Genomic DNA, 57671 nt, shown 5'->3' with positions numbered 1-57671 from the left:
CTTGCCAGTGTAGACGCACCACCGTCGGCCACGAGCTGTTCGACGGTCTCGTTCTCGCTGGCACGGCGTTCGCCGATCCCGCTCTCGCTTGCGTCCTCCCGTGCAGCCTCGAGGATTTCGTCCCGAGTGCCGTCCGTCGACCGGTCGTCGATCGCGTAGATTCGATCGACGTACGCAGGCATCTCGCGGATCACGTCGCCGACGAACCCTTCCTCGTTGTAGGCGGGAATCACGACGCCGACGCTCGTGCCCCGGTACATCAGCGGTCACCTCCGGTCATGGCGGCGCGATCGACGACGGTGCTATCCGAGGTGTTCAAGTCGGTCTCGATCATGATTGCTCCAGCAATTCGGTAGCGGTGACGACGTCGACGTTCCGCGAATCGATGTATTCGAGCAGTGCCTCGAACGCTCGCTCGCTCATGCCGTTCTCGCCGATGTGTTCGAAGTGCAAGACGGCGAGCTGACCGTACTCAGCGGCGTAGTCGACGTACGTTTTCGTCTCGTCGCCCGCATCGCCGGCGAAGAACCCGACATTGTGTGGGTCGGTCAGTGGCAACCCGTTCGGGCCGCCGCCGAACCGGAAGGCCTGTTCGTGATACTCCCGGACGAGGTCGTTGGCCGTCGACCCGAGCACGTTCCGCGGTGTGACGAAATGCTTCGCGCCGTCCTCGAAGCCGCGCTCCTCGAGGAACATTTTCGTCCGCTGAATCATCCCCTCTTGCTGCTCGGGCGAGAACTCGTGGAGGAACTGCGAGCCGGTTCGCGGACGGGACGCCAGGTCCCAGCCCGCATCGTCCAGCTCGCCGAGTTGCTCGAGCGAGAGTCTGTTGCCCCCATCGATGGCTTCGGGGATGACCGCTTCGACGCCCGCGAAGCCGTACGATTCCATGTATTCGAGGGCGTTCGCGTGATGGCTCTCGAGAGTCCCGTCGAACAGCAACACGACAGTTCCCGTTTCGGGCCGGTCGACCGCCCGGAGGTCGTCGACTCGACAGTCGATCGATCCGGTCGAGTCACCGCGCCGGCGGGCGATTAGCCTGATCTGACGCACGTCCGTGAGATCCGGCTGGGCATCGATTCGGTCGGTCCCGAAGTCGACGCGTACCCACCGATCGGCGGGTCCGGTGAGCGTTCGCTGCATGGCGTGAACATTGCGCGAGTTCGGTGCGAACAGCTCGAGCGTGAGGTGAAGCTGGTCGCGACCGCTAAAGGCGACAGCCAGCGAGAGGGCCTTGTTGCTCAGATCCAGTCCGTCAGGAACCGACCTGTAGACGGCCGCGTACTCGGTCTCTTCGGATGCCGTGAGGTGAGCTGACTGCGATCCGGCGTACGGATCGTCCGTCCCGGCCTCGAGTTCGCCGCCGTCGATCAGTGACGTCCATCCGTCGAGGTCCTCAAAGTGGTCGATCGATTCCCCTGGAAGGTCCGGACGGCTACCGGTTCCGGACGCGGCGGTCTCGTCTCCCGACTGGACCGATGTCGGCTCGCCGCTTCCACTACGCCACTCGCGCACTCGCGAGAGGCAGCCAGCGAGCCCGAACGTTCCGGCCGCTGCGACCGTGGTTACGAACGATCGTCGGTTTCGATTCGTCATTGACCGCGTCGACGAACCGTTCGCTCTTTCTTATACGGAGGGTAGTCGCTCATCGCTGATCGAGCCATGCGGCTCGAGAACGCCACGGCGTCGACCGTTCGAGTCATCGACCGGTGATGCCAGGGCGTGACGGTTATCCAGGCGATAATAATCCGAGATGCGCCGGAAGTACCTGGAAATGACTCGCGTCAGCGTCATCATCCCGACGTACAACAGAGCGGCGACGCTTCCGAGTGCGATCGACAGCGCGCTCGAACAGACGGTCGACGACCTCGAAGTGGTCGTCGTCGATGACGGCTCGACCGACAACACCGAGTCGGTGCTGGCCGCCTACGATGACCCGCGGGTTCGGCCGGTCGTGCACGCGACCAACCAAGGCGCAAACGTCGCTCGGAACACGGGACTTGAACACGCACGTGGGGAGTACGTCGCCTTCCTCGACTCGGACGACGAGTGGCACCCCGAGAAACTCGAGCGCCAGTTCGCGGTCCTTGCGGATCGCTCGAGCGACTGGGTCGGTGCCTACTGTGATTCGGCGTACGACCTGTCCGGAACGAGCGGCTGGCTCCGCTCGGCCGCCGCAGCCGTCCTTGCTCGAGGGGACGACGAGCCGACGCAGGAAGGGAACGAGGAACTGATTGGCGAGATTCTCGCGGACAACGTCCAACCGGGAGCTGGCTCGACGCTGCTCGTCCGGACCGAAGTCGCCAGAGACGCCGGCGGCTTCGACGAGGAACTCGACCGGTTCCAGGACCCGGAATTCTGCCTGCGTGTGCTCGAACACGGGAAACTCGCCTACGTCGACGAGGTGCTCGTCCGCCGCGAGGATACCGGCCACCCGTCGGCGGCCATCGTTGCGAACGCGAGCGAGCAGTACCGCTCGGCGTACGAGGCCGAGATCGATCGCTTCGAGGACCAGGGGTACGAGATCCGCTCGAGCCACGAACTCGTCATCGCGAAGCGGTACTTCGCGGATGGACAGTTCCTGCGTGGCGCGTGGCACTTCCGCAAGGCCGCAGCGTCGCCGCGGGCGTATCCTGGTGTCGGCTGGGTCGCCATTGCCGGCGTTCGACGGCGGCCGCGTCCAGTCGTCGCGATGCTCGTCGTCCTGCTCATCGCGACGACACTCGGTCGGCGTGTACTTTCCCGGTGAGTACACCGGTTCTCCGCCGGTCGTTTCCGCTCTGAAACGACTGGGAAGCGCATTCTATCGACGCAGACTGTTGCAAAAGCGGAACAATACCGTTTCCGCCGGTTATTGTACCTGTAGTAAAACCGACCGACACCGACGGAACGGACGGATGAGACGCGATACACTCTCACGACGATCTATATTGGCTGCCACAGCCGGTTGTACACTTATCAGTACCAGCGTCGCCAGCGTCGTTGGCGACACGGCCCAGAACGACAGCGAGGGCGTCAGTCGGGACTCCATCGTCATTCGCGAGGGAACGGACGAAGAGACAACGGTGTACGTGACGACCGCGGACACCGAAGGTCCGACGGCCGTCGTCGTCGGCGGAATGCACGGGAACGAGGTCGCGGGCTACACGGCGGCAGGCCGGATCGCTGATTTGACGATCGACGCCGGGACGCTCGTGACGATTCCCGAGGCCAACGCTGTCGCGATCGAGCGCGGGACCAGAAACGATGATGAGGGGAACAACCTCAATCGGCAGTTCCCCGAGGGGGAGACGCCGGAAACGCAGCTCGCGCGGGAACTTTGGGACGTCATCAGCGAGTACGATCCCGACATACTGATCGATCTTCACGAGTCGACGGGTATCTACGCGGGAGATCCCATGGATGGCGTCGGGCAGGCGATATTCCACTCAGGCGGCAACGAAGCGGACGACGCCGCTACGGACGCCACCAACTACGTCACCAGAAACTACGTCGACGATCCCGCCCTCGCGTTCGAGACCGGCCCCTTCTCCAAACCTGACACCGACCCGGCCGGCCTGCTCGCTCACAAGGCCGCCCGCGATCTGGACGCCGATGGGTTCCTGGCGGAGACCCTCTCGACTGGCGTCGAACTCGAGACCCGCGTCCAGTGGCACACGGCAATCGTCGAGCGACTCTTCGAAGACGAACTCCTGCTCGACGACGCCGACGGCAGCAGTCCGTCCGAAGAACCGGTTGACGACGAGCCAGCGGAATCCGAGCCCGAGCCTGAACCCGAAGAGCCAGTCGACGACAGTACCGACGGTGACGAGAGCCCGACGGCGGAGTCACCGATTGCACGGATCGAGACCCGTCCGACGTCGGCGACGGAAACGGTTCTCGAGCCGGGTCAGACGGTCACGCTCGATGCCTCGCAGTCGCGCGATCCGGACGGCGAACTAGTGGACTACGAGTGGTGCGTCGGTGACGACGGCTCGTTCGACGAGGCTGGCGAGACGATCGAGGTGACGATCAGTGCGAACGGCGACCATCCGGTCGCGTTACGCGTCGTCGACGACGACGGAGCGACCGATATCGATCGGATCACGCTCTCGGCGAACTGCTGACTTGTTCGTCGGGTCCTGCTGTCCACCGTGGCGGCAGTCACCGGTAAACACCGCCGCTCCCGGTTCGTGAACGGGGAGACGTCGCTACCGGAGCGTCGGTCGTTTCGGGCAGTCGTCCGCGGACTGCAAGCGGGACAACGACGGGAGCCGAAAATCAGTGGTCGCCCGCTCGTAGTTTCCAGAGGTCGTCGAAGGTGATGACCTTGACGTCGGCGCTATCGATGTGCTCGAGTAACGTCTTATAGTCGCCCTTAGGCATCGTGTTGTTGGCTTCGAACGTGTGGAAGTTCAAGATCGTACACTGGTTGTGCTGGGCGGCGAGATCGACACACTGTTTCGAAATCTCGAGGTCATGTCCGATCGTCCGCGGTAACGCCAGCGGATCGAAGCCGTAGACGCTCGTCGTATTGACGCTCCCGGCCTGATTGAAGCCGCCGCAGTAGTGGTAGTTGGTCGCCTGCTCGAGGCTCGTCTTGTCGAAACTGTTGTGCGGATGGACGATGTAGTTCGCCCCTTCGAAGCCGTTGTCGATGAACCACCGTTTGTCGTTCTTGAGTCGTTCATCGAGTGCGCCTTCGTCGTCGAGTTCGTGAATCGGATTGTGCGTCCCGTGGACGACGATCTGGTCGCCGGCTTCCTGACGCTCTTGGAGTTCCGAGAGCGACATGACCCCGTCTTGTCCCTGTTCGACCCACCGCGGCACTGGTGCCTGGACCGCCGGGAACCCGTACTCGTCGTGGAGCGGCGCGGCGGACTCGTAGTAGTCGAGCGTCCCATCGTCCCAGCTCAGCATGACGTACCCTTGATCGGGCGTCTCGTGGGTCCGCAGATCGTCGACCCAGACCTCCGCCTCCGGCATGGAGTGGAGCACCTGAATCTCGAGTCGATCGAGATAGTCTAGCGACGGTCCGGGTTCGTCCTGTTGGAAGACGCCAGGACTCGTCCGGAACCAGCCGATGTCGGGCGCGCGGTACCTGATTTCACGGAGCGAGTACACCTTCTCACCGCCGAACTGGTCGACGAGACGCAGGTTGACCGCAATGCTCTGGGGCGTCGTCGTCCGGATCGCAACGGAGAGATCCGTCTCCGTCAGGTCTTCGCCATTGAGGCTCCGCTCCGCGACGATATTCTTGCTACCGTCCGACTGTAGTTTGAAGCTCTGTTCACCGTCGAATACGACGTCCGTGTCCGCTTCGCCAGATCCACGACTGACGGTCCAGGCATCGAGATTACTGAAGTCATCGAGCGATTCGCCCGGCTGGCGGTACTGTTCTCGGCTGTCGAATTCGGTCTCGAGCGGCGGAACACCGTTCGTGAGTCCCGGCGTCGAGCCGTCCGAACCGCCAGGGGTTTCGTCCGATGAATTGCCGTTGACTCCCTCGGTCGCCGACTTGATCCGATCCGCACAGCCGGCCATACCGGTGAGTCCGGCCGCACCCGACAGTGCGAGGAACCGACGTCGCGTTGCGCGTTTCTGTGACATTGACGATCCGAAGCTACCGACAGCGATCCCATTATTATAGATCCAATAGTCCAAAGCGATAGTCGTCCGACTCGCCCTGAATCCGTCGCTTCGGCGCTTAACGGTAGCATAGTAATTGAGTGTTCGTCCGAAGGTGGCCCACGGAGGCGTACGGAAACGAGGATCGGTCGGAACTCGATTCTTCCTCCATGCGACCGTATGCCGTCTGTAAGGAAGTCTTCGACGATGAACAGGGAACTCTTCGGTGTATTCGGTGGTATAGACGCGTTCGAGCGGTTCAGATCCAGCGACGACTTCGACGAGGTGCTCGCCGGATCGACGCTTACAGTCGGAATCCGCGATTCCGATCTCGGCGCACGCGGCTGGAGCGCCGCGTACACCGGCGATGAGGGGTGCTGTCTCATCTGGGGCGAGGCGTACGTTCCCGATGACGACCCCAACGCCGCGCGCTGGCTCCTCGAGCACTACGAGACGGATGGACAGGATGCGTTGACGGCACTCAACGGGTCGTACCTGGCCGTGGTCGACGCCGAGTCGAGCGACGGCGCGTTCGTCGCTACTGATCCCGTTCGTTCCCGTGAGTGCTTCTATACCGATGGTTCGGGGACCCGCGTCTTCGGAACCGACGCTGCTGCGATCGGCCGCACGATCGCAGAGCCGACGCTCTCTCGAGACGGCGTCCTCGAATTCCTCCACCTCGGAGTTATCCTCGGCGAGAAGACGACCGTCACGGGACTCCATCGGCTGCCGATCGACAGCCAACTCACGCCCGCGTCGGTCGACTCGCTCGATCGCTTCGTCTACGACCCGCAGCCACCCCAGGAATTCGACGCGGTCGACGAACTCGCCGATCGACTCGAGCGGGCATTCCGACGGCGGTCGTCGCTACCGGGGCGAAAGGGCGTGCTCCTCTCGGCAGGCTACGATTCGCGAATCATCCTCTCACAAGTTGACGACATCGACCGCAGTTATACGGTGGGATCACTGGAGGCACAGGAGGTCCGCGGCGCGCGATCGCTCGCTGCCCAGTATGGCGCGAGCCACACTGCCTTCCCGCCGGACGAGCGCTACCTCCGGCCCGACGAGTCGAAGACCCGCTACTCACAGGGGATCAAAGAGTCCTTGCACATCCACCACGCCGGCTACACGGACGAAATCGGGGTTGATACGATGTATCACGGCCTCCTCTGTGATACGTTCTTCCGCGGCCATTTCACCGCCTCGAAGACCGTCGACGTCCTCGATAAACGCATTCCGACCGGCCGGCTCGATCCGGATCCGGACCCCGTCGAGGTGCTTCTCGAGAAGTTTGGCTACAGCCGCGAGGCCAGCCTCGAGCTCGCCGAGCGGACGTCCTTCGACGTGGATCCGGAAGCGTTCGTCAGGGACGCTATCGGCGACGAGTTTGCAGCGAGACGGGACCGTGCAGAGACGGTCCAGAACGCGCTCACGTGCTGTGGCATCGCAAACCAGCCGTCGATGCCGTTTCACAATCACCTGTCCGATCACTTCGTGACCTCGTTTCTGGCGACGGACCGCGACCTGATCGACTGGCACCTCATGGCGCCACCGGAAGACCGAACGACGGAAACGTTCCTCCAGGCGTGCGAACAAATCGACGACGACATCCTGCGACACCGACCGCCCGACCGACCGCACGATGCAACGCTACTCAACGAGGTAGAAGGCTTCGTTCGTCGGAAGACACCGCTTCTCTCGTCGTTCGAACCGCCGTGGCCGGATCGCAAGACACTCTTCGAACGGCACGACTTCGACCGACGGCTGTTGGGCGACCTCGAGCACGTCCATCACTTGCCAGCCAGACACAAACTCAGACTCACCGACCTCCGCGAGTGGCTCGAGTGGTCGGAATCACAGGCACAGCTCCGTTCGTGGCTGTGGCCACCGAAGCGGATGGTCGCGTAACGCTCGGCCCGATCCGGACGAATAGGCAATATAGTATCAACTGCAACGGTTTATACACTGTTTGCACAGCTGTCGTGTGATGGGGCGTGCACTAACTGCCAGTAATTACTATACTCTGTTGGGGTTCCGCTGTGACTATCACCCGCGAAATCACTCTAAGTGCTATCTATTCCGTTCACAGGCGGTAACCGTGAGAAGTCTTATATACCACGGTGTTTTAGCGCGGAATATGCGTCTGACGCCGTCTTGGTTGCACTCTTCGTCCGATGACCCCGACGAAGAGCGTTCTGTGACTTCCGGGACGAGTTCGGGAGTGACGATGGTCTACGCTCCAGGGTGCGATTTCCCGGCGGGCCAAGAAGTCAATACTCGAGTAGAGGGGTTCCTTCCGGAGTCCAATGATGCTCTCGTAGATGTCCTCAACGAGATGAACACACCCGTGACCGTCGACGAAGTCACCGATGCGCTGGTCGAACCGGCCTATCCGCCGATTGAAACGTGGGCAACCATCCACGAGCGACTGCATCAGGAGCGCCTGCCAGCACTCGATGCGTCAGGAGCCATCGAATTCGATGAAACACAGGGACTAATCGAGCGGTCCGCTACTCACACGAGCGAGGGTCGGCTATTCTCACCGGCCGTGCTCGCAACGATCTCGATCGGATTGTTGCTTGTATTCATCACACTCGTCTCGGTTTCCGTCCTGATTTCGTAACGGACAGACGTCTACTGCCTCGGTCGTCGTTTCGTTCTGCGTCGAGAGAGTCCACCAGTCATCAGTTGACGAGTCGCTTGATCGTGACCATCGTAAAGACCGTGAGGATGAGTGCGCTCAAGCCGATCCCCGAGAGGAACGAGGTAACGGCAACTCGATCACTGCACCGAGGAGAATGGCGTAGGACACGACTGTTGCTCCGATATAGTAATCGTCCCACTGTGGGCTCTCAGAGCGCTTCTCATCGGTTGATTCCTCGGTCGAGTCCAATTCGAGGTACTGGTCGACTCGATCAGCGGGAGGCTTTCGCTCGACGAGCCCGCGGTTTTGCTGGTACTCGATCAGGCCCGCCTCATCGAGTTTCGAGAGATGCGACTGATAGAGGGGGATGTAGACGCGCTGACGCTGTGTCGACGTGAGATTTTCGACAGTAGTATCATGTTCCCATGCCGCGACTTGCTCTGCGACATCGCGCATACGTACGGGCTCTTCAGTACCCCGGAGATACCGGAGAACCATCCGACGACGTTCGTTCTGCAGGAGATGAAAGATATCATCCTTCGAAAACGCAGGCTCCTCGGAGAGGCAATCAGCGTCCTCATCCGCGCCCTGACCGTCGTCAATCACACCCGCCTCATCCTTCCCTTCAGAGCTGATATGTTTCGCTTTCATTGCGCTAATCCCCCTATTCAGAAGAGGGTAATAAAGGATGGATACCGTGTATTTCTGAATTACTCATTTTATGTGGTTTCACAGAGCCAGATCTCATTTCACGCCATTTTTATACCGATATATCAGGCGCTATAGGGCCTGAAAATCACAATGCTAGGAAGGGGTAGGGGCCTTTATTTCGAGAAATTATTCTACGCGGATTTCCGACATTCATACCGAGTTTACGGTCATTCACGGTTCTATGGCGCTCAAGAACGGGCGAAAGTGACTTAAGCAGATTCGGTGTCGATATCGTTACAATTAGTCGTCAGACGGTCGTCAGACTGGCCCGTAGAATCGGGGCTTATCTCGGCGATAATAAACCGCCACTGTCCCTTATGACGACGAAATGAGCGACACTCACTGGTGGTTTTTCGATCTGGCAGTCGTCATCGCAGTCACTGGTGCCCTCACGGTCGGAATTCTTTCAGGGGTTGGCGGGGCTGTGAGAATTGCGCTAACAATTCCGTTCGTTCTCTTTCTTCCCGGGTATACGCTCGTCTCGGCACTCTTTCCGGACGAGCCAAACGACGACTATCGAACCTTCGACGACGAAAAAACTGGACTCGGCAGTCCGTTGCTAGTCAGTGGTGGACTCGAGGCGGTCGAACGAACGGTCCTGTCAGTCGTATTTAGCGTTGCGCTCGTACCCGCGATCACCCTTTTCGCGACCGTAACCCCAGGGGGAGTGACGCTCGAACCGATACTCTCTGGACTAGCAGTAGTCACCGTCGTCCTTGCACTCCTCGCGATCGGTTCTCGATACCGCTGTCCACCCGATCGACGGTTCACACCCTCGATTTCGTCGGTCTCACCGTTCTTTACTCGGGTTCGTCCGAGTCCGTACGAGCGAATCAGTTACCGACCGTACAACGTGGCCATCGGAATCGGGCTGCTCCTGTTGCTTGCAAGCGGTGGCTTCGCTCTCGTAAACCCACCACAGCACGACGGGTTTACGGAATTATCGGTCGGCTCGGAAAATGTCACCGGGGAACGGAAACAATGTACCAGTCGACCTATACTGCGGGGGAAACCCAGGAACTGCAGACGAAGATCACAAACCAAGAACACGAAGAGCGGACCTACACGACCGTGGTACTGCTCGAGCGGGTGAGTGACGACGGTACCAACGTGACCGTCAGCGAATCGACCGAGATAGGCAGAAGACGGCGACGGTTTCCGATGGCGCTTCACACCGGCAGAGTCTCGAGATCACGCCGACGATGCAGGGGGACGACCTTCGGCTGACGTTGTTGCTCTACAACGGTGAACCGCCGGCGGAGCCGACGGCCGACAATGCCTATCGCGTTGCCCGCCTCCCGATCGAGGTGGAATAGATGTGGCCGTGGGAACACCTCGCGTTCGCGTACGTCCTGTACTCTCTGACGACGAACGTGATCTTTCGGAAATCGCCCTCGGCTCGCGAACGATCGTCGTCGCCATCGGGTCACAGCTACCGGACCTCATCGACAAACCGCTCGCTTGGACGGCCGGTATCACGGACGCCGGCTACTCGATCGGGCACTCGATTTTCGTCGCTCCGTTCGTTTGCCTCGCGGCATACGCGGTGGCCGCCCGGCGAGGGGAACGAGTCCTTTCGGGTGCCTTCGCACTCGCGTATCTCTCACACCCGGTTGCCGACATGATCAGCCAGCTTCTCAGAGGGCGGGTGGTCGACCTCCGAACCGTCCTCTGGCCGATTGCATCGCCGCCAGCGACCTCTCACGGCGGATTTCTCGACCACTTCGCCCGATACTTCTTCCGATACGTGCACCAACTCCTCACCGGCGGGCTGACGGTGCAGATCGTATTCCAGTCCCTGCTGGGCCTCACCGTTCTGGCACTCTGGCTGTTCGACGGTGCGCCGATCGTCGCTAACGTCTGGCGGCTGCTCCGCGCCCAGCGTCATCGGTGATCAGCGATCAACCGCTATAGAACGGATCCGAACGGTTACTACAAGGAAATTTACGTCTCCCAGTCGAAATCGCCTGAGACTGCCACTGTGCGCTTCCCGTGCTGTTCTGTGAGCTGTCCTCCGGTCGAACAACAGTGTCTCATCTGAGACACGGAACGTGACTTGGATCGCAGTTACGTCGAAGATCGCACAGGGAGCATTGTTGATCGTCGTATCGAGTACAGGAGGTAACCGTCGTGTCAGCCTCGAGGATCCGCTGAGATCGGCAGACAGGCGTCAGAGACGCAGCCGATAGATGACCAGTTGTCGACTGCACCATCGCTGGTGAGGACAGGTCCGTCAGTTCGACTCACAGGTAGAACTGTTCGTAGTGATCCAAGAAGAAGAAGATCCGAGAAGAAGACCGGGGAGTATGGTCGACGACGGCAGGACGGTCAGTTACGTGCCGGAGAGGTCGTACACATCGTCACATCCCCGTTCGTGTAGACCGTGGCCTGCTCCGGCCGACAGAGTTGCCCTCGAGAGAGCTGTGCTATCCGTGCGGTCCCGTTGGTGTCCGTGACGTACGTCGCGTCGGTCGATTGTTCCGATCGATAGACCGTATAGTTGTGATCCGCGATACCGTCCTCGGGAACCGTCGCGGTCGTGGTCGATGGATACGCGCCGGTCCGACTGAACAGCGTCTGATACGGGTGGTCGGTATGGAGTTGCTGATTGGGGCGGATCTCCTCACCTTGGGGTGAACCGGTCAGTTCGGCAATCGACTCGACCGCGGTGAGCTCCGATTGGTCGTACGCGAGGCGCTCGTGCTGGTTCGAGAAGACTGGATTTTCGGCGTTGCTCTCCGCAGCGAGGACCATCGCGCCCGGATAAATGAGCACGATGACGAGTAACACTGAGGCGACTAGTGCCGGCGTCATGTTCCCTCTCAGCGTCCGTACTCCGATCGCGCCGAGGACTGCCATCGGTGCGTAGAGGAACGCGAACCAGCGCGTCGGAATGAAGTTCCGAATGCCGAACATCGGCAGTCCGAGGATGAACACTAGCATGAAGGCCGCCGCCAGCAGGAGGGTGAACACCGACTGTTCGGCGCGTCGCCTGTGGACGACGTACAGACAGCCGACGAACGTGGCACCGAGCAGGAGCAGGAACCCAAGGTTGTCCACGTAGGGTACGAGCTGTTCGATCAGCGTGGGCGCAGCCTCGGCCCCCGCTTCGGCCTCGTCGGACGAGCCGCCCGCGGTATTGAGGAATCCAGCGCTCTCCTCAAGCGTCTGCGTGAAGTAGCTCAGGATCGTGGCCAGGAACGACTCCTGGCGATACGGTGTCAGCGACCACACGAATATCGTCAGTCCGAGGTTGAAGACGACGAGCCCAACGAGATTGACTGGCTTTTTCGTTCGGAAGACGCTCGAGTCGAGCCGCGTGAGCCCGAACGGACCGATCACGAACACGAGCTGTGCGAGAAACGCCGCGAGCAACAGGATGAGCATGATGAACGTCGACACCTGATGGGTGAGGATAACGGCGACGCTCAACAGGAGGAGGAGCGAGAAGTCCCGAATCGTGTACTCGATCCGCATCACTCGTATCAGCGCGTACAACATCGCGAGGAAGAAGATGAGCCCCAGGCTCGTGGGGATGAGATGCATTCCCCACCTCGCGACGTGGCTCGCGAAGGCGTAGAACGCCGTCGCCAGCACCGCCCATCGTGGCGCGACGAGCAGGTTCGTGGTCGCGTAGACGAGCAGGGCCGAGAGGGGCATCACGAGTCCCACGGAAAGGTACAACGCGGCCCGAATCGGGACATCGTACAGCAGCGACGAGGCGGCGACCAGCAGGTGATAAAACGGCGATCCGTAGTGTTTGTCGTGGGAAATCGCGCTCAGGGATTGCTCCGTGAGAATCGCATCGATGAATCCGCGGTGAGTCCAGATATCGATCCCGATGTATCCCGGCGTCGCGTACAGCGCGGTAAACCGGAAGATGAACGCGAAGAGGATGATCTGGAGGAGCAGCAAGCCGGGATGGAGGTCGCGATCGCTCGCGAAGATGATCTGGCCGATAATGAGCGTCCCGACGACGCTCGCCAGTCCGAAGAAGAGGTGCGTTCGCGCCCCCTGCACGACCGTCAGCAGCACGAGCCCCGTGAGTCCGACCAAGACGGCACTCGGGAGCGCCATCGACACCGCCGGCGGAAGGGTTGGGAACACCCGCGAGTCGTCCTGCTGATACAGGGAGAGGAGATACAACGCACACGCGGTGCCGAGGATTACCGGGACGGTATTGATGTAAATCTGCGACGTGAGAAATCGCAGCGGAAACAGCACCGCCGCGAGCAGGAACCCGCCGATCGCCGCGACGGTGTCGAGTCGCAGCGGTCGCAGTTCCGACAGCGATCTATACTTCATGGCTGACCCCTGTCGGATAGTCCAGTTCTTCGTCTCGGTCCACTAGTCGACGGTACAACCCGTGGAGGCGCTCCCCGAGGAACTCGACGGAGAGTCCGTCGATCGAATCTCGACCGTCGGATCGCCCCCCGTCTTCGATGGCCCGCTCGAGCCCGCCAAGGAGCGCCCCGTCGTGGTCGCTGACGATGCAGTTCGTCACGCCACGGATCGTCTCCCGAACGAATCCGACATCGGTCGAGACGACCGGCAGGTTACACGCGGCGGCTTCCTTGACGACCATCGGGCCGCTTTCGCGTTTCGACGTGACCAGCAGGACATCGCTTGCGTTCATATAGTAGGGCATTGCTTCGTGATCGACGCCGGAGACCGTTCGGAGCTCGACATCGACATCTGCGTGTTCGATGAGCCGGCGAGCACGCGAAAAGTCCTTTACCGATCGGGTCCGGTCGTACGGAAAGAGTGCGACCGGTCGGTCGGTCTCCCATCCAATGTACTCGCGCGCGTGCGACCGGGACATCGGTCGAAACAGATCGGTGTCGACGCCGAACGGAATCAGTTGGTGCTCGGCCTCGAGTTCGTGCGACATGGTTCGACTCGGGACGATCGCGGCGTCCGACCGGCGGGCACTGTAGCGACTGACCGATCGGAGCCACGACTGCTGGCTCATGAGATCGGTTCCCCACAGCGTCACGACGACCGGTCGCGTCGGCTGGGCGAGCGCGAAGGGGGCGACGAGCCCATAGTTCGCGTGTACCAGGTCGTACGACGTCGATCGGACCTCTGAGAGTAGTTTCGGGTACAATTGGGCGTAATCCACCGCTGACCGGCCCGAATTTCCGCTGTGTTCGCCGGGGACTTCGAGGACCGTACAGTCGATGCCGCGGTCCTCGAGGACGGACACCTGCTGGTCGAAAAACGGCCGCGGCGACGTGACCAGTTGGAGTACCTTCATCAGTAGCCCATATTGGCTGCAGGAGTCGATTGTCCCGCTGTGCGTGCCTGTGCGAGCGTCTCGATCTGTCGGACGACATAGTCCGTGACATCGATCCGATCGGCGAGCAGGCGCTCGCGACGGCGCTCCCACGTGTCGTCGGATTCCTCGACGGCTGAGACGGCCTGCTCGAGCCCGCGCGCGTGTCTTGTATCGCCGTTGTATTCGAACAGCAGGCCATACTCCTCTTCGAGTTCCGTCGTGTAGCCGAGCGAAAGCGGGTTCACGTAGACCGCGGGTGTGCCGAGCACGGCGGCTTCCGCTGCAGTTGTCGCCCCTTCGCTCAGGACGACGTCGGCGTATGCGAGCAGATCGTGCATCCGGTCCGGCGACGTCTCGAACTGATACGACTCGAGGTCGGCCGGCGGCTCTCCTTCCGCCGTCAGTAGAACCCGTACGCCCGCGTCCTCGAGTCGGTCGACAACCTCGCGGGGGTCGTCGAAGCCGCCGTGGCCGACATCGTGGGAGGCGTCCCAGCTGCTGAGCCGGACGACGGCGAATGACTCCTCGGGGGCGAGCCCGACTTCCTTGAGCACTGTCGGATCAGGGTCGAATCGCTCGGGGTGGAGATAGGCGAGTTCGTGATACCCCGGGTACGTCACCTGTTTCGGGCCGATATCGTCCCGATAACACGCCGGCGTGGCGATCACATCTGCGAACGGATAGCCGAGTTTCGTGATGAGGGTCGCGTGTTCGGTGTCGTAGAAGACGAGACTTTTCGTTCGCACCATCGACGCGACGTGGGCGGCAGCGACGCCGCCGATCGCCGTAATCACGTCCGGATCGATCCGGTGCGCTCGCCGCAGCAGTCGAAGCTCGTATGTTGCCTGAACTGCTGCCAGAGAGACCAGCGATCCGGATTCGCCGGCCAACACCTCGTGGTCGATGTCGTACGCCTCGAGCAGTCGGACGGCGACGCCGCTCTCGCGAGCGAAGACGTGGACGTCGTGTCCTTGCGCTTCCAGTTCCGCGATTGGATTCCGGAAGAAGTGGACGTGGCCGGGATGTTGGATAGTTACCATCACTCGCATCGTCAATCCACCTCCGCGATCGGCCAGTGGTTCGAGACGGTGACTGCTCCCGACGGTGTTCGACTCCCCGTCCGGACGACCGATCCGTCGAAGACGCGTCGCTGGTCTCGCATCGCTTCACAACCTCCGATAGACGAGTCCCGCGTCGGCGGCGACGTCTTCGTCGACCGTGCCGGTCACGTCGATCAGTGCGGGATCGTCGGTGAGTTTGCCCGCCACCGCCTCGAGGTCCAGTTGTTCGAACTCCTCGTGGGGCGTCGCGAGCATGACGGCGTCGAAGTCCTCGAACGAGAGTTGCTCCTGGACTTCGATACCGAACGATTCCTGGGCTGCATCATCGTCCGCGAATGGGTCGAACCCCTCGACATCGATGTCGTACTCCTGGAGTTCGTCGATGACGTTGCCGATCTTTGAACTTCGAATGTCCCCGACGCCCGGTTTATACGCCAGCCCCAACACTAGAACGCGACTCTCGCGGAGCGTCTTGTGACACTGGTTGAGCGCCTTGATCGTCAGCTCTGCGATGTGGTCGGGCACCGACTCGTTGACCTGCCGGCTCGTTTGCATGAGCTCGGGGTCGAACCCTTCCCGGGCCGATCGGTACGCGAAGAAGTACGGATCGACCGGAATACAGTGGCCGCCGACCAGCCCTGGCCGGTAGTCATGGAAGTTCCACTTCGTTCCTGCGGCCTCGAGGACGGCTTGTCCGTCGACATCCATATTGTCGAGTGCCATCGAGAGCTCGTTGACGAACGCGATGTTGAGGTCCCGCTGGGCGTTCTCGACGACCTTGCAGGCTTCAGCGACCTCGATCGACGGAGCACGATGGACGCCTGCGTCGACGACCGCCTCGTACAGCGTCGCCACGTCCTCAAGGACCGTCTCGTTCTGTGCGCTGACGACTTTGACGACGTCCTCGAGGCCGTGTTCCTCGTCGCCCGGCGTGGCGCGTTCCGGAGAGTAGCCGACGAAGAAGTCCGTGCCCGCAGTCAGTCCGGACGCGTCTTCGAGCGCCGGAACGAGTGTCTCGCGCGTCGTGCCCGGGTAGACCGTTGACTCAAGGACGACCGTCGTTCCGGGATCCATCTTCGAACCGACGGTGGTCGCCGCGCTCTCGACGTAGCCGAGATCCGGCTGATCGTCGTCGTCGATCGGTGTGGGAACGGCGATGATGACGTAGTCGGCCTCACCGATCTCGGTCGCGTCGGTCGTATATGAGATGTCACCGTTCTGGATCGCGTCGTCGGAGAGGTCGCCGGTCGTGTCGACACCCTCTTGGAGTCGACCTACTGTCACGTCGTCGACATCGTATCCGATAACGCGGTAGTTCGACTGGGCGAACCCGACTGCGAGCGGGAGACCGACGTATCCCAGTCCGACGACACAGATCGTCGCCGCACGCGTCGACTGCGCGTTCGAGTGCTCGAGGGCAGTCCCGCCACGGCTACTCGATTTTCGTGCGTGCTGGTCGCTCTCCCGATCGTCGGCTCGCGTCTCCGTGTCGCTGATTATCGTGGTCATGGGTGATGCGTTGTCGCTGACCCGTCACACAACGCGTGCAACGGTGACTTCGGAATTGGTGCACCCGCAATTCGCGGGGCGTCCCGTAGAATCGACAAGTCGGTTGAGGGGGTTTACTATACCTCGAATAAACCAGTGCGGAAGCAACAACGAGCGGACACCGGCAGTCGGGAACGCTGCTGACGGATTTAGCGGGTCGGGAGTCGGTTGCCCGATAGAGCGCTTAGAACGTTGTTAAACTCACTTATACTGCTCTATAATGAAGGGGGCGTGGGTCGGAATATCCGATGCGGTCGGCGAGGTCACGATGCTCGTGACTCGGTCTCGCACCGACTGCACAGAACCGCGAATCATGGTGTCCACGCCTCAGATCGGAGTCAGAGAACGGTTCGCATCGATTCATAGCACCGTCTCGATCGACACGGTTCCGGCTTCGATACAGCGGTACGACGTCCATGCGGTCGCATCGGGACCGGCCGTTCCACAGATTAGCGACCGGTCCGGTGGATCGTTGTCTGGGGTACAACTGCTACGAGTGACGTCGTTCTGGGAATCGGCCCTGATCGCGGTTCTCTTCCTGTTAATCAGCGGACTCGTCGGTCTCCGAATGGCCGACGTGCTATCGGATCGCGATATCGGCATTTCGTCGCTCCTGCCGGTGCCGGATACGGGAGATGACGGAGATGACTCGGATCACGCACGAACTAACAACCATGGAGTGTACGAGTCGTATCTCTCACCGGAAACGCCACCACAACTCCTGAGCGACGAAGGAAAAGTAGTCCGGCTCCTTGTCGCGAATCACGGCCAGATTCGCCAGCATCGGATCACCGAAGAGACCGGGTGGTCGAAGTCGAAAGTGAGCCGGATCTGCTCGCAGATGCACACCAACGGCACGATCGAGAAGCAATCAGTCGGTCGAGAGAATGTCATCACACTGGCCGATCGAACGCCGAGCCGAGAGGGAGAGTCGGACGAAGTCGATAATCCCCTGCCGTAGGCACGTACCAGACCCTGTTCTCACCAACAGTCACACCTCTCCCCGTTTTCACCCACCAGTCACCCAACCGAGGCCGATCCGAATTCCGTCCGCGACGGCCTCTGTCCTGACGCCCCGTCTTGTACTCGAGACCACCGTCGGAGCGACAGTTCGGATCGGGGAAGGGAGCAGTCACGGCGGCCAGCAGTTTTGTCCCGACACGATGTAATTGACGTTGCTGACCAAACTATGTCTCGTTCCGATAGCCGGAACCGGACGACAGCCAGGGTATGTCGGGATCTCAACCCGGGTTAGACTGAAATAGATGATTTCGAGAAAGGAATGCGGGATTATACGGCCGATAGATTCCGTCGTATTCGCAGTACTGACTTATTCGTGCTATAGTAATGGCCGCTGTCACACGTGATGAGAGTGAAGCCCCGGCCGTCGCCAGTACTGGCGGACGGGGTCGGAGATACCAATGACACGAACCAGTACTGCAGTTCAGGCAGCGGTCTCGAACAGGCCCGAAACGACCGACGCGACCATCGTCACCCACGTCGCACGGCGTTTGTCCGATGGGACACCGTGGTCGACGGCCGCTGCTCAGGAGGTGATGTGCTGATGTGCGGTATTATCGCCCGTATCGGCCACGGAAGCGCGGCGGAGACGCTCCTCTCGGGCCTCGAGAATCTCGAGTACCGCGGCTACGACTCGGCGGGGATCGCCGTCCAGAACGGATCGGGCGTCAAGGTCCACAAGACGTCTGGCGAAGTGTCCGACCTCAAATCGTCGCTCGATAGCGACCCGCACGGAAACATGGGGATCGGCCACACCCGCTGGAGCACGCACGGGCCACCGACCGACGAGAACGCCCATCCGCATACGGACACGGCGGGTGACGTGGCGGTCGTCCACAACGGCGTCATTGACAACTACGACGAGCTCAGGACGGAGCTCACGGCGAAGGGCCACGAGTTCGAGAGCGACACCGATACAGAGGTCATCCCGCATCTCATCGACGACTACCTGGCGACGACCGATGACACCGAACAGGCGGTCCGCAAGGCCGTCGATACGCTCAAGGGGAGTTACGCAATCGCCGCAATCGTCGACGGCGAGGAACGCGTCTACGCGGCACGAAAGGGCTCCCCACTCGTCCTCGGTCTCGACGAGGACGAGTGGTATCTCGCCAGCGACGTGCCGGCGTTCCTCGATCACACCGACGAAGTGATCTACCTCGAGGACGGCGACCTCGTCGTCCTCGAGCCTGATTCCTACCAGATCACTGCGCTTGACGGAACTCCAATCGAGCGATCTGTCGACACCGTCGACTGGGATCCGGAGGACGCAGGGAAAGGCGAGTACGACCACTACATGCTCAAAGAGATCAATACGCAGCCGACAGCCCTCTCGAACACGATTGAGGGCCGAATCGAGGACGGGGACGTCGCCTTCGAGGACCTCCCATCCGGCTCGTTCGACGGTATCGAGTCCGTCCAGTTCGTCGCCTGCGGGACGTCATATCACGCGGCAATGTACGGCGGGCAGTTAGTGCGGGAGGCAGACATGCGGGCCGAAGTCCTCCGCGCGAGCGAGTACGAATCCACGGCCGGGCCAGTCGATGAGACCACGCTCGTCGTCGCAGTTACGCAAAGCGGTGAGACCGCCGACACGCTCGATGCGGTCCGGAAAGCGGCCAATCGTGGCGCGCGGACGCTTGCCGTTACTAACGTGGTCGGCTCGACAGTTGCACGCGAAGCCGACGACGCCGTCTACATCCGCGCCGGCCCGGAGGTCGGCGTCGCGGCGACGAAGACCTACTCCTCGCAGGCAGTCACGCTCGCCCTGCTCACCCAGCGCGTCGCCGGAGACGTTCCGAATGCGACTCCCGTCGAGGACCGAGCATCGATGCTTGAGGCGCTCACGGATCTCCCACAGCACGTCGAGACCGTCCTCGAGACGGGGCAGGCGGAGACGCTCGCCCGGGACATGCTCGACAGTAATTCGTACTTCTTCATCGGTCACGGGCTCGGGCACTCGGTGGCGCTCGAAGGCGCGTTGAAGTTCAAGGAGATCACCTACGAGCACGCAGAAGGGTTCGCCGCCGGGGAACTCAAACACGGTCCGCTCGCTCTCGTGACCGAGGAGACACCCGTGTTCGCGGTCGCGACTGGCGGTGACGACGACGACAAGACGAAGACGAACGCGATCGAGGCCCAGTCTCGCGGTGCGCCGATCGTCGCCGTCGGACCGGACGAGCAGCCCCTCACCGACGTCGCCGACGCACACCTGTCGGTCCCTGAAACCCATCCCGTCTGGGCAGGCTTGCTCGCGAACGTCCAACTCCAGTTGCTCTCCTACTACGCTGCAAAGCAACTCGACCGTCCGATCGACAAACCGCGTAACCTCGCGAAGAGCGTCACGGTCGAATGACTGGCTCACGCTCCGGATAACGCCTTTTCGACGCGTCCGTTCGAAACCGATAGCGTCTGTTCTCGAACCGATAGCGTGAGGACGGTAGTGTGACCCAGTGAACGTGATAGTGTAACCTGGCAACAGTGAGTCACATCTCTCGAGGAGCGAGGGGATCACAGGTGACCGCTCGCTCGTCCGTCTGAGCGACTGAGAGGCGACAGCAGCGGTCACGCGCACTCGGAACACCGAGCCGGTCATGTACACCTGGAACGCCGAGCACCGAACGTCGTCACCTGCGACCGTCCGCAGCGGGACAAACGATGCTCGACGTACTTGCGGTCCGAATATCGAGGCGACGGAAGGGAACGATCCTTGATCCCTGCTCGCACCGCTCTTCGAGCGCGTCAGTGGCCTCCGTAACTACGCTGAGGCCGGCGTGTCACGTGCCGAGTGCAGATGTCATACCTCTCGAGCGGTCGCGAAGATAAGTTGCTCGTGACGTCATATCCCGGTCGGTCACGGGCGATCCCTCGAGACGGATCGGGGCGCTCGTTGGCACCGCCCCTATGTTGTTTCCTGCCACCGATGTCCAGCGAACACGGTCATCGATGGTCTCGACAGGTGATCAGAAAACCCTGCGTCGCGTTCGAAACCCTGATCACCGAACGAGGTGCCAGCGGTGTCTCTGCTAGCACGAGAACGGGTTCGGAGTCACGTCGACGCTCGAGCAGGCAGTCGGTCGACGAACCCGAGGGTACGAACCACTTTGAGAGCCGATGAAAACGAGCGGCAAAACGCGACTGGACCGAACCGCCTCTAGCCGTCAGTCGTCTCGTACGTCACGCGCTGTCTTGTGTCGCCATCGACTTCGATGGTCTGTTCGTCCGACTCGTTCCCGTCCACGGTCACGGTGAACGAGTACTCGCCGTTCTCGCGCTCGAAGTCAACCTCGCCGTCCTGGTCGACGGATTTCTTCTCTTTCCCCTGAAACAGCGATTGCTGCTCGAGCGCAACGGTCGCATTATCGAGCGGGTTGCCGTTCTGGTCTTCCACGATGAACGTCACCGGGTTGCTGTCGTCGTTCGAGCCGCCACCACCAAAGCCACCGCCTCCCGAGCTGTCGTCTTCTTCCTCGAGCGTCAGCGTGAGCGACTTGTCACTGCCATCGATCTCGACGCTGTCTTCCGCGGACTGGTATCCGTCCGCATTCGCGGAAACACTGTAGTTACCGTTCTCGACCTCCCATTTGACCTCGCCGTTTCCGCCGGTCGTTTTCTCATCGCTGAAGGGCTCATCGTGGCTGACGTCGGCCCCTTCGATCGTGTTGCCGTCCTGGTCTTCTACAGTCACGGTCAACGTGTGCGGTCCGTCATCGCCGTTGCTGCTGTTTTCTTCACTGTCGCTGCTGTTTCCGTCGTTACCACCGTCGCTGTCATCTCCGTCCGTACCGCCGCCATCAGTATCGCCATCACTGCTATCTCCATTCGTATCGCCGTCACCATCGTCGCTATTGCTGCCATCTCCGCCGTCATTGTTGCTATCACCGCCGCCATCGCTGTTGTCTCCGCCGTCAGTGGTGCTACCATCGCCGCTATCGCCACTATCGCCGCTGGTATCCTCGGTTTCGTTCCCACTGCCAGCGTCCGCAGCGTCGCCATCCGACGAATCAATATCGTCGTCAGCCGGTTGGTCTGAGTCGTCAAATCGATCAGTGACTGACCCGATGGCGCTGCTGACGGAGGCTCCGCTCGCAGCGAGTACTAACCCGGCCAGCAGGAATACGATGCCACTGACGGTGAGCAGAATCTGGACGCCGCTTTGAATCGATCGGGTCTCCGTCTGCTGTTCTTGGACATTACGACGCATAATTGTGAATTGTAATTCGTTGTCGATTTACGTGCGCGCCGTCTCGTCTCCGTCCGATACTGCCGCTTTCGGTCGGGTTGCGATCGACTGGCTGGCGGTCTCTCTGCTCTCGGTCTCGGACGCTACTGTCGTAAACGCCATGTCGTCCGGCGGCTCTCGAGGCAAGAACCGACTCGAGGTGCGCTGCTGGCCACACTGCCTGCAGCGTTCGGTCACCCACGAGTTCGATCGGTCACAGACGAGTCTTTTCATTACGCGGCTATTTCGCTGTTTGGCGGTTCACTATACGGACGATAAAATCGTTCCAGTACCGGAAACCGTCTGCGACGGCGATCACAGTTCGAGCACGAGAGCGGGATATCGCGCTCGTTATACGGCGTCTATAGTGGGAGAAACAGCGGGAAACACTCCTGATGTGTGAAAATGACGGCTCTCGAGAATTCACTTTCTGTGATAGTCTCTCAAAGCGAGAGGAGTCGAAGCGCTACCATGATTTCTCTCAACCTGTGGGTATCGACTGCCGGACACCGTGGATGCCATCGCTGATGGGCGAGAGGAACAGTTACCGTACCGTTCGGACGGGATAGTGACTCGCAGGGAGATGGTTCAATAGGGAGATCGGCTCCCCAATCAGGCGTGCAGTAACACTAGTTTATCCTATCTAGCGGGGGACCGCCAGTCACCGCTTGGCAAGTCGTAAAGCTGATTTTGGCCGCTCATACGGCCCGTTGATCCATCGCCGAACGTTCGGTCTTCGGGCGGATTTCGAGAGCGGAGCGTGAACAGTCGACGCGCTTTTTCAGTGTTCCCGCAGTACGCTCGATTGAAAGAGCCATGAGTGGATCCACAACGAACGACCCAGCAACCGGTGAATCGCACGCCCGCGACCAAGGTGAGCCGGACGGCCAGAAGTGGCTGAGCGGCTTCGTTTCGCTGATCGGTCTGTGGCTGGCCGTCTCGCCGTTCGTCTACGAGCCGGCGCAGTCCATGCTGTGGAACAACCTGCTGGTCGGCAGTGCGATCTTCCTGCTGGCGGGGTACAACTACTACCGGATCAACAACGCCTATCCGACCAGTACCGGCGTGATGTCGCTCGTCGCCCTGCTCGCGCTGTGGATGGCCGTCTCCCACTTCGCGATCGCCGGCCAGTTCGCGATCAGCGGCCTCGAGGTCGCCGGTACGGGACTGACCTCGAGCAACATCGTCTCGGGACTCGTCGCCGCGGCGCTATCGGCGTACATCGCCTACGCCGCCGGCCGCGATGTCCCGCGGGAGACGGCCGCCGGAACGCGATAGCGATCGCTCCGCGATCGCATTTTCTCGTCACTGCCCGTCTCGATCAGGGATACCGCTCGGACGCTGCGTCCGACGTGCGTCGCTCGAGCAGGTCGAGGACGGGCTCACTCGCGGCCAGTCGAATCCCCACCTTGGTGAGCCGGTCCCGTATCGCGCCGGGAACGAGCGTACCATACAGCGAGCCGATCAGGGGCACCGGACCCACGCGATAGTGCGTATCGGGGGTCGGAACGGTTGCGGCCTCCCGAATCGTCGCGGCGACTCGTTCGGGGTCGTTGACGAACGGACCGCCGCCTTCGACGGCGCGGAGTCGCCGGAGAACGCGATAGAGATCGGTGTACCCCGTGGGACTGACGACGGTCACCTTCCTGTTCGTGCCGCCCCGATTCGCGTCCGTCGCTCCAGTGCCGGTGTCGGATTGTGCCTCTGCTCGTGTGGCTGCGGCCGCGTCGTCGACCGCCGTCACGGTGCGGTCATAGAACGGTGTCCGAACGATTCCGGGTTGCACAACGACGACGTCGACACCCGAACCGGTCAGCTCCTGTCGGAGGGCATCACTCAGACTCGCCATCGCCCACTTTGACGCGGTGTAACAGCCGATCCCGGCGAGCGCGAGCCGATCCGCGGCGCTGGTAACGGTGATAATCCGACCGTCACCGCGCTTGCGCATCCCCGGAAGCACCGCTCGAATCAGTCGATGCGGCCCGAAACAGTGGACGGCAAACTGCCGCTCGAGCAGCCTCGTCGGGACGTCTTCGACCGGGCCGAACTGTCCGTAGCCCGCGTTATTGACGAGGCAATCGACGCCGCCGGCCTCGTCGCGAATTCGCTCGACGACGCGGTCGATATCGTCGGGCTCGGTCAGGTCCAGCGCCGCGATGTCGGCCCCGCGGTCGGCCAGTCGCTCGAGGCCGTCCCGGTCGCGGTCTCGAGCGGTCGCGTAGACCTGCCAGTCCGCAGCAAGCAGCGCGCGTGCCGTTTCATAGCCGATGCCGGACGAGCAGCCGGTCACGAGTGCGGTTGTCGGCATGGGTCGTGCTACGATGGCACCAAAGAAGACAGTCCCCAGTTATCAGACCCGGCGAGTGTTACGGCCAGCGATGGTTCCGGTCGCGACAGGTGGCCAGCGCGGGCCGGCGGGCGGAACGGTCAGCCCTCGAATGGATCGGTATCGTCTGGCGGTCCTCGTTCGACATCATCTGGCGGCCCTCGTTCGATGTCATCCGGCGGACCCGGCTCGACATCTTCCGGCGGCTCTCGCTCATCGTCTTCCGGTGAGTCGCGGTCGCTCGCTGCCGAGTCGTCCGCATCGCCGATCAGTCCGGCGTCCTCGAGTGTTCGTTCCAGTTCATCGAGTTCGGAGTCGTCGCCCGCGTCGTCGGATTCGTCCGATCCAGCGGGTTCGTCGGGCCCAGCGGGCCCGTCTGGTTCAGTGGGCTCAACCGGTTCCTCGGCGTCGTCTGGCGACGATCGGGCAGAATCGTCCGGCGGGTCGTCGTCTTCGTCGGGGTCGTCATCCGCGGACAGTCCGGAATCGGTTGACGGCTCCGGGCCCGCTGACGGTTCCGTCGGAGTGCTATCGTCATCATCGGGAGACGAGTCGTCGGTATCAGTTTCGGTGTCGGTCGCGTTGTCGCGCTCGCGTTCGTCAGTCGTCACGTTCGGTTCGGCGGTCGACGCGTCGTCGTTCTCTACCGCAGTGGCGGACGAATCCGTCTCATCCGCCTGCAAGTCCGGGGCGAAGACCACCGTGAGGGCCCCGAACGCGAGCAGGACGGCCACGATGGTGAGAAGCAGCGCGAACGCCGATGGGAGGTCGTCTCGAAGGCGGGACATTCGACGGATTGACCGTAGACGACCCGCCCGCTTTGTTAATCTCAACACACAGTGGAACGAAATGACACTCGTCGGCTGATATGGGACCACTTCCGATAGTATCGGTTCGATTCGGACTCCGACGAGGACGCCGAAGATCCGGCTTCCGTCCTCGAGATGTCCCCTACACGCCGAGCACGCTCCACACGGGCCACGTCCGAAACTACGCGGTCACCGACGCCTACGACCGGTCTCGGCGGTGCCGGTGTGGCCACGGCCGAGTGGCTGCGCCGACGAACCGACGGTTGGATGTGGACGACAGTCGGTCCGGCCGAACTGTTCCGACCCGCCGTCTCACTACTCGTACTCGCGTCCGCGGGCGACGACGTGCTCGGCGGGAATCCGAACGATGACGCGCGGTTCGTCCTCCTCGTCATGGTGGGGGTACTCCTCGACGTCGAGGTATTGTCGGGCCAACTCGTCGGCGTGATCGTTGGCCCCGTCCTCCGAGAGCGTTGCGTGGCCGCGAACGGACACGTAGCGGTATGGATCGTCGGGATCGACGATCGAAATCGAGACCTCCGGGTTCGTTCGAATATTTCGCTCCTTGGTGCGGCCGCGGAGCGTGTTTATCAGCACGGCCTCCCCGTCGTCGTGGTCGACCCAGACAGGACTGCTGTGCGGGTGGCCGTCTGAATCGTTCGTCGCAAGGTGGCCGAACGCTTGTTTCTCGAGAATGTCGCGGTGCGATTCGGGGACTCGCCCGCTGTGTGTTTCGAAAGCTCCCATCAGCACTGATAAGCGACGGAACCAGTTTTGGCCTTTCGATATGAGCGACCCCCGCATATCGAAATCCTACTCGAGGAGCCGCGACGATGCCGTTCAAAACGACATGTCCGCTGTTGTCGAACCCCTCGCTTCGCCGGGTGGCCGAACAATCATATAGCAGGCACCCCGAGTAAGCGCCAACGGACCTCGCCGACAATGACGAGTCATTACGATCACGCGCAGGTACAGGAGTTTTGGCAGTACGTCTGGGAGCGCGACGACGTCTACGCGCTCGATGCCGACGCCACGGATCCGACCTACGTCCTCGGCATGTTTCCCTACACGTCGGGCACGCTCCATATGGGGCACGTCCGAAACTACGCGATTACGGACGCCTACTCGCGCTATCGTCGCATGCAGGGCGACGACGTCCTCCACCCAATGGGGTGGGACGCCTTCGGTCTTCCCGCCGAAAACGCGGCCTTCGACCGAGCGACCGACCCCGAGTCCTGGACGCAGGCGTGTATCCGGCGCATGCGCGAGGAACTCGAGACGATGGGCTTTGGCTACGACTGGTCGCGGGAGATCACGACCTGCGAGCCCGAGTACTATCAGTGGAATCAGTGGCTGTTCAAGCGGCTTTACGATGCGGGGCTCGTCGAGTACGAGGCGGCGACGGTCAACTGGTGTCCCGACTGCGAGACGGTGTTGGCCGACGCACAGGTCGTCGAGCGCGAGGACGAACACAGTGAGTCCTCGGATCAGGGGAGCGGCGAAGCCGCGAGCAGCGACGGCGAGCGGGTCTGCTGGCGGTGTGAGACGCCAGTTGGGCGGCGCGAACTCGACCAGTGGTTCTTCACGATCACCGACTACGCCGAGGAACTCCACGAGGGACTCGACGAGCTCGAGGGCTGGCCCGATGGCGTCCGCGAGATCCAGCGCAACTGGATCGGTCGGCAGGAAGGAGCGCGGATCACATTCGACGTGTCCGCTTACGGCGGCACTGACGGTGGCACCGATGGCGACGGAGACGACGGTGATCGAACCGTCGACGTGTTCAGTACCCGCCCGGAGACGATCTACGGCGCGACCTATCTCGCCGTCTCACCCGGGCACGACCTGGCGCGGGAACTGGCCGAGGACGACGACAGCGTCGCCGAGTACGTCGACACCGTCCGCGAGCAGGATCCCGACGAGGTCGGCTTTTCGGGTGTCGAAACCGACGCCACCGCGATCCACCCGCTGACCGGCGAGGAACTCCCGGTCTACGTCGCCGGCTACGTCCTCGAGGACGTCGGCACCGGTGCCGTGATGGGCGTCCCCGGCCACAACGAGCGCGATCACGCCTTCGCCCGCGAGCACGACCTGCCGGTCGAGCGCGTGATCGTTCCCGAGGGCGGAGCCGATCAAACAGACGACCGCGGTAGCAACGTCAAAACCGACGAAACCTCGGCATACACCGGCGAGGGCGTCCTCGAGAACAGCGGCGAGTACGACGGCCTCGAGAGCGAGGCGGCCGGCGAACGGTTGGTGGCAGACCACGACGCGCTCGTAGACGACGTCACCTACCGGCTCCGGGACTGGCTGATCTCCCGGCAGCGCTACTGGGGGACGCCGATCCCGGTCGTCCACTGCGACGACTGTGGCCACGTCCTCGTGCCCGACGAGGACCTCCCCGTCGAACTGCCGGAGTTTGTCCGGACGACGGGCAACCCGCTGGATGCAGCCGAGGAGTGGAACGAGACGACCTGTCCGGACTGCGGCGGCCCTGCACGTCGCGAGACGGACACGATGGACACGTTCGTCGACTCCTCGTGGTACTACCTACGCTTCCTCTCGCCGGACCTCGCGGACGCACCGTTTGATACGGACATCGCGAACGACTGGCTGCCGATCGATCTCTACGTCGGCGGCGACGAGCACGCCATCCTCCACCTGCTGTACACTCGCTTCTTCACGAAGGCGCTAGCCGATATTGGCCTCCTCGAGCGGCGAGAGCCGATTCGGGAACTCATGAGTCAGGGGACGGTGCTGTACGACGGTGAGAAGATGTCCAGTTCAAAGGGGAACGTCGTCGTCCCGAGGAGTACGGCGCGGAGACGACGCGACTGTTCGTGCTCTCGGCGGCTCACCCCGAACAGGACTTCGAGTGGACCGCCAACAACGTTCGCGGGGCCTACGACCTCCAGCAGACCCTCTACGGGATGGCGGCGGACTTCGTCGAGGAGGGCGACACCCGCGTCGAGCGTCGGGATCACGACGACTACGTCGCTCGGGAGATCGACCGGACGATCGCCGCGGTCACTGAAGAGTACGAACGATTCCGGTTCCACCGGGCTGCAACCGAGATCCGGGAACTTGCGCGCTTGCTCCGGCGCTACCGCGAGTACGACCGCCCGCACGGCGAGATCTACCGACGCGGTCTGCTGACGCTGGCCGCGTTGATCGCCCCGATGGCACCCCACCTCGGCGAGGAATGTTGGAACAAACTCCGCGGCGAGGGGCTCGCCGTCGAAGCCGACTGGCCCGAACCGACGCGCGACGCGTCGGCCTACCAGCTCGAGCGCCGGCTGGTCGATCGCACGCTCGAGGACGTCCGAGACATCGTCGATGTCGCCGATATCGACGACCCCGAGCGGATCGAACTGGTCGTCGCCGCCGAGTGGAAGTACCGAGTCGCCGAACTGGTGAGCCGGACTGCGGTCGCGGACGACGGCTCCGATCCCGTCGATTCGATCGTCGACCGCGTTCTCGCGGACGATTCGCTCGCCATCGACTCCGATCACGAGCGCGTCGCGGCGTTCGTGGGCGACCTCGTCGGCCAGGACGGCGGGGACGGTGGGGACCTGCTTGGTGCGGACCGCGAGCGTTCGATTCTCGACCGTGCGTCCTGGCTCGTCACCGACGAGTTCGATGTGGCTGTCGTCGTTCGGCGGGCGACCGGCGACGACGAGCAGGCAGCCAAAGCCCGGCCCGGTAAACCCGCGATTCACATTAGCTAACGGCCGCTGTGTTTCGACCAGCCTTGAATTGCCATCGAAACCCGTGTTCTCGTTGCGCATGGGTGCGGAATCCGGAAGGACAGTTTTATTCAATCGGCTTCTGAAAGCCCGGATAGGATGGTGGAGGGTGGCGGTAGCGTCGGGACGTCGTCTCGCAAAGCACCGAGTCAAGCAGTGATCGAAGCGGTCGCCGACGCGGAAGACGTTCCGATGACGGCGGTCTCGCCACCGGACTACCAATCGCTCCACGACGTCGTCGATCCGACGGCACTCGACGCCCTCTTTGCGGATCGATCCAACGGCGTGAACAGACCCGGTGGAACCGTCTCGTTTTCGTTCTGTGGCTATGATGTCACCGTTGATCAGGACGGCACGGTGATGCTCGAGGACGCGACCGAATCGGCCGACTGACGGTTCTCCGAGACGGATCGTGCCCGTTCGAGACTTCCCGTCGCGAGCGACTCGATCGGTTCCCGATCGATCACGGCTGAGCTACGGAGACGGCACGTATCGGACCGCTCCCGGAACAGCAAGCGTGATACGGCGGTGTTCCTAACGTCCGATAATGGCAACCGCTGACGCGAGACGGCGACTCCGGCAGCAGCCGATGGGTGCAACGGTCCTTCTGACGATCGTCGGGTACGCGCTGGTGCTCGGGACGTTCCTGTTAGACATCCCGATCTATCCCGATCTGACGAACGCACAGGTCAATCTGCTCTCTCACGTGATCGCGGTCATCAACACGACCGCGACGACCATCTTGTTGCTCGGCTGGTACTGGATTCGCGCCGGCGAGGTCGAGAAACACCGGCTGGCGATGGTCAGCGGGTTCGCGTTGATCCTCGGCTTTCTGGTCGTCTACCTGCTCAAGGTCGGCGGCGGCGGGACGAAGGAGTTCGTCGGTCACGATCTAGCCTACTATCCGTATCTCGTCATGCTGGCGATCCACATCATTCTCTCGATTGTCTCGGTCCCAGTCGTCCTCTACGCCCTGATCCTCGGACTGAGCCACACGCCCGCGGAACTCCGGCAGACGTCACACGCCAGAGTCGGCCGCATCGCCGCCGCTGCGTGGATCCTGAGTCTCTTCCTCGGCGTCGTCACCTACGTCCTGCTCAACCACGTCTTCGCCTACGAGTTCGCGTCGATGATCGTCCCCGTCGTCTTCTAACGCGTTATTCTCGTCTTCGGTACCCGTTCGCTGGCGATCAGACAGTCCCGCCGTCAGGACCAATAAGTTATCCCATCGCCCGCCGTATCCTGAGTAACGAATGCAATTCGTCGAAGAAATCGTCGTGGACGAGTTCCTTCCGACCGTGCGGTCGCTGCTCGCCGGCGATCTCCGCGATCGGGGATTCACGCAGAGCGAGGTCGCCAACGTGCTCGGCATCAGCCAGAGCGCCGTCTCGAAGTACGCCCACGGCGACGTGACGGTCAATGATCGTATCGCCGAGGACGACCGGGTGCTGGATCTCGTCGACGAACTCGGCACCGGGCTGGCGGCCGGCGAGATCTCGCCGGTGCAAGCGCTCATCGAGATCGAGGTCTTGATCCGCGATCTCGAGTCCGGCGGGGACCTGCTCGCCCAACTCCACGAGGAGGCCGTACCGGAACTCGCCGATCACGGCTCGAGTTTCCGCGTGCACGACCCCGAGAGCGATCTCCGGACCAGCGAGCGGGTTCTCTCATCGCTCCGGCGTGGCCTGGGGATGCTCGAGACCGCAAGCGGATTTACGAGCCTGATCCCCGCGGTCGGATCGAACCTGGTCGCCTGCACGCCTAACGCTGAAGACGTCGACGATGTCGCGGGCGTCCCTGGCCGAATTTTCGACGTCAAAGGGCGCGCGACGGTCCCCGCAGACCCCGAGTTCGGCGTCTCCGAGCACGTCGCACGAGTGCTGCTGGCCGCCCGCCGCCACGGTGCGGACGCCTCGGCGGCCATCAACATCACGTACGATACGGAACTGGTCGACGAACTGACCGACCAGGGCCACGTGGCCGTCGAGTTCGACGAATCCGACGATGTCGCCTCAAGCGTCGGTGCGGCGATCGAAGACAAGCCCGAAGCGACGGTGCTGTACCAGACCGGCGGCATGGGAATCGAGGCGCTGATCTACGTCCTCGGCCCGGACGCGGAGTCGGTCGCGGACACGCTTCGATCGCTCATCTGAACGGACACACGATAGCGAAGGCGTCAATGACGGAATCAGCACAGGAGTTCTACGGCCGCTGGGCACGTCTCTACGATCTGATCGCGCGCCGAACACCGGGTATTGCGGGTCTCCGCGAGCGGGCGGCCGCCGCCTGCCGCCTCGAGCCCGGCGACACGGTCGTCGAGATGGGCTGTGGAACGGGCGCGAACCTCCTCCCTCTCCGCGAGCGAGTCGGTCCCGAGGGGACCGTGATCGGGATCGACTTCACGCGGCCCGTGCTCGAGCGGGCGCGAGTGGCCACCGCGGACTACGACAACGTCCATGTCCTGCAGGGAGACGCGACACAGCCGCCGGTCGGTGGTAGTCGTGGTGAGACCGGGGTGTCGGAGACGAACGGCAACGATATCGACGCCGTGCTCGCGACGTTCGTCGTCGGCATGCTCGCGGATCCGGCGGGCGCGGTCGACGATTGGTGTAACCTCGTCGGTCCCGACGGCACCGTCGTCCTCGCCAACGCCGCCCGGAGTCAGGAGTGGTACGCCCCGCCAGTTAACGCCGCCTTCCGGGCGATCGTCGTCCTCTCGACGCCGCCGACGACGAAACTCCGCTACGAAAGCGACCCGCACGTTCGGCTCGACGAGAAGATCGACGCCGCCCACGCTCGTCTCCGCGAGCGCGCGGCCACCGTCGCGGACGAAACCCACGTGTTCGGGGTCGTCCGGCTTACCGGCGGGAAAATACCATAGCGGCGGACGGTTCAGATGGGCGTGAACCGATAGTCAATAGCGGCTATCGACGGTTACGCGGGAGCTTCGACTTCGCCGTACTCGCTGAGTCGGCGGCGGACGTCGGCCGGGATCGGGGTCGGTCGCCCGGTCTCGTGATCGACGTGGACGATCGTCGTCTCCGCCGTCGAGACAACCGCGCCGTCGACGCGAATCTCATACTCCATGGTGCAACTCGAGTCGCCGAGTTCCGCAATCGAGAGAGCGACGACTGGCTCGTCGCCGTAGGTGATCGGCCGATCGTAGGAAATCTCGAGGGTCGCAACCACGAAGGCGAGGTCCTCCTCGGGCATGCCCAGGACTTCCTCGATGTAGGCGATCCGAGCGGCCTCGAGATAGGTCGCGTAGACGGCGTGATTGACGTGATCTAACGGATCGAGGTCGCGAAAGCGGACCGGGACCTCGTGGGTAAACTCTTGACTCATTGTATGTTGTCGAACGATACTCGCACAAAAGTACGCACCGGTTCGCCGTCCCGTCACCGGGTCAGGACCGGGCGTACAGGTCGTCGTGGGCGGGACAGAACGCGGGGTCGCGAAGTTGCGCGTCGATCAGTTCCGACTGACGGTGGGCGTTGAAGAGCCGACACCCCTCGCGGTCGCAGAACGCCTCGCCGGTCTCGAGGAAGTGGTAGGTCTGTAAAACGTATCCCTTCAGCGCGTCCGTAGTCCGCGGGTCGTCGTCGATCAGGAAGTCGCCCTCGACCTGATTCTCGAGGACCTCCCGCGGCGGCGCGTCGCCGGAAAGGAGGGCGTGGCGTTGCTTTTCCTTGTAGTAGGCTTCGGGTTTGGCGGGTGCCTCGTAGAGTCCGGGCACCGAAACCAGCGCCGGCTGTCCGAGGACGTTCACGCGCTTGTGCCAACGCCCGTCGTGGTCGCCCCACGTCCCGATCGCACGATCGAGGATCGGGACGTGCAGCGTCTCGAGGCCCCGTTCTTCTTCGGGGAGCGCGGCATTGAGCGCGCGCTGGACCTGCACACCGTCGTAGAGGACGCCGCCTTCGCGTTCGGGGTTCTCGAGAGCGCGTTCCTCATAGCGGATCGTCCCGAGCATCGTATTGCCCGTCTCACGTTCGTACGGCGAGGGGACTCGTGCCTCGGCGAACCGCTCGGGGAGGTCGTCCGTGCGGTGAACATCGAGAAAGCGATCCCGGACGGTGACGTCGGCGTCGATCCGTGCCTGCAGCCAGTCGGCGATCTCGTCGACTGCAGCGACCGTCGACGGCGCGCGGTAGCAGATGACTCGCTCGACCATGTATGAATACGTGGTACCACTGGATGAAACAGTTGCGGTCGGTCGCCGCGGTAGTACCCGTTTGGGGAGGCTGTACGGTCCGGAAGCGTCCCAATGAACTCCGGATGGCCGAAAGCTGTAACTCCGTACGACCGAGTTTACGTGTAATGCTTTATATCGGGCACCTCGCAGGATTGGTGGTGACGGCTCTCATCTCTATTGTCGTCGCGTGGTGGGTCCGCCGGCAGACCCACGACCGGGCCGGAACGGTGATGATCGCCTTACTGTCGGCGCACGCGCTCCAGGCGGCGTTCGCAACGTTCCAGATGCTCTCGTCGAATCCCGCGACGCAGGCGTTCTGGTTCCAGCTGTGGTTCTTTATTGGTATCGTGAATCCCGTTATCTGGCTCCTATTGGCCGTTTACTACACGGGCCGAGAGTACTGGTTGACGAAACCAGTATGGGCGCTGTTGCTTGCCAGTCCAGCCGTGCCCGGCATACTATGGTTCATCAACCCCGGCGGATTCATGGTCAGCGAGTTTGTGGTTCTCACCGAACCGTTTCATTACGTGCGACCCGAGTTTACCGCCGCCAGCGTGTGGCTGGTCGGTCTGATCAATATCTACACGGTTTTCGGCTTCGGTCTTTTCCTCCAGATGTTTCTCTTCACGGAGCGCAGCACCCGGTGGCAGGCGGCCGCGGTGCTGGCCGGTATGCTGTCGATCTTCGTCTCGACGATGTTCACCAATACCGGCTTCGTCCCCGCACCCGGCTTTCCGTACGGGTTGTACGGCGGCGGGTTCTACGGCGTCATCATCGCCATGGGGCTATTTCGAACTCGAATGTTCGCAGTATCGCCGCTGGCTCGAGACGCGATCTTTGAGTCGCTCGAGGACGCGATTCTGGTCGTCGACGCCAATCGAACGATCGTCGACTTTAACGACCGGGCCGACACACTCTTCCCCGATCTCGACGACCACGTCGGCTACACGCTCGAGGACATCTACCCGGCGCTGGTCAAGTCAGCAGACGAGCCGACTGCCGACGGAGGCGGCGCAGAGGCGATCGTCGAGCGAATCGAAGGGACGCTCGAGTCACCATTCTCCGGGACGGTTCGCGTCTCCGTCGAGGGAGAAACGCGCACGTTACGCATCAGCGCCTCCGCTATTGCGAGCGGTGGAGAGCCGCGAGGCTACGCGCTGATCATGCGAGACATCTCCGAACTCGAGGAGTACGCGACCGAACTCGAACGGAAGACGGACCAGTTAGAGCAGTTCGCCAGCGTCCTCTCCCACGATCTGCGGAACCCGGTTTCGGTTGCTCTCGGCTATGCCCAGCAGGCCCAGGCGACCGATGATGTCGATCACGTCGCGGACGTGTTGATCGCGCTCGAACGGATCGAAGACACCATCGACAATCTCCTGATGCTCTCGCGGGAGGGCGAGTCGATCGACGACCCCGAAGTGGTGGCCCTCCGCGACGTCGTCGCGGACGCGTGGACGACCAGCGATACCGGCACGGCCGCGTTTGAGAACAAACTCGGCGACGACCTCGTTCGCACCGATCCGTCGCGGTTGCAAACGGTGTTTGAGAATCTGTTTCGAAACGCGGTCGAACACGGCGGCGAGACGGTTCAGGTCGGCCCGCTCGAGCGGGGCTTTTACGTCGCCGACGACGGGCCGGGAATCCCCGAGGCGGAACGCGGCTGTGTGTTCGAGTACGGCTACTCAGGGGACGGCGGTACGGGACTGGGGCTAGCGATCGTTTCCTCGATTGCCGATGCACACGGCTGGTCGCTATCGCTGACCGACAGCGAAGCTGGTGGCGCTCGGTTCACTATTTCTGAGGTAGATTTCGTCCCACCTGACGAACACGTCCCTCGCGAGGGATCGGCCACCGTTTCGAACGGCTGAGCAGCGAGAAACGGCACCGGTACCGATACCTCGAGGAGAGCACGTGAGACGCGATCGCGACGACGCGACCACCCCTCGAGATGAGATGAGACCAACTCCAACCGATCGACGAAATCGATCGACACAATCGGTCAAAAACGATCGGTGACGGCAGTGATCGGCCCGCTCAGTCGTCCGCCGGCGTCGCCGCGCGCGAGGTGATGTCGACCGGTTCGGCGTCGATCTCGAGTTCGTCGAGCGCTTCCTGGGCGGCGCGCTTGCCGGAGACGAGCATGGCACCGAAGGTCGGCCCCATCCGCGGGAGGCCGTAGGTGGTCGCGGTCGCCATCCCCGTGGCGATCAGGCCGTCGTGAACGAGGCCGGTGTGTTCGACGACGGCGTCCTCGCTCTTGCCGACCCACATCGAGTCGTGGCCGGGCGAGTCGTGGCCAGGCGCGCCGTACGTGTCCGAATCCGTCTGATCCATCCCAGTGGCTGCTTCTTCGGCATCGCCGATACCCGGCGCGTCGAGGACGCCGCGCTCGTCGAGTTTCTTGACGGCCATCGCCTCGTGGCCGGTCGCGTCGATGACTAGATCGGCCTCGACGGCGATCGGATCGACGCAGGTGATTTCCCGGGGCAGGGCGTGGACCGGCGTCCAGTTCATGACGATGCCGCCGACGCGATGGTCCTCGCGGATGACGATGTCCGTGAACTCGGTCATGTTCTGCATCTTCGCACCGGCGTCGCAGGCGGCCTTGATCAGCCCGGAACAGGCCTCGGGACCGTTCGCGACGTAGAGTCCCTCGCTATCCTGGGACTGCTTGTGCGAGACGTCGAGTTCGTCGAGGATCTGCTGGGCGGGGTCGCGGACGGTGACCTTGTTCATTAGGAACCCGCCGAGCCAGAAGCCGCCGCCGAGGTAGTTGTTCTTCTCGACGACCATTACCTTCACACCGCGCTCGGCGAGTTCCTTCGCGGCCGTCAGCCCCGACGGGCCGCCGCCCACGATGATGACGTCCGAGTCCGAGAAGTCCATGAACTCCTCGGTCCACTCCTGTCCGATCGCACGGGTGACGTCGGCTTCGCCGACTTGACTGAACTGCTCAAATTCGCTCATACAACTGAGTAATACCATCCGGTAGTGATAAGTCTGTCGTAGCTGGGATCCATGACATGATCAACTTTCGTGGAGTTATCACAGGAGAATACGCTCGCCGGATGAGACGGCGGTATCGCGGCCGGTCGACGGATCGAGCATCGACCGAATGCGGAGACCTACACGGCTCAGTCGTCGACGAAATCCGTCTCGCTCTCGCCGCTGGTGGGTTCTGCTCGAGAATCGCCACCGCTGCCCGGAGTCTGGGTATCGCTTCCGTCGATGACGCCCTCGGTCCACGTCCCGAGCCGGAACCAGGCGACGGCCACGAGGAAGGCCGCGATCATGCCGACAGCGAAGGCCCACCAGATCCCCGCGACGCCCCACTCGAGGGCGGCGACCGTCACGCCAACTCCGGGGAGCGTCACGGACCACGAAAAGGCGAGGACGACGACGAGGGGGATCCGGAAGACCCACCGCGAGAGGATTGAGAGAACCATGGCCTCGCGGGTGTTCCCGGCCCCGCGAAACGCGCCTTGGATGACCATCACGCCGGCGAACAGCGCCCAGAAGGGTGCGGTAATTCGCAGGAAGTCGATGCCCTCGGTGACGACGGCGGGATCTGTGACGAAGAGCCGTATGGCCGCCGCCGGGAACGCGAACAGGACGGCCGCGACGATGAAGATGAACGCCATCGTCGCCGCGGTGGCAGTTCGAGCGACGGCGACCGCTCGATCGGGCGTCTCCGCACCGAGGTTCTGCCCGACGCCGGTCGCCGTCGCCTGGCCAACGGCTCCGGCGACGGCCCACGTCACCGACATGAGCCGGATACCGATTCCATACGCCGCGGTGGGTGCGGCCCCGAATTGAGCGACGAACCCGGCCATCGCTACCGCCGCAAAGCTGCGCGCCCAGCCGTCGAACGTGGCCGGATAGCCGATGTCGATCAGTCGTTTGAGGAGCGCGAGGTCGGGCGTGAGATCCCCGAGTCGGAGTCGAACGCCGAACCGGCCGTCCAGCAGGATCGCGATCCCCGCGGCGGTCGCGAGCCCGCGCGAGAGAAACGTCGCGATTGCTGCTCCTCGCGTCCCCATCGCGGGGAACGGCCCCCAGCCGAGGACGAGGAAGGGATCGAAGACGACGTTGAGCCCCGCCGAGACGAACACGAGCCACATCGCCGTCTTCGTATCACCCGCGCCCTGCAGCGAGGCTCGGAAGGCGAAGAAGAGGAATGTAAAGGGAAGCGCCAGGAAGATCACCTCGATATAGGCCAGTGCTTCAACGAACACCGGCCCGCGAGCGCCGATCAGGGAGAGCAGCGGTCGGCGGAACGCAAATCCGAGCACGGCGAGGACGCTCGAGACGGCGAGCGTCAGTAGAATCGTCTGGGCGACGACGCGGTCAGCCATCCGGTCGTCGCCGGCACCGACGTACTGGGAGACCAGGGCGATGGTGGCGGCGGTGATCCCCATCGCGGTCGAGACGAACAGCCACGAGAGGGGAAACATCAGGGAGACGGCGGCGACGGCGTCGCTGCTCACGCGGCCGACCCAGAACATATCGGCGAGGTTGTAGACGGTCTGGAGGAGGTTCCCCAGGACCAGCGGCCACGCGAGACGGAGGAGTTTGGGGAAATCGCCCCCGTCGTCATATCGACGCGCTTGCGGTCTTGATCCGTCGCTGCCACGAGTGACTCTCCGTTGAGTCTCGCTCGGGCGCGACAAAAGGGCTCGGCTCGCTGGCGCGGGTTGCCGGCTCCGCGGGGTCCTCGCGCACGCGACCGCACTCGCTCACGCGAGCCCGCGACCGCACGCACACCCGCGCTGTCTGCCGGTTTTGGCGAAAACGTTATCAACAACTCAATCGTAACGAGCTACGATGAACGACATTCGTCCGCTGGCACTGCGACCGGACGCCCGACGAGTGGGAGGTGAGCCGCGGTGGAGCTGATAATCACGGAAAAGGACAACGCGGCCCGCCGGATCGCCGACATTCTGAGCGGCGAGACCTACGACTCGAGCCGCGAGAACGGCGTCAACGTCTATGAGTGGGGCGGCAAGCGCTGCGTGGGGCTCTCGGGCCACGTCGTCGGCGTGGACTTCCCTTCGGAGTACTCGGACTGGCGGGACGTCGAGCCCGTCGAGTTGATCGATGCGAGCGTCGAGAAGACGGCCACGAAGGAGAACATCGTCGCGACGCTTCGATTGCTTTCCCGACGCGCTCAGCGCGTGACGATCGCGACTGACTACGACCGCGAGGGCGAACTGATCGGCAAGGAAGCCTACGACATCGTCCGGAACGTCGACGAGGACGTGCCGATTCGCCGGGTTCGGTTCTCCTCGATCACGGAAAACGAGGTCCAGAGCGCGTTCGACGAACCCGACGAACTCGACTTCGATCTCGCGGCCGCCGGTGAGGCCCGCCAGATCATCGATCTCATCTGGGGGGCCGCGCTCACCCGCTATCTCTCCCTATCCGCGGGGCAACTCGGTGACGACTTCATCTCCGTCGGCCGGGTCCAGTCGCCGACGCTGAAGCTGATCGTCGACCGCGAGCGCGAGATCCAGGCCTTCGATCCCGAGGACTACTGGGAGCTGTTCGCGGACCTGCAGAAGAGCGAGGCGCAACGCGCCTCGGAGACGTCGAGCGGTGAGGAACCGCGAGATGACGAGACGTCCTTCGAAGCGCAGTACTTCTACCGCGACGAGGACGACAACGAAGCCGAGCGCGTCTGGGACGAAACCGTCGCCGACGAGGTCTACGAGACGCTCGCCGACCGAGACGCCGCGACGGTTGTCGACGTCAACCGGCGGACCCGAACCGACACGCCGCCGGAACCGTTCAACACGACCCAGTTCATCCGCGCAGCGAGTGCTATCGGCTACTCAGCCAAACGGGCGATGTCGATCGCCGAGGATCTCTACACGGCCGGTTACATCACCTATCCGCGGACCGATAACACCGTCTATCCCGACGATCTCGACCCCGAAGAACTCTTAGACGAGTTCGTCAGCCATCCGTCACTCGGCGACAGCGCCGAGTCGCTGCTCGAGGCCGACGAGATCGTCCCCACTGAAGGCGACGAGGAGACGACCGACCACCCGCCCATTCATCCGACGGGCGAGATTCCGACCCGCGGCGACGTCTCAGACGACGAGTGGGACGTGTTCGAACTCGTCGTGCGCCGGTTCTATGCGACCGTCGCCGACGCCGCGGTCTGGGAACACCTCAAGGTCGTCGCCGAGGTCGACGACTGCCGGCTCAAGTCCAATGGGAAGCGCCTCGTCGAGCCCGGCTACCACGACGTCTATCCGTACTTCTCCACGACGGAGAACTTCGTCCCCGACGTCGACGAAGGCGAGGAACTGGCGCTCTCCGACGTCGAACTCGAGGACAAAGAGACCCAGCCGCCGCGGCGATACGGCCAGTCGCGGCTCATCGAGACGATGGAGGATATGGGTATCGGGACCAAGTCGACGCGCCACAACACCCTCGAGAAGCTGTACGATCGGGGCTACATCGAGAGCGATCCACCGCGGCCGACGAAGCTTGCGATGGCCGTCGTCGACGCGGCCGAGAACTACGCCGACCGGATCGTCAGCGAGGAGATGACCGCCCAGCTCGAGGCCGACATGGACGCCATTGCCAGCGGCGAGGCGACGCTGGCCGACGTAACAGACGAGTCTCGTGAGATGCTCGAGGAGATCTTCGCGAACCTCGCCGACTCGCGCGACGAGATCGGCGACCACCTCCGCAAGTCGCTGAAAGACGACAAGCGACTCGGTCCCTGTCCCGAGTGCGGCGAGGACTTGCTCGTGCGCCGGAGTCGCCACGGCTCGTACTTCATCGGCTGTGACGGCTATCCCGACTGCGAGAACACGTTACCGCTTCCCTCGACTGGCAAGCCACTTATCCTCGAGGATGAGTGCGAGGAACACGGCCTCAACGAGGTCAAGATGCTCGCGGGTCGGCAGACGTTCGTCCACGGCTGCCCGCTCTGTAAGGCCGAGGACGCCGGCGAGGGACCGATCTTGGGCGAGTGTCCGGACTGTGGCGAGGAACACGGCGGCGAACTCGCCGTCAAGACCCTCCAGAGTGGCTCACGCCTCGTGGGCTGTACGCGCTACCCCGACTGCGAGTACTCACTGCCGCTGCCCCGCCGCGGCGATATCGAGGTCACCGACGAACACTGTGACGAGCACGAGTTGCCGGAACTCGTCATCCACAGCGGCGACGAGCCCTGGGAACTGGGCTGTCCGATCTGTAACTATCAGGAGTTCCAAGCCCGCGAGAGCGAGTCGGGCTCGGACCTCGAGGCGCTCGACGGAGTCGGTGCAAAGACCGTCGAAAAGCTCGCCGACGCGGGGATCGAGGACCTCGAGGACCTGACCGATGCCGATCCCGACACCGTCGCGTCCGACGTCGAGGGCGTCAGCGCCGATCGCATCCGGAGCTGGCAGGCGAAGGCGTAAGTAGTGCCCAGCCGGTTCCAGTAGCCCGTCGTTTCAGACCCGTTTCTCCACCTGTTGAACGCCTTCGGAGAGTTCCTCTCGTTTGAAGTACATCGCTTCGACCGTGAAGACTACCGCCGCGATGACGACAACCAGCCAGAAGACCGCGGGGAGTTGTGAGTAGAGGTACCATGTCAGCATGACGAAGAACGCGGCCGAGCCGACGACGCCGAGCAGTGGCGGCACAGGGTTGACGTCGACCGCGTCGGAATCGCGCACTGTCAGTGCGAGCGCGCTCATCGCGCCGAAGACGACGATAAAGGCCAATGAGGCGAACTCCACGACCGCCTCGAGGCTGCCGAGGACGGTAAAGGCGGCCGTCAGGACGCCGATGACGATCACGGTCCGTTTCGGGGCGGCGTCGGCGTCGGGGTCGCCCATCTCGTGGGGCAGGATGTCGTCGCCGATGAGGTTCTTCACGAAGATGGCCTCGCTGAACAGCGTCGAGTTGATCGCGCTGGCCGTCGAGATGAGCCCGGCGAGTCCGACTGCGAGCGCAAGCCACTTCGAGATGAGCAGCGCCCCATAGAGTAGCGCCGGTTCAGGTTGGGCGGCGACGACCTCTTCGGGCAGGAGGGTCGTGATTACGAACCCGACGAGAATGTAAATGGCTGCTGCGATCGGGACCGAGATGAACACGCCCTTCGCGAGCGTCTCGTCCGGATCATCAAACTGTTCCTGATCGTAAAACAGGAGCTGCCACCCCTCGAACGAGACGAACCCGACCGAGGCGGCGAGGATCGGATTGATCCCGAGTTCCGCGAAACCGAGTCGCAGTTGATAGTTCGCCGCGCCGAACCACAGGCCGATCAGCCCGAACACGGCAATGATCCCCGCCTGTATGAACACGAGATACCGTTCGACCGCCGCCGACGAACTCGCACCGAGGAGGTTCAACCCGATGAAGACCGCGAGCACGCCGACCGAGAGGAACTGTCGAATCGGCAGCCCCCAGACATATTCGAAGCCGATCAGCATCTGTCCGTACATCCCGAACGCGTAGGCGTACATCGCCATCGTCCCGATGTAACCGACGACGAGCGTCCAGCCGACGACACCAGCGACCGTCGATCTTCCCGTGAGTTCCTCGATGTAGGATACCGACCCACCGCTGCTATCGGTCGCGTCGTTCAGTTTGACGTACGAGTAGGCACAACAGAGGACGACGATGGTTGCGAGACTGTAGGCGAACCACGTCAGGATCCCCGCGGCGGCCACGACGATGCCAATCGCTGCGTAGATGCCGCCGCCGACGATACCGCCCACACCCAGCGCGACGGCCGTTCCGACGCCGAATCCGCCGCCGTCGTTCCCTCCTCCGCCCCCGCCCTCGTCTCCGCCCCCGCTCCCGCCGTCGTTCCCGTCCCTGCCCCCGCCGTCTCCGTTTTCGCTCATGATTTCGACCTCACCGTGACGACCTCGTCACCCGCTGCGAGCCGCGGATTGACCGCCGCGATCGGATGGACACGGAAGTTCCGGACGCCCGCGTCCACGGCGAAGCTATTTTTGAACGAACAGATCGGTAGACAGACCCGATCCTCGAGCAGCCGCGTGATCGCTGCCTCGTAGAGCCGGCGTCGCCGCTCGCGGTCGTCTGTCTCTCGAGCCGCCATGACCCGTTCCATAACCGCGTCCTCGCGGTAGAAGGTTCCGTTCGTCACACCGGCCATGTTCTCGTGGAACGTCGGGTAGAGGTGCGAGTCCGGATCCGGCGTTCCGGTGATCTCCCCGACGAACACCGAGTAGTCGCGCTCGGAGCCGGAGACGTATGTATCGAGGAAGGTCGACTCCGGCTTGGAGACGACGAGCGCGCCGTGACTGGCGTCTCTGAGACCGCCTGCCAGCGCTTCGCCGAGCTCCTTGTGTTTCGGATCCGTCGACGTCAGGATGCGGAGCTGGCCGCTCGCTTCGTCGGCCTCGCGGAACAGCTGCCGGGCTTTCTCGGGGTTTGTCTCGTTTGCAAGGTCAGCCCACTCGTCGGTCGGCATGTTCCAGTCGCTGGCGACCTGCGGCGGGAGCGGACTGTACTGGCGCTGGCCCATCGGTTCGACGAAGTCGGCGACCGCTTTCTCGAGGTCGATGCAGTAGCTGATCGCCTTCCGCACTCGAGGATCGGTCGTCGGCCCCTGGTTCAGGTTGAAGCCGAAGTAAAACGACGTATATCCCTTGCGTCGCTTCACCGACGCGTTTGCCACGTCGCTGACGTGATTCACGATCAGCGGCGAGACCGGCTCGATCGCGTCGTTGCGGTTCGTTCGGAGACTCGTCAACTGGGTCATCGGGAACTCGACGTACGCCATGGTGAGCCTGTCGATCGCGGGCATTGGCTCGCCCCAGTAGTCGTCCCAGCGGGAGAGTGTGGTCTTCTTTTCTGCACTGAACGACGCTACCTCGAACGGACCGGCTCCGACCGGCTCCGTTGAGAACGCCTCGCTGTCGTCTTCCCGCTCCTGTCGGGGAACGATTGGCTGCGTCAGCGCGTGCTCGAGGCCCGGATACGGTGCCTCGAGCGTGAACCTGACAGTGCGGTCGTCGACGGCATTGATCGACTCGATCGGGCTCACCCGCCACGCCGTCGGTGCGTCCGCCTCGATCGGGGCGGTAAACGAGTAGACGACGTCGTCGGCGACCACCTCGCGGCCGTTCTGGAACCGGGCCCGTTCGTCGAGTTCGACGACGGCCGTCCGGCCATCATCCTCGAACTGGAGCTCATCGGTCGCGATTTTGGGGACGGTATTGGTCCCCTCGCCGTATTCGTAGAGCCCGTCGAAGATCCGTCCGATCGCCTGTTCGGACCCGATGGCCCGGGCAGTGATCGGATCGAGCGTGATCGGTGGGCGGAGCGTCCCAATGCGGAACGTCGTCGTCGAGTCCGATCCGAGCGTCGTCGAACAGCCCGCGAGCGCGCCGGTGCTCGCGGCGCCGAGGGCGGCGAGCAGGCTGCGCCGTGTCGCCTCGCGCGATCGCTCGGCTACCCGTTCGTTCGTCCACCCCAGAGCGGGGCGATCGTCAGCTGATATCTCGTGTGCACCCATAGAAATCCGTTATGTAACCGTGAACAGGTCAAATCTGTCGTGACGAACGAGGTTGTGTGACCGGCCTGCACCTGATGGGAGTCAGTATCGGCTCGAACCGAGCCAATTATTGAATCTCGTTTTGCCGGAGATAGAATTAACTGAGTGTATCTGTACGTATAACTATCAACGCAATTGCGTGTGCTGTGGCTACGCACACCGTGAGATGGGAAATTTAGATGTCAGAACTGAACGATATTCCGAACGGACCGAGAGAAGGACAGGACGACGGCGTCGAAGTCACCGTTGGCATCGATCAACTGGAGGCGTTTCTGACGGCCGACGACCCCGACGTCAGAGAGTACGCCGCTAAGACGCTGGCCAACGAGGCATCGAACCGACCAGGAGACGTCCGCTCCGCGGTCGAGTCGCTAATCGATTGTCTCGGGGACGACCCGGCGATCAGGTCTCACGCGGCTGCGGCGCTGTCGGCCGTCGCGGCCGCCTTCCCGAGGGAGACCCGGGATGCCGCGCCGGCGCTAACCGATCGTCTCGAGGGATCGGGAGCGGTACGGGCCGACGCGGTGGACGCGCTCGCGTCGATCGCTGCCGACGATCCGGATGCGGTCTCCGATTCGGCGACAGCACTCGCAGCCTACGTGACCGCCGACGAGGAACGCGTCCGTGTTCGAACAACGGACGCGCTCGCATCGATTGCCGCCGACGATCCCGAGCCGGTCGTTCCCGTCGCCGACGAGGTCACGGCCGCAACCGACGACGAGACCGTTGCGGTCCGAGAGAACGCGACGGCGACCCTTGCAGCGATTGCGGCATACGAACCCGACGCCGTCCTCGATGTCGTCGATCCGCTCGTCGACCGTCTCGAGGACGAGCCAGCCGTCAGAGAACACGCCGCTCGAGCGATCCGGTCCGTCGCGGCCGAACGGCCGTCAGCGGTCGCGACGGCGGTCGAGCCGATCGCGGCGGGGCTCACGGACGAGCACGAACCTGTCCGCGCCGACGTCGCAGCGGCGCTCGAAACCGTCGCGACGGACCGTCCCGATTCCGTCGGCGAGGTCGTCGACCGACTCGCGTCGAGCCTCGACGCCGAGGCCGCCGTCCGCAGGGAGACCATCAGCGCCGTCCAGGCCGTTACCGAGAGCGCTCCCGATGCAGTCGTCCCGGCCGTCGATCCGCTCGTCGAGCGACTCGCGGACTCCCTCGAGACGGTGCGGATCGATGCGGCTGCCGCGCTGGCGACCCTGGCGACGGAGCGGCCCGACGCGGTCGAGCCGGCCGTCGAGCCGCTCGCGGACCGACTGGGAGGGGACGACCCGCCGGTTCGACGGCACGGTATCGCAGCGCTCGCCGCTGTTGGGGATGGGACTCCCGCGGCGCTTGCCCCCGTCGTCGGCGAACTCGCGGACGTGCTCGCGGCCGATGACGATGACGACGTGCGGTTCGAGGCCGCCCGCGCCATCGCGGCGGTCGCCGAAATCCGGCCCCGTTCGATCCGGCCGATCGTCCCGCAACTTGCTGACCGACTCGACGATCCCCACGAACCGGTCCGTGATCACGCGGCCGACGCACTGAGCGAGAGCGCGCTCGCGGAAGCCGACGACGAGGTCGACGTCCCGGCGCTGATCGACCGACTCGAGGCGGACGACGAGTGGGATCGCGGCTACGCCGCCCGCAGGCTGGCCGAAATCGCTGAATCCGGGGTCGCCGACCCACATCCGGCGGTTCGGTCGCTGTGTCGGCGCCTCGACCACGACAGCGCGGCGGTGCGGCGGTCGGCCACACGGGATCTCGTCCCGATCGCCGCCGAGCGACCTCGAGAGGCACGCGAGGCAGTCCCATCGCTCGGTGACCGACTCTCCGACGAGGACGCGAGCGTCCGCAACAACGCTGCACTCACGCTCTCGAGGATCGCCGGGACGCACCCTGACGATGTCCGGCCAGCGCTGATCGGACTATTCAGTGCGCTCGACGATTCGGACCGCAGCATCCGGGAGACGATCCGCGAGACGCTCACCGCGGTCGCACCCGTCTCGCGCAGCGACTGCCGGCCATCGGTTGCGCTCGCCGTCACGGAGACCGACGCCGACGAGGCGGGGATCCGCGTCGCCGCCTGCGAGGCACTGGCTGTTCTGGACTGCGAGACTGGGGCCGAAACGACGGCCGCCGTCGGTGCCGTCTGCGACCTGCTCGTCGATCCGACGCCGAGGATCCGTGCCGCGGCCCTTGATACGCTCGAGATGCTCCTCGCGGCGGATATCGAGGCCGAGCCGACGCCGTTCGAGGCGGTCGTCGAGATTCTCTCGGACAGCGACGACCGCGCGACGGCGATTGCGACGGCGCTCGCCGACATCGCGCGGATCGACCCGGAGCTGATCGCCGGGGCCGCGACCCCGCTCGTCGAGCAGTTGCGGGCGGCGACGGGCGACCGGCGGCGAGCGCTCGTGCGGACGCTAACGACGGTCGTCGGGGCGACCGATCGCAGACCGGTCACGGAACTCCTCTTCGGGGACCTCGAGTCGGCCGATGCCGACCGGGCGTCGATCGCCCGCGATATCGCTCGATTGGCGGCCGCTGCTCCGGCGGACGTAGCGACGTGCCGAGATCGACTGGTCGACCTGGTCGATGACGACGACGAAGCGGTCCGGGGGTATGCAACGCTGGCGCTCGGGACGCTCGCCGTCACGGGCCACGACGACGGCTCTGCACTGAGCGAGGCGCTCGAGCGCGTCGACGATCGGCTGCTCGATGCGGCCTCGCTAGTGAGCGGCGGCGAGATGCCGAGCCACGTCGACGGAATCAACGATCAGCTCTCCGGGCTTGGAAAGCGCGTCGAGGACGACCCGTGGGCCGCTGGGCTCGCCGTCCTCGCGCTCTCGGTGCTCGCCGACGAGTCCGAGAGCCTGCGGCCAACCGGTGTCTCGAAGATCGCCGCTGGACTCGCCGTCGAGAGCCCGGTCGTGCGAGCCACCGCCGGACGCACACTCGCGACGATGGCCGCGGACGATCCCCACGGACTCAAGGCGGCAACCGACGAGTTGCGCGCCGCCCTATCGGACGCTGATGCCGACGTCCGGGCGACGGCCGGGTCAACCCTGGCCACCGTCGCCGCAGCGAGCGGTGCACTCGAGGCCGACGAGGAGCGTCTCGCGGCCGGCCTCCGCTCGCGCCTCGCCGATCCCGACGGGCGCGTTCGAGCCCGTGCGATTCGGACGCTGACGGCGCTCGAGGCGGTCGACTCACTGTCCGTGATTCGGCCGCTGGTCGACGACCCCGTTCCCGCCGTCTCGACTGCAGCGACGACCGCGACAGCGCGACTCGAGGACGCTCGTGACGAGGGGAGCGACGAGTCTGACTGGCCGATGGCCCGAGCGGGACCGGCGGGCACCGGCTTCGCTGGCGACGGGGACGCACTCGGCGGGCGGCCCACCAAACGGTGGCGCGTCGAAACTGACGGTACCATCGACGCCCCGCCGGCGCTGGTCGGCGACACGGTCTTCGCCACGACCGATGACGGCTGCGTCGTCGCACTGGCCCTCGAGGACGGGAGCGAGCGCTGGCGGGCCGAAACCGACGCGCCGATCCGGACTACGCCTGCCGTGGTCGGCGACGCGGTCTACGTCGGCGGTGACGCCGCGGTCGACGCGCTCGATCTCGAGACGGGGGAACGGGCCTGGCGATACAGCACAGATGCCGCCGTCCGATCATCGCCGGTCGTTGCTGGCGGAACGGTTTATGTCGGCGGCGAGACCCTCCACGCGATCGACGCCGACACTGGCCATTCAGTCTGGACCGCACCGCTTGAGGACGCACTCGTCGGCGTCGCCGTCGACGATGGCGTCGTTTATGCCGCCTGTGAGGAGCGTGTGATCGCGCTCGAGGCCGACGACGGGAGCCGGCGCTGGGAGACGGACCTCGGTCTCGGAGGGACGGTACGTACGTCACCGGCAGTCGCCGATGGAACCGTCTCCGTCGGCTGTGGCGGCACCCTCTGCGCGCTATCGACCGCCGACGGGTCGCGGCACTTCCGGTTCGACACTGGGGGACGATTCGCTGCATCGCCGGCCATCGTGGACGGGTACGTCTACGCTACCAGCACCAACGGGAGCGTCTACGCGGTCGACGCGAGGACGGGTGCCGAACGCTGGCGGGTCGCTGCCGGTAAGCCGACGACCGATCCGGTTGCCGTCGACGATACCGTCTGTCTGGGCACCTGCGATGGGCACGTCACCGCGCTGTCGACCGACGACGGCTCCCGGAAGTGGGAGCTGGCGGTCGAGCCCGTTACGGACGTGACGGCGATCGCCGTCGCGAGCGGCCGGCTCTGTCTCGTCGGCCCGGACGGAATCACCGCAATCGGGGACGCAGAGTCGTCCTGGAAGGCGTCGATTTCGGGGCTGTTCACCCGGCTCGGAAACGGGTCATCGTAGCTCACGGTCGTCAATATGTTCGAGCGACCGGCGTCGGTCCGATTCTCGAACGGAGGGGACCGGACAAAAAGGCCCACTGGTTCGCGAGCCGAACGGCATGATCTGCCGGCGAGGCCACGTCTTAAGCGTCTCCCGACCGTCGTCGCCGTGAGCGACGACCGAGACCGATGGAACGAACGGTACGAACGGGCCGACCTCGAGCCCGCCGACGACCCTATAGTAGGAGTTAGAAATAACTGCTCACCTTTGGTACAGAGAGCTGATTAAGTGCGGTATCGATCGCCGTTGTTAACTCGCCAAGTGAGTCAAAAACCGATTGCTGAGAGCCGTTTGGAGCTGTCGCCAGCACTCTTCGACCGGATTGAGTTCAGGAGAGTACGCCGGTAACGTGACGAAGGCGAGGTCGTCACGGGCCGCCAGGTCCGTGACGGCCGATGCCTGGAAATACGGCGCTCCATCGAGCACGATGATTAGATCTTCTTCGAATTCTTTGCATAACGCGAGAATGAAATGTTTCGCGTGATCGGCAGTGACGTACTCGGTGAATCGTGAGAAGAAGCACTCGCCGTCTTCGGTGATCGCGCCGAGCAGACACGTCCAGTCGCGTTGGCCAGAAAGTTCGACGCTCGGCCGCGTGCCGCGCGGAAACCACGCGGCACGCGGCTCAACCTGGACGGATTTCTTGGTCTGATCGATGCAGACTACTGTGGCGTCCATCTCCGCTCGCTTTTTTTGAGTTCGTCACGGAACTCTTCTGTGTCGGATTCCTCGGCTTCGTCGGCTGTGCGGCGCGGTTTTTGGTAACTCAATCCAGCTTCTTTGAGCAACCGCCGGCAACTCGGATAGGAGTACTCGACGCCGTAGGTTTCTTCAAGAAACTCCTGGACGAGCGCCGGCGTCCATGCCGGCGCGTCGATCCCGACTTCCTCGGGAGGTTCGTGAACGGTTTGTTCAAACTCTTCTTGCTGTGTTTCTGAGAGCTTTCGTTTTCTCCCGGATCGGTGAGCATCAGAGACGGCTTGCTCAAGCGGTTCGTCCGTATCGAGTCGCATGAGCCAACTGTAGATCGTCCTTCGACCAGTGTCGTGCCACTCTGCAAGTTCGGTCTGTGTCACGCCGTTCTTGTACGCAATCGCCGCTAACAACCGTTGTGTCGGCTTGTTTCCCTCAACCTTGTCAAGGGCGTCTTGGAGTTCTTCAACGGAAATCTCGTCGAGATGGTCCATTGTCTACAGTAACAACCTACGGGCGAAAATTCTAACGGTTACTATATTCCGGAACTTGAGCACCGAATCGCGACGCTCCCCGAGGAGCGGGCGCTCGACGTCGCGACTGGGACCGGTCGAAACGCGCTCTTCCTGGCTGAGCACGGGTACGACGTCGATGCGGTCGACATCGCCGAGGCCGGACTCGAGCGGGCACGCGCCCGGGCCGCCGAGCGAGGCGTTGACGTGAACTGGCTGCGCGCCGATCTGGCCGATTTCGACGTCGGCCACCGGCGCTACGACGTGATCACCGTGAGCTTCTTCGCCGCCCTCGAGCACCTTCCGACCCTCAAGGAGGCACTGGCCCCCGGCGGCGTGTTAGTCTACGAACACCACCTCCGCTCGAGCGATCCGGTCGCCGGTCCCTCGAGCGACCGCTATCGCTATCGGTCCAACGACCTGCTCCGGGCGTGTCTGGATCTGACGATCCTCTCCTACGAGGAACGACGACGGCCAATTGACGAGGGCACGAGCAACGGGGACGGCGATGGAAACGGTGACGGAACCGTCGCGGTCGCGACCCTGGTTGCGCGCCGCTCGAGCGGCGGGACACAATCGTACCCGATGCGCTCGTGTGTTGCCGATATGGATCTCTGATCAGTGTCGAACGATCCTGACTGCACCCTATTTTCCCGGCCTTTTCAGTAGATATAAGTCAAAATAAGATGACTGTAAAACTATATTGCCCGACAGATTGACTCGACCGATGCGCTCGAGCGCCTACGCGACCGTCAACGAACGGCCGTCCCGTCTCACCAGTCCGGGGTGGGATCGGTGACCGACTCGGCCGACGACACCGGCGAACGGGCGTCGCTCCCCGACTGCCCTCGTTGTGGGAGACCGATCTAGCAGGTGACGATGCGCGGTCCCCTCGAACGGATCGCAACGCCCTGTGGATGTTCGGTCGCACCCGGCATCCTCGAGGGCAAGACGAGACCAACGACGGAGTCGGACTGACACACTTGGCCCCTCGAACCGGCTGTGATCGGGTCCGTCGAACGCCCATTTCGACCGGATCACTGTCCTTTTCACGACGGCTCGTCCACTCGAGACTGATGTTTGGGGCCTCTCTCGTCGTCACTGCACTGGCCGGCGTCGTCTTCGGACTCGCCCTCGCGGCTCCGCCAGGGCCGATGAACGCACTCATCGCCGAGGAGAGCGTGGTCCGCGGCTGGGCGGCCGGCTTCCGGGCCGGTCTCGGCGCGATGCTCGCGGACGTGATCTTTTTCGTGCTCACGCTCGCCGGTATCGTCGCCGTCCTCGACAGTGTTCCAGTCGTCCGCCCGGTGCTCTACCTCGCTGGCGGGTGTCTGATGGTGTACTTCGCGGTCGGCGCGATCAGTGAAGCACGGGCCGCCACGTCGTTTACCGACGCCGGCCGGGCCGCTGCCAAGGGGTTCCGGAAGACGTTCGTCCTCTCCCTGACCAACCCATACCAGATCGGCTTCTGGCTCACCGTCGGCGTCGGCCTGCTCGAGCCGGGGACGCTCGACGTGTTATCCTACGCGCCGGCCGTAGGTGGGGCACTCGAGGGGACGTTAGTCGTCCAGACCGGCTCACCGGCGCTGCTGGTCGGGTTCTTTGGTGGGATCGCCCTCTGGATTGTCGCCTATCCGGCAGCGCTGGTCGCAGCGGGGAAGCGCGTCGACGCCGTCGCGCCCGTGGTCGCCGCACTGAGCGCCGTCGTCCTCGTGGGATTCGGGCTGCTCTTCCTCCTATTGGGAACCCTACGAATCGTCTGAGCGGCTGGCTATCGCCGCCCGAGCGGCCGGTCGCGGATCGACGGTTACTCGCCTAACGCGGCGATTTCGTCCTCGAGCCACTCGCGGAACCACTTGACGCGTTTCAGGCGCTGGTGGGCGATGCCCTCGGCGGTCTCGCTCTGGACGCGCGAGGCAGCGTCGTACCCCCGTTCGAGGACGCGCTCGACCATCTCGTCGCAGTCCATGTGCGTGCGCGCCTCGTAGCCCATTCGCAACAGCATCAGGGCGGTGCCGTTCGCGCCGACCTTGTCGAGCAGGTCGGCCTCGATGAGACACTGGGCCTCAAGCGCGAGATCCGTCAAATCGCCCTGATAGGAGTGGTGTTCGATGGCGCGACACACCTGCTGGATGAACGACTCGGGATACTCGGCGCGGGACTCGAGGTACTCGCGGGCGACGCGAGCGCCGGCCTCGGCGTGGAGTTCCTGGTCGGTCTCGAGTTTGGCGACGTCGTGAAAGAGGGCGGCGACGCGGGTGACGTCGACGTCCGCACCCTCCGCTTCGGCGATGTCGGTCGCGAGATCGACGACGTTGAGGATGTGATTGTGCCGGTACTCGGCTGAGTGCCAAGGGTACCAGCGCATGCGGCCGCCTTCCTCTTCCTTCTCGACGCTGGCGGCGAGGTACTCGAAGACGAATCCCTTCATCTCCTCGAACTCGGCGTCGGTCACCCGCGTTTCCTTTATTTCAACGCCCACGATAGATCCCTCCGCAATAGACGAACGATAGTCATTACCGGAATGTTCGGTCGTTTCGTTCTTTAGCCTTTGGTTCGGACCGGTTTCGCTGAGAGATGACAGTCACGTGATTCGATCGGTGCGGGCCGGGAGCGAGCGCTCTCGGCTCGAATCGGGGCGGAACGGTTCGCCACTGCTGTTGCAACTACCACCATTTTCCGTTAAAGTCAAACAGTCGGCTCGGGTATGGGTGAGTATGAGTAGCGAACAGGACGCGGAGTCGATTCGGTGTCTCGTCGCCAAAGTCGGTCTCGACGGCCACGATCGCGGCGCTCACGTCGTTGCACGCGCGTTCCGGGATGCCGGCTTCGAGGTCATCTACTCCGGACTGCACAAAGCCCCAGAGGAAATCGTTCAGGCCGCGGTGCAAGAAGACGTCGACGTGCTCGGTATCTCTATTCTCTCGGGCGCTCACGACACGCTCGTCCCGAAGATCATGGACGGCTTAGCGGAGTACGGTGCCGCGGACGACACGCTCGTCCTCGTCGGCGGCGTCATCCCCGAGGAGGACCGCGACGGACTTAAAGAGGAAGGCGTCGCGGCGATCTTCGGTCCCGGGACCTCGATCGATGAGACCATCGATTTCGTTCGCGAGAACGCGCCGCAGCGATGACCATGGATCCCGACGACGAATCGCTGCTCGAGGCGCTGCTTGCAGGGGAACACCGCGCGCTCGCCCGGGTCATCTCGAAGATCGAGAACCGGTCGCAGGGGTATCGCGATCTCGTCTCGGCGCTCTATGCGCACACGGGAAACGCCGACGTGATCGGCATTACCGGCTCGCCGGGCGCGGGCAAGTCCACGCTGGTCGACAAACTCGCCGAGGAGTACCGCGACCGCGGCGAGACGGTCGGGATCATCGCGATCGATCCCTCCTCGCCCTTTAGCGGCGGGGCCGTCCTCGGGGACCGGATCCGGATGGCCTCTACCGTGGGCGATATGGACGTCTTCGTGCGCTCCATGAGCGCCCGCGGCACCCTCGGCGGGCTCTCGACGGCGACGGCGGACGCCGTCAAAGCGATGGACGCCTTCGGCAAGGACAAGATCATCATCGAGACCGTCGGTGCCGGCCAAAACGAGATCGACATCGTCCGAACCGCTGACACCGTCGCCGTCCTCGTCCCACCGGGATCGGGCGACGACATCCAGACGCTGAAAGCCGGTATCCTCGAGATCGCCGACGTATTCGTCGTCAACAAGGCCGACCGCGACGGCGCGGATCGTACGGTTCAGGAACTGCGAGAGATGGTCCATCTCGGCGAGGAAAGCGGGCTCGCGGGCGGGAGCGGCGGCCACCACGGTGCCGACGCGATGAGCGGCGGTGACGGCCGAGGCGACGCCGCCGACAAAGACAATGCGGACGACGAAGCGGCGGACTGGACCCCGCCCATCGTCGAGACGGTCGCGACCAAAGGAACCGGCGTCGAGACCTTCATTGACGAACTCGCAAACCATCGTATGTACCTCGTTGACTCCGGCACGCTTGCCGAGAAGGTTCGACAGCGCTACGCCGAAGAGATCCGCGCCCTGTTGCGCGAGGACGTCCACTCCCTGCTCGAGGAGGAACTCGCCTCGAGCGGTGGGATCGACGAGCTCGCCGACGCGGTGCGGCGAGGCGAGACCGACCCCTACTCGATCGCCGGCGACGTGCTCGCACCTGTCGAGGCCTGCGTCGAAAACCTCGAGACGGGCGATGGTTCGAACGCGGAGTAACGTTCCGATGGGGAGCAGAGACGATCCTTCGTGGCGATTTTCGGTCGTCTCAGAGACGACACTTTCGGTGAGACACCCTCGTTTTACGAAAATATTTGATGTGAAATGGAACGGAACCAACAGAAGAGGCTGTCACCCAGATCATTACACTTAAAAGCAGTCTCAAAAATAGCTATCCGGCCCACATCCATAAGGAATAGCTATGAAGGAACAGGAGCTCATCAATCTCCACGCGCTGCTGTTCGAAGTTCGCGTGTATCTCGAACGAGAGGAGGGTGTTCCATCCGACAGCTTCGAGGACTACGACGCGCAACCGGTCCGTCCGGCGCACATTCACCGCCGGAAAGAAGCACACGAAAGAGCGATCGGCCTTCTACTGGTTGCTATCATTGAGTCCGTTTGCGGATCCTCGCCACCAGAGCAGACGATTGCGTCTTGAACTCCCCCGTCACTAAAGCGTGGGACTCAACATGAACTCCCGCTTTACCTAGTAGCAAGGGAGAAGAGCACAATTCGCGTTCACATCCCGTTCACGTCCGGCCGCTGACCACCGGTTCTGTGCCACGGATTGATTCTAGCAGGTTCTGACCCTGAACCTGAAGTCTAAGGCCATCGGCCGCTTACGGTCCTCTATGAAAGCCCGAACAGTCCTCGGTGTCGCCCTCGGAACCGTCGGTGGTGCCGTCCTCGGGAACCGCCTCCTCAAGCGACGTGCGAGCGACCTCGAGAGCCCATTGGTCGGCATCGAGCGGACGTATCGCTGGCGGGGAATCGAGACGACCTACACCGTCGCCGGCGATCCGAACGATCCCGACATGCTCCTCCTTCACGGGATCTATACGGGCGCGAGCAGCCACGAGTTCGAGCCGATCGTCGAGCAACTGGCCGAAGACTACCACGTCTACGCAGTCGATCTTCCCGGATTCGGCCGCTCGGAGCGGCCGCCGCTGGTCTACTCCGCAACGCTGTACGCCGAGTTCATCCGCGACTTCGCGGCCAACGTCACCGACGAGCCGATCGTCGTCGCCTCCTCGCTGTCCGGCCCGTTCGCCGTCGATGCAGCCGACGAGACCGACTTCGAACGCCTCGTCTTGATCTGCCCGACCGACGAGACGAGCGACGAGCGGCCGTGGGTCCGGACCCTCCTCCGGACGCCGGTCGTCGGCACAACGCTGTACAACCTGCTCGCGAGCAAACCCTCGATCCGGTACTTCTACGATCGCGACGGCTACTACGATTCCGACCGGATCAGTGCTGAGGAAGTCACGTACGCCTGGGACAGCGCCCACCAGCCCGGCGCGCGCTACGCCCCTGCCTCCTTCGCCGCGGGCACCCTCGACCCCGATTTCGACCTCGCGACAGAGCTGGCCGCCCTCGAGACGCCGACAACGCTCGTCTGGGGTCGCGACGCCGAACTCGTCCCGCTCCGAGAAGGCCGGGACCTCGCCGAGGCGGCCGACCTCGATCTGGTCGTCATCGACTACGCGACGCAGTTGCCCCACGCCGAACACCCCGACAAGTTCGTCGAATATCTGAGCGCGGAACTTCCGCGGGCCGGGATCGGCTCCGGCGAGTAGTCGAGTCCGAAAACGGCTTCCGCGATCGAGTGAGAAAGCGATGCACTATCGTCGCGGCTAAATAGGACGGGTTACGCCGGTCGGAGGCTGATCACGCGCTCGCCTGTCGTCTCCGAAACCGTGATCTCGAGTTCGACGGTGAGCCCGGTTTCGACGTCTTCGAGATCGATACCGACGACCTGCCCAGTGAGGCGAACGGGGCCGAAGTCCACAATGGCAGTCGCATAGGGTGCGTCCTCCTCGAAGGCCGGCGTCGGGACGTGCGTGACTGTGAACGTCTGAATATCGCCGGTTTCGGGTAATTTGACTTCCGTGAGATCGGTCGATCCACAGTCGGGACAGACCAGACGCGGCGGCAGGGAGCCGTGCCCGTTGGCACACTCGAGGTAGTAGGCGTCGTTGTTTTCGGCGGCCGCGAGCCACTCGTCGAAGCCGGCGTCGGTGACGCTCGATTCGGAGTCGCTCATTCCTCCACCACCTCCAGAACGTGAACGGTCGCACTCGCGACCGTGCCGCCCGCGTTGTGGGCGACGCCGGTCGTCGCGCCGTCGACGTGTTCGCTGTTGGGATGCTCACCGGCCAGCAGGTCGGTGACTTCGGCAATCTGGGACGCGCCGGTCGCGCCGACCGGGTGGCCCTTGGCTTTCAGCCCTCCCGAGAGATTGATCGGCATCTCGCCGTCCGCGGTCGTCCGACCGTCGCGGGCCGCCGAGATTCCCTCACCGATCGGCTCGAGATCGAGCGCCTCGAGCGCGAGCACCTCGGCGATGGTAAAGCAGTCGTGAACCTCCGCGAAGTCCACGTCACCGGCGTCGACGCCGGCGTCGGCGTAGGCCTCCTCACCGGCCTCGCGTGCGGCGGGCGAGCGAGCGAGGTGGTCGCGGTCGTGCAGCGCCATCCGGTCCCCGCCTTGGCCGGTGCCCGTGATCGCGACCGGGGCCTCGAGGTCGTGTTCCTCGGCGTAGGACTCGCTCGTGAGCACGAGCGCGGATGCGCCATCCGAGATCGGACAGGCATCGTAGAGACCGAGCGGTTCCGAGACCGGTGGGGCCTCGAGGACATCCGAGACCTCGATCGCGCGCTGGTACTGGGCTTTCTCGTTGGGGAGGGCGTTCGCGTGGTTCTTGACGGCGATGTGGGCCAGATCCTCGTGTTCGCCGCCGAACTCGTCGAAGTAGGCCTGTGCCATCAGCGCGTACGCGCCGGGGAAGGTGACGCCGGCGCGGACCTCCCAGAGGTCGTCGGCGGCGATCGCGAGCGCTTCGGTCGCGCCTGCGGTGCCGAGGTTGGTCATCCGCTCTGCCCCGCCGGCGAGCAACACGTCGTTCTCGCCGTTGCGAATCCGTTTGACCGCCTCTCGGACCGCGGTGCCACTCGAGGCACATGCGGACTCATAGCGGGTCGCGGGGGCCTGGACCCCCGCTGCTTCGGCCATCAGCGGCCCCTGATGGCCCTGATGCTCGGAGAGTTCACCCATGAAGTTCCCGTAGAGGACGGCCTCGACGTCGTCCCGGGGAACGCCGCTGTCCTCGAAGGCCGTAATACTGGCTTCGGCAAAGAGCCCTCGGCCGGTCCGTTCGGGGTTGTTCCCGAACGGCGTTAGCCCTGTGCCTGCGACACGTACGTCACTCATATACACACGTGTAGTAGACGGATCCGTTAATACTCCGCGGTTACGGCGATGGAGTCCGTCGCAATAATATACTCAACCTCTCGGAGCGAATCTCTCGTCTCGGCTCACGGCAGTGTTTCGCTCGTTTCCACGCGCTTATACCTCGTCGCGCCACACGTGAGATCATGACAAGCGTTCCGTTCGATCTGGATCTCCTGACGGAACTGACGGAGATGAGTGGCGTTCCCGGCTACGAAGATCGCGTTCGCGAACTCGTCGTCCAGGACCTCGAGGACAGCGTCGACCGCGTGCGCACCGATGCGATGGGCAACGTCGTCGGGACGCTCGAGGGCGAGAGCGACTACTCGGTGGCCGTCGCGGCCCACATGGACGAGATCGGCTTCATGGTGCGTCACGTCCGCGGAGACGAGGACGGCTACGGGTTCGTCGAACTCGACGCGCTCGGCGGCTGGGACGCGAGAGTACTGAAGGCCCAGCGCGTGACGATCCACGCCGAAGACGAGGATATTCCGGCGGTCATTGGTTCGCCGCCGCCCCACACGTTAGACGAGGATGAACGGGAGAAGACACCCGAGGTCAAGGACGTCGTCGTCGATCCCGGCCTCCCCTACGAGGATCTCGCGGAGCGCGTCTCGCCCGGCGACCTCGTCACGATGACCCAGACAACCGAGCGCGTCGGCGAGACGATCACCGGCAAGGCACTGGACGATCGAGTCTGCCTGTTCGCCATGCTCGAGGCGGCCCGCCGGCTGGCCGATCCCGACGTGACAATTCACTTCTGTGCAACCGTCCAGGAGGAAGTCGGATTGCGGGGTGCTCGCACGCTGGGCGTCGACATCGACCCCGACCTCGCACTCGCCCTCGACGTCACCGTCGCCAACGACATCCCTGGCT

The 57671-nt window shown here is 63.4% G+C and carries 42 protein-coding genes and 7 pseudogenes (2 of these 49 cut by a window edge); 26 read left to right on the top strand and 23 right to left on the bottom strand.

Annotation, left to right across the window (positions count from 1 at the left end; genetic code table 11):
* Both K6I40_RS14285 and K6I40_RS14280 read right to left on the bottom strand, forming a co-directional pair.
* Positions 1-260: the 5' end (the start) of a glycosyltransferase family 2 protein gene (locus K6I40_RS14285; RefSeq protein WP_222919707.1), read on the bottom strand. Its footprint begins 814 nt before the window's first position; 260 of the gene's 1074 nt are visible here — the first part of the coding sequence; it begins with the start codon at positions 258-260; its stop codon lies off the left edge, out of view.
* A gap of 70 nt (positions 261-330) precedes the next feature.
* On the bottom strand, positions 331-1596 hold the full coding sequence (locus tag K6I40_RS14280; RefSeq protein ID WP_222919706.1) for a hypothetical protein: 1266 nt from the start codon (positions 1594-1596) through the stop codon (positions 331-333).
* Between the two features lie 178 nt (positions 1597-1774).
* Here K6I40_RS14280 and K6I40_RS14275 point away from each other — a divergent pair, with 178 nt between their 5' ends.
* Both K6I40_RS14275 and K6I40_RS14270 read left to right on the top strand, forming a co-directional pair.
* Positions 1775-2749 (top strand): glycosyltransferase, encoded by a 975-nt coding sequence (locus K6I40_RS14275; RefSeq protein ID WP_222919705.1) that lies wholly within the window; start codon positions 1775-1777, stop codon positions 2747-2749.
* Between the two features lie 148 nt (positions 2750-2897).
* Positions 2898-4106, top strand: a complete 1209-nt coding sequence (locus K6I40_RS14270; RefSeq protein ID WP_222919704.1) for a PKD domain-containing protein — start codon at positions 2898-2900, stop codon at positions 4104-4106.
* Positions 4107-4260: 154 nt separating this feature from the next.
* Here the strand turns inward: K6I40_RS14270 and K6I40_RS14265 are convergent, their stop codons facing one another.
* Positions 4261-5589, bottom strand: coding sequence for a polysaccharide deacetylase family protein (locus K6I40_RS14265; protein ID WP_222919703.1), 1329 nt, complete (start codon positions 5587-5589; stop codon positions 4261-4263).
* Positions 5590-5814: 225 nt separating this feature from the next.
* Between K6I40_RS14265 and K6I40_RS14260 the strand changes: the two genes are divergently transcribed.
* Both K6I40_RS14260 and K6I40_RS14255 read left to right on the top strand, forming a co-directional pair.
* Positions 5815-7515, top strand: a complete 1701-nt coding sequence (locus K6I40_RS14260; protein ID WP_222919702.1) for a hypothetical protein — start codon at positions 5815-5817, stop codon at positions 7513-7515.
* A 319-nt stretch (positions 7516-7834) separates the two neighbouring features.
* Complete coding sequence (locus tag K6I40_RS14255) at positions 7835-8230, top strand: hypothetical protein (RefSeq protein WP_222919701.1); 396 nt, start codon at positions 7835-7837, stop codon at positions 8228-8230.
* A 61-nt stretch (positions 8231-8291) separates the two neighbouring features.
* Here the strand turns inward: K6I40_RS14255 and K6I40_RS14250 are convergent.
* Positions 8292-8902, bottom strand: a pseudogene (locus K6I40_RS14250) (hypothetical protein).
* A 388-nt stretch (positions 8903-9290) separates the two neighbouring features.
* Here K6I40_RS14250 and K6I40_RS14245 point away from each other — a divergent pair.
* Positions 9291-10278: pseudogene (locus K6I40_RS14245) on the top strand (DUF1616 domain-containing protein).
* 2 nt (positions 10279-10280) lie between these two features.
* Positions 10281-10856 carry a metal-dependent hydrolase gene (locus K6I40_RS14240; protein WP_255682050.1) on the top strand — a complete coding sequence of 192 codons (576 nt, stop codon included), beginning with the start codon at positions 10281-10283 and terminating at the stop codon, positions 10854-10856.
* A gap of 434 nt (positions 10857-11290) precedes the next feature.
* Here the strand turns inward: K6I40_RS14240 and K6I40_RS14235 are convergent, their stop codons facing one another.
* From K6I40_RS14235 to K6I40_RS14220, 4 genes are all read right to left on the bottom strand, one after another.
* Positions 11291-13267 (bottom strand): hypothetical protein, encoded by a 1977-nt coding sequence (locus K6I40_RS14235; protein WP_222919700.1) that lies wholly within the window; start codon positions 13265-13267, stop codon positions 11291-11293.
* Positions 13257-14219, bottom strand: a complete 963-nt coding sequence (locus K6I40_RS14230; RefSeq protein ID WP_222919699.1) for a glycosyltransferase — start codon at positions 14217-14219, stop codon at positions 13257-13259. Before K6I40_RS14230 ends, K6I40_RS14235 begins: the two co-directional genes overlap by 11 nt.
* Entirely contained in the window at positions 14219-15289 is a 1071-nt protein-coding gene (locus K6I40_RS14225) for a DUF354 domain-containing protein (protein WP_222919698.1), read from the bottom strand. The genes K6I40_RS14230 and K6I40_RS14225 overlap by 1 nt, the downstream gene beginning before the upstream one ends.
* 117 nt (positions 15290-15406) lie before the next feature.
* Positions 15407-16810 (bottom strand): nucleotide sugar dehydrogenase, encoded by a 1404-nt coding sequence (locus tag K6I40_RS14220; protein ID WP_222919697.1) that lies wholly within the window; start codon positions 16808-16810, stop codon positions 15407-15409.
* A gap of 352 nt (positions 16811-17162) precedes the next feature.
* Here K6I40_RS14220 and K6I40_RS14215 point away from each other — a divergent pair, with 352 nt between their 5' ends.
* The 3 genes from K6I40_RS14215 (at position 17163) to glmS (ending at position 20225) form a co-directional block, all read left to right on the top strand.
* A complete protein-coding gene (locus tag K6I40_RS14215) occupies positions 17163-17810 on the top strand; it encodes a MarR family transcriptional regulator (protein WP_222919696.1) in 648 nt (215 codons plus the stop codon).
* 460 nt (positions 17811-18270) lie between these two features.
* Entirely contained in the window at positions 18271-18414 is a 144-nt protein-coding gene (locus tag K6I40_RS14210) for a hypothetical protein (RefSeq protein ID WP_222919695.1), read from the top strand.
* Complete coding sequence (glmS, locus tag K6I40_RS14205) at positions 18414-20225, top strand: glutamine--fructose-6-phosphate transaminase (isomerizing) (RefSeq protein WP_222919694.1); 1812 nt, start codon at positions 18414-18416, stop codon at positions 20223-20225. The genes K6I40_RS14210 and glmS overlap by 1 nt, the downstream gene beginning before the upstream one ends.
* Positions 20226-21023: 798 nt before the next feature.
* Here the strand turns inward: glmS and K6I40_RS14200 are convergent.
* Together K6I40_RS14200 and K6I40_RS14195 are read right to left on the bottom strand one after the other, a co-directional pair.
* Positions 21024-22073, bottom strand: coding sequence for a carboxypeptidase regulatory-like domain-containing protein (locus K6I40_RS14200; RefSeq protein ID WP_222919693.1), 1050 nt, complete (start codon positions 22071-22073; stop codon positions 21024-21026).
* Positions 22074-22100: 27 nt separating this feature from the next.
* Positions 22101-22325, bottom strand: coding sequence for a hypothetical protein (locus K6I40_RS14195; RefSeq protein WP_222919692.1), 225 nt, complete (start codon positions 22323-22325; stop codon positions 22101-22103).
* A 582-nt stretch (positions 22326-22907) separates the two neighbouring features.
* Here K6I40_RS14195 and K6I40_RS14190 point away from each other — a divergent pair.
* On the top strand, positions 22908-23369 hold the full coding sequence (locus tag K6I40_RS14190) for an SPW repeat protein (RefSeq protein ID WP_222919691.1): 462 nt from the start codon (positions 22908-22910) through the stop codon (positions 23367-23369).
* Between the two features lie 43 nt (positions 23370-23412).
* Here the strand turns inward: K6I40_RS14190 and K6I40_RS14185 are convergent, their stop codons facing one another.
* From K6I40_RS14185 to K6I40_RS14175, 3 genes are all read right to left on the bottom strand, one after another.
* Complete coding sequence (locus K6I40_RS14185) at positions 23413-24399, bottom strand: SDR family oxidoreductase (protein ID WP_222919689.1); 987 nt, start codon at positions 24397-24399, stop codon at positions 23413-23415.
* A 119-nt stretch (positions 24400-24518) separates the two neighbouring features.
* On the bottom strand, positions 24519-25205 hold the full coding sequence (locus K6I40_RS14180; RefSeq protein ID WP_222919687.1) for a cell surface protein: 687 nt from the start codon (positions 25203-25205) through the stop codon (positions 24519-24521).
* Between the two features lie 336 nt (positions 25206-25541).
* A complete protein-coding gene (locus K6I40_RS14175; RefSeq protein WP_222919686.1) occupies positions 25542-25973 on the bottom strand; it encodes a PPOX class F420-dependent oxidoreductase in 432 nt (143 codons plus the stop codon).
* Positions 25974-26168: 195 nt separating this feature from the next.
* On the opposite strand from K6I40_RS14175, the pseudogene leuS reads away from it, so the two are divergent.
* The 5 genes and pseudogenes from leuS (at position 26169) to K6I40_RS14150 (ending at position 31853) form a co-directional block, all read left to right on the top strand.
* Positions 26169-28954, top strand: a pseudogene (gene leuS / locus K6I40_RS14170) (leucine--tRNA ligase).
* A gap of 117 nt (positions 28955-29071) precedes the next feature.
* Positions 29072-29365, top strand: a complete 294-nt coding sequence (locus K6I40_RS14165; RefSeq protein WP_222919684.1) for a HalOD1 output domain-containing protein — start codon at positions 29072-29074, stop codon at positions 29363-29365.
* Positions 29366-29519: 154 nt separating this feature from the next.
* On the top strand, positions 29520-30125 hold the full coding sequence (locus tag K6I40_RS14160) for a DUF420 domain-containing protein (RefSeq protein WP_222919683.1): 606 nt from the start codon (positions 29520-29522) through the stop codon (positions 30123-30125).
* Between the two features lie 100 nt (positions 30126-30225).
* Positions 30226-31125, top strand: a complete 900-nt coding sequence (locus K6I40_RS14155; protein WP_222919682.1) for a thiamine-phosphate synthase family protein — start codon at positions 30226-30228, stop codon at positions 31123-31125.
* Positions 31126-31151: 26 nt separating this feature from the next.
* Positions 31152-31853, top strand: a complete 702-nt coding sequence (locus tag K6I40_RS14150; protein ID WP_222919681.1) for a methyltransferase domain-containing protein — start codon at positions 31152-31154, stop codon at positions 31851-31853.
* Positions 31854-31906: 53 nt separating this feature from the next.
* On the opposite strand, the gene K6I40_RS14145 is transcribed toward K6I40_RS14150, so the two are convergent.
* Together K6I40_RS14145 and K6I40_RS14140 are read right to left on the bottom strand one after the other, a co-directional pair.
* Positions 31907-32317, bottom strand: a complete 411-nt coding sequence (locus K6I40_RS14145) for a thioesterase family protein (protein ID WP_222919680.1) — start codon at positions 32315-32317, stop codon at positions 31907-31909.
* Positions 32318-32378: 61 nt separating this feature from the next.
* Positions 32379-33146, bottom strand: a complete 768-nt coding sequence (locus K6I40_RS14140; protein WP_222919679.1) for a DUF6775 family putative metallopeptidase — start codon at positions 33144-33146, stop codon at positions 32379-32381.
* Between the two features lie 146 nt (positions 33147-33292).
* Between K6I40_RS14140 and K6I40_RS14135 the strand changes: the two genes are divergently transcribed.
* Positions 33293-35038, top strand: a complete 1746-nt coding sequence (locus K6I40_RS14135) for a histidine kinase N-terminal 7TM domain-containing protein (RefSeq protein WP_222919678.1) — start codon at positions 33293-33295, stop codon at positions 35036-35038.
* A 166-nt stretch (positions 35039-35204) separates the two neighbouring features.
* Here the strand turns inward: K6I40_RS14135 and K6I40_RS14130 are convergent, their stop codons facing one another.
* Together K6I40_RS14130 and K6I40_RS14125 are read right to left on the bottom strand one after the other, a co-directional pair.
* Complete coding sequence (locus tag K6I40_RS14130; protein ID WP_222919677.1) at positions 35205-36137, bottom strand: sulfide-dependent adenosine diphosphate thiazole synthase; 933 nt, start codon at positions 36135-36137, stop codon at positions 35205-35207.
* A 167-nt stretch (positions 36138-36304) separates the two neighbouring features.
* Positions 36305-37803, bottom strand: a pseudogene (locus K6I40_RS14125) (MATE family efflux transporter).
* A gap of 253 nt (positions 37804-38056) precedes the next feature.
* On the opposite strand from K6I40_RS14125, the gene K6I40_RS14120 reads away from it, so the two are divergent.
* Positions 38057-40588: a DNA topoisomerase I gene (locus K6I40_RS14120; RefSeq protein WP_222919676.1), complete on the top strand. Its 2532-nt coding sequence runs from the start codon at positions 38057-38059 to the stop codon at positions 40586-40588.
* Between the two features lie 33 nt (positions 40589-40621).
* On the opposite strand, the gene K6I40_RS14115 is transcribed toward K6I40_RS14120, so the two are convergent.
* Both K6I40_RS14115 and K6I40_RS14110 read right to left on the bottom strand, forming a co-directional pair.
* Positions 40622-42022, bottom strand: coding sequence for an APC family permease (locus tag K6I40_RS14115; RefSeq protein ID WP_222919675.1), 1401 nt, complete (start codon positions 42020-42022; stop codon positions 40622-40624).
* On the bottom strand, positions 42019-43662 hold the full coding sequence (locus K6I40_RS14110) for an ABC transporter substrate-binding protein (RefSeq protein ID WP_222919674.1): 1644 nt from the start codon (positions 43660-43662) through the stop codon (positions 42019-42021). The genes K6I40_RS14115 and K6I40_RS14110 overlap by 4 nt, the downstream gene beginning before the upstream one ends.
* A 218-nt stretch (positions 43663-43880) precedes the next feature.
* Between K6I40_RS14110 and K6I40_RS14105 the strand changes: the two genes are divergently transcribed.
* Positions 43881-48089, top strand: a complete 4209-nt coding sequence (locus tag K6I40_RS14105) for a PQQ-binding-like beta-propeller repeat protein (protein WP_222919673.1) — start codon at positions 43881-43883, stop codon at positions 48087-48089.
* 226 nt (positions 48090-48315) lie between these two features.
* Here K6I40_RS14105 and K6I40_RS14100 read toward each other — a convergent pair.
* Positions 48316-49315: pseudogene (locus K6I40_RS14100) on the bottom strand (IS630 family transposase).
* 45 nt (positions 49316-49360) lie between these two features.
* On the opposite strand from K6I40_RS14100, the pseudogene K6I40_RS14095 reads away from it, so the two are divergent.
* From K6I40_RS14095 to K6I40_RS14085, 3 genes and pseudogenes are all read left to right on the top strand, one after another.
* Positions 49361-49951: pseudogene (locus K6I40_RS14095) on the top strand (class I SAM-dependent methyltransferase); the annotation flags it as partial.
* 168 nt (positions 49952-50119) lie between these two features.
* A pseudogene (locus K6I40_RS14090) lies at positions 50120-50311 on the top strand (hypothetical protein).
* A 98-nt stretch (positions 50312-50409) separates the two neighbouring features.
* Entirely contained in the window at positions 50410-51096 is a 687-nt protein-coding gene (locus tag K6I40_RS14085) for a LysE family transporter (RefSeq protein ID WP_222919672.1), read from the top strand.
* A gap of 44 nt (positions 51097-51140) precedes the next feature.
* Here K6I40_RS14085 and K6I40_RS14080 read toward each other — a convergent pair whose 3' ends face one another.
* A complete protein-coding gene (locus K6I40_RS14080; RefSeq protein WP_222919671.1) occupies positions 51141-51815 on the bottom strand; it encodes an HD domain-containing protein in 675 nt (224 codons plus the stop codon).
* Between the two features lie 235 nt (positions 51816-52050).
* Between K6I40_RS14080 and K6I40_RS14075 the strand changes: the two genes are divergently transcribed.
* The 4 genes from K6I40_RS14075 (at position 52051) to K6I40_RS14060 (ending at position 55144) form a co-directional block, all read left to right on the top strand.
* The gene (locus tag K6I40_RS14075) at positions 52051-52467 is read left to right on the top strand and encodes a cobalamin B12-binding domain-containing protein (RefSeq protein WP_222919670.1); all 417 of its coding nucleotides are present in this window, start codon (positions 52051-52053) and stop codon (positions 52465-52467) included.
* 2 nt (positions 52468-52469) lie between these two features.
* Entirely contained in the window at positions 52470-53567 is a 1098-nt protein-coding gene (gene meaB / locus K6I40_RS14070; RefSeq protein WP_222920375.1) for a methylmalonyl Co-A mutase-associated GTPase MeaB, read from the top strand.
* A gap of 202 nt (positions 53568-53769) precedes the next feature.
* Positions 53770-54006 carry a UPF0058 family protein gene (locus tag K6I40_RS14065; RefSeq protein WP_222919669.1) on the top strand — a complete coding sequence of 79 codons (237 nt, stop codon included), beginning with the start codon at positions 53770-53772 and terminating at the stop codon, positions 54004-54006.
* A gap of 193 nt (positions 54007-54199) precedes the next feature.
* Positions 54200-55144, top strand: a complete 945-nt coding sequence (locus K6I40_RS14060; protein WP_222919668.1) for an alpha/beta hydrolase — start codon at positions 54200-54202, stop codon at positions 55142-55144.
* A gap of 71 nt (positions 55145-55215) precedes the next feature.
* Here the strand turns inward: K6I40_RS14060 and K6I40_RS14055 are convergent, their stop codons facing one another.
* Together K6I40_RS14055 and K6I40_RS14050 are read right to left on the bottom strand one after the other, a co-directional pair.
* Positions 55216-55611 carry an OB-fold domain-containing protein gene (locus K6I40_RS14055; protein WP_222919667.1) on the bottom strand — a complete coding sequence of 132 codons (396 nt, stop codon included), beginning with the start codon at positions 55609-55611 and terminating at the stop codon, positions 55216-55218.
* Entirely contained in the window at positions 55608-56777 is a 1170-nt protein-coding gene (locus K6I40_RS14050; protein ID WP_222919666.1) for a beta-ketoacyl synthase N-terminal-like domain-containing protein, read from the bottom strand. Before K6I40_RS14050 ends, K6I40_RS14055 begins: the two co-directional genes overlap by 4 nt.
* A gap of 164 nt (positions 56778-56941) precedes the next feature.
* On the opposite strand from K6I40_RS14050, the gene K6I40_RS14045 reads away from it, so the two are divergent.
* A protein-coding gene (locus tag K6I40_RS14045) for a M42 family metallopeptidase (RefSeq protein ID WP_222919664.1) crosses the window boundary here: on the top strand, positions 56942-57671 show its 5' portion. Its footprint extends 338 nt past the window's final position; only the first 730 of its 1068 coding nucleotides appear in the window; the start codon lies at positions 56942-56944; its stop codon lies off the right edge, out of view.

This window comes from Natrinema sp. SYSU A 869, assembly GCF_019879105.1.
GTDB lineage: Archaea > Halobacteriota > Halobacteria > Halobacteriales > Natrialbaceae > Natrinema.
This window is presented reverse-complemented; position numbering and strand designations above follow the sequence as displayed.

Bases quoted from the DNA above. Each gene is read 5' to 3' on its own strand.
- K6I40_RS14280 (WP_222919706.1), bottom strand. From the start codon at position 1,596: ATGACGAATCGAAACCGACGATCGTTCGTAACCACGGTCGCAGCGGCC.
- K6I40_RS14275 (WP_222919705.1), top strand. From the start codon at position 1,775: ATGACTCGCGTCAGCGTCATCATCCCGACGTACAACAGAGCGGCGACG.
- K6I40_RS14270 (WP_222919704.1), top strand. From the start codon at position 2,898: ATGAGACGCGATACACTCTCACGACGATCTATATTGGCTGCCACAGCC.
- K6I40_RS14265 (WP_222919703.1), bottom strand. From the start codon at position 5,589: ATGTCACAGAAACGCGCAACGCGACGTCGGTTCCTCGCACTGTCGGGT.
- K6I40_RS14260 (WP_222919702.1), top strand. From the start codon at position 5,815: ATGAACAGGGAACTCTTCGGTGTATTCGGTGGTATAGACGCGTTCGAG.
- K6I40_RS14255 (WP_222919701.1), top strand. From the start codon at position 7,835: ATGGTCTACGCTCCAGGGTGCGATTTCCCGGCGGGCCAAGAAGTCAAT.
- K6I40_RS14235 (WP_222919700.1), bottom strand. From the start codon at position 13,267: ATGAAGTATAGATCGCTGTCGGAACTGCGACCGCTGCGACTCGACACC.
- K6I40_RS14230 (WP_222919699.1), bottom strand. From the start codon at position 14,219: ATGAAGGTACTCCAACTGGTCACGTCGCCGCGGCCGTTTTTCGACCAG.
- K6I40_RS14225 (WP_222919698.1), bottom strand. From the start codon at position 15,289: ATGCGAGTGATGGTAACTATCCAACATCCCGGCCACGTCCACTTCTTC.
- K6I40_RS14220 (WP_222919697.1), bottom strand. From the start codon at position 16,810: ATGACCACGATAATCAGCGACACGGAGACGCGAGCCGACGATCGGGAG.
- K6I40_RS14215 (WP_222919696.1), top strand. From the start codon at position 17,163: ATGGTGTCCACGCCTCAGATCGGAGTCAGAGAACGGTTCGCATCGATT.
- K6I40_RS14210 (WP_222919695.1), top strand. From the start codon at position 18,271: ATGACACGAACCAGTACTGCAGTTCAGGCAGCGGTCTCGAACAGGCCC.
- glmS (WP_222919694.1), top strand. From the start codon at position 18,414: ATGTGCGGTATTATCGCCCGTATCGGCCACGGAAGCGCGGCGGAGACG.
- K6I40_RS14200 (WP_222919693.1), bottom strand. From the start codon at position 22,073: ATGCGTCGTAATGTCCAAGAACAGCAGACGGAGACCCGATCGATTCAA.
- K6I40_RS14195 (WP_222919692.1), bottom strand. From the start codon at position 22,325: ATGAAAAGACTCGTCTGTGACCGATCGAACTCGTGGGTGACCGAACGC.
- K6I40_RS14190 (WP_222919691.1), top strand. From the start codon at position 22,908: ATGAGTGGATCCACAACGAACGACCCAGCAACCGGTGAATCGCACGCC.
- K6I40_RS14185 (WP_222919689.1), bottom strand. From the start codon at position 24,399: ATGCCGACAACCGCACTCGTGACCGGCTGCTCGTCCGGCATCGGCTAT.
- K6I40_RS14180 (WP_222919687.1), bottom strand. From the start codon at position 25,205: ATGTCCCGCCTTCGAGACGACCTCCCATCGGCGTTCGCGCTGCTTCTC.
- K6I40_RS14175 (WP_222919686.1), bottom strand. From the start codon at position 25,973: ATGGGAGCTTTCGAAACACACAGCGGGCGAGTCCCCGAATCGCACCGC.
- K6I40_RS14165 (WP_222919684.1), top strand. From the start codon at position 29,072: ATGGTGGAGGGTGGCGGTAGCGTCGGGACGTCGTCTCGCAAAGCACCG.
- K6I40_RS14160 (WP_222919683.1), top strand. From the start codon at position 29,520: ATGGCAACCGCTGACGCGAGACGGCGACTCCGGCAGCAGCCGATGGGT.
- K6I40_RS14155 (WP_222919682.1), top strand. From the start codon at position 30,226: ATGCAATTCGTCGAAGAAATCGTCGTGGACGAGTTCCTTCCGACCGTG.
- K6I40_RS14150 (WP_222919681.1), top strand. From the start codon at position 31,152: ATGACGGAATCAGCACAGGAGTTCTACGGCCGCTGGGCACGTCTCTAC.
- K6I40_RS14145 (WP_222919680.1), bottom strand. From the start codon at position 32,317: ATGAGTCAAGAGTTTACCCACGAGGTCCCGGTCCGCTTTCGCGACCTC.
- K6I40_RS14140 (WP_222919679.1), bottom strand. From the start codon at position 33,146: ATGGTCGAGCGAGTCATCTGCTACCGCGCGCCGTCGACGGTCGCTGCA.
- K6I40_RS14135 (WP_222919678.1), top strand. From the start codon at position 33,293: ATGCTTTATATCGGGCACCTCGCAGGATTGGTGGTGACGGCTCTCATC.
- K6I40_RS14130 (WP_222919677.1), bottom strand. From the start codon at position 36,137: ATGAGCGAATTTGAGCAGTTCAGTCAAGTCGGCGAAGCCGACGTCACC.
- K6I40_RS14115 (WP_222919675.1), bottom strand. From the start codon at position 42,022: ATGAGCGAAAACGGAGACGGCGGGGGCAGGGACGGGAACGACGGCGGG.
- K6I40_RS14110 (WP_222919674.1), bottom strand. From the start codon at position 43,662: ATGGGTGCACACGAGATATCAGCTGACGATCGCCCCGCTCTGGGGTGG.
- K6I40_RS14105 (WP_222919673.1), top strand. From the start codon at position 43,881: ATGTCAGAACTGAACGATATTCCGAACGGACCGAGAGAAGGACAGGAC.
- K6I40_RS14085 (WP_222919672.1), top strand. From the start codon at position 50,410: ATGTTTGGGGCCTCTCTCGTCGTCACTGCACTGGCCGGCGTCGTCTTC.
- K6I40_RS14075 (WP_222919670.1), top strand. From the start codon at position 52,051: ATGAGTAGCGAACAGGACGCGGAGTCGATTCGGTGTCTCGTCGCCAAA.
- meaB (WP_222920375.1), top strand. From the start codon at position 52,470: ATGGATCCCGACGACGAATCGCTGCTCGAGGCGCTGCTTGCAGGGGAA.
- K6I40_RS14065 (WP_222919669.1), top strand. From the start codon at position 53,770: ATGAAGGAACAGGAGCTCATCAATCTCCACGCGCTGCTGTTCGAAGTT.
- K6I40_RS14060 (WP_222919668.1), top strand. From the start codon at position 54,200: ATGAAAGCCCGAACAGTCCTCGGTGTCGCCCTCGGAACCGTCGGTGGT.
- K6I40_RS14055 (WP_222919667.1), bottom strand. From the start codon at position 55,611: ATGAGCGACTCCGAATCGAGCGTCACCGACGCCGGCTTCGACGAGTGG.
- K6I40_RS14050 (WP_222919666.1), bottom strand. From the start codon at position 56,777: ATGAGTGACGTACGTGTCGCAGGCACAGGGCTAACGCCGTTCGGGAAC.